The sequence below is a fragment of the Knoellia sp. Soil729 genome, assembly GCF_001427985.1.
In the GTDB taxonomy this organism is placed as follows: domain Bacteria; phylum Actinomycetota; class Actinomycetes; order Actinomycetales; family Dermatophilaceae; genus Knoellia.
In genome coordinates, this window is sequence record NZ_LMSA01000002.1 from 1,302,477 (window position 1) to 1,358,430 (window position 55,954).

Consider the following 55,954-nt stretch of genomic DNA (forward strand, 5'->3'; position numbering starts at 1 on the left):
GGCCCGCGCTCTTGCGGCCGCCGGAGCGACGGGCGTGACCGACCCACGGCGCGAATGCATCGCGCAGCTTCGAGGCATTGGCCTCGTTGAGGTCGATCTCATAGGTGACGCCGTCCAGCGCGAACGTCACGGTTTCGTCAGCGTCGCTGTTGTCGAGGTCGTCGACGAGCAACACCTGCACACGCTGTGCCATCTGGATATCCCTTCACGGTGAATATGAACGGGATTGAGATTAACAGTCAGGAATTGTCCTCGGGACCTTTATCGTTATTCTTTTCCCACTGGCTCTGGGCGAGCCGCTCACGCCGGTCGCCTTCGAGCATCCCCTTCATGAGGAAATAGAACAAAAGGGCCACGATGATCGTGGGCAGGATGGCTGCGAGATAGGGCCAAATGGTGTCCCACATGATCATGCCTCCGGCTTGAGGTGGGGGAAGAGAATCGTCTCTCGAATGTTGGCGCCGGTGAAGAGCATGACGAGCCGGTCGACGCCCAGACCCAAGCCGCCCATCGGTGGCGCGCCGTACTCGAGGGCACGCAGGAAGTCCTCGTCGAGCTGCATCGCCTCCGGGTCGCCCCCGGCTGCCTTGGTCGACTGCTCGGTGAGCACGCGGCGCTGGATCTCGGGGTCGATGAGCTCGGAGAACCCGGTGCCGCGCTCGACGCCGCCGATGATGAGGTCCCAGGCCTCGATGAGTCCGGGCTCGCTGCGGTGCGGACGGGCCAGCGGCTGAGCGCTCGCGGGGTAGTCGCACAGGAAGGTCGGCTGGAGCAGGGTGGGCTCGACGAGCTCGCCGAGGAGCTCGAGGAAGACCTTGTCGCGGTCCCAGAACTCGTCGATGGGCACCTCATGGGTGGCGGCGAGGCCACGCAGCGTCTCGAGGTCGGTGTCGATGGTCACCGTCTGGCCGACTGCGTCGCTCACCGCCTCGTGCACGGGCAGCCAGCGCCACTCGCTGTCGAGCTCGATCGTTCCCTTGTCGGTCTCGACCCGGCGTGAACCGGTGGCGTCCGCGGCGGCGATGTAGAGGTCCTTCATGAGCTGGGCGATCGTGCTCTGGTCGCCCCACGCCTGGTAGGCCTCGAGCATCGTGAACTCGGGGGAGTGGGTGGCGTCGACGCCCTCGTTGCGGAAGATGCGGCCCATCTCGTAGACGCGGTCGACACCGCCCACGACCGCCTTCTTGAGGTTGAGCTCGAGGGCGATGCGCAGCGTCATCTCCTGCTCGAAGGCGTTGAGGTGGGTGCGGAAGGGACGGGCCGCGGCGCCGCCGTGGATGAGCTGGAGGATCGGCGTCTCGACCTCGAGGTAGCCCTGGCGCTCGAGCTCGTGGCGCATCGCGCTGAGGATGCGGGCCTTGGTGCGGACCATGTCGCGCGCCTCCTGGCGCACGATGAGGTCGGCGTAGCGCTGCCGGACCCGGCTCTCCTCGGAGAGCTCCTTGTGCAGGACCGGCAGGGGGCGCAGCGCCTTGGACGCCATGCTCCACCGGGTCGCCATGACCGAGAGCTCGCCGCGACGGCTGCTGATGACGCGACCGGTGACCGAGACGTGGTCGCCGAGGTCCACGTCGGACTTCCAGGCGGCGAGCGCGTCCTCGCCCACCTCCGCGAGGCTGAGCATGACCTGCAGGCGCACGCCCTCACCCTCCTGGAGGGTGGCGAAGGCGAGCTTGCCCGTGTTGCGGATGAAGACGACGCGACCGGCGACGGAGACGACGTCGTCGGTCTCGTGCCCGGTCTCGAGGTGGCCCCAGTCCGAGCGCACCTCGGCGAGGCTGTGGGTGCGGTCGACCGAGACGGGGTATGCCGGGATGCCGGCTGCCAGCAGACGCTCGCGCTTGTCGCGGCGGATGCGCTGCTGCTCGGACAGGTCGACCTCGGGGGCACTCGAGGGGACAGCCGGAGTGGCCGTGACGGTTGCGGGGGTCTCGCTCACGTCCTCAAGGGTACGAGGGCTTGCTGGGTGTCCCGGACGGGCATCGGGACCCTGTGCCGGGACCCGTGTCACGACCCAGCGTCAGGACCTGCTGCGGCGGACCGTGATCGTCGGGGGAGCGGCCAGGCTCTGACCCACGACGCAGTAGCGCTCGGTCGAACGGGCCAGCCGGCTCAGGTCCTCGTCGCTGGCGTCGGTGTCCAGGACGGCAGTGACGGCGATCCCCGTCATGCCGACCGGAGCGTCCCGGTCCACGCCGAGGGTGCCCCTGGCGTCGAACTCCGCCACGGCGTGCAGGTCGGCCCGGCGGACCGTGAGCCCCATCGCGGTGGCGACGCTGCGCATGGTCACGCCGGTGCAGGCAAGCAGCGCCTCGAGGAGCATGTCGCCCGAGCAGGCGTCGTCGTCGTGGCCACCGGTTGACGGGTGGAGACCAGCGCGCGTGCGTCCGGACCAGACGTCGACGCTGGTGGTGAGCCCCGGGTCGCGCCAGTCGGCTCGCGCCGAGAGCTGCACGAGCGCCTCGCTCGGGTCGTCCCGGTAGAGCTGCTTGAGCGGTGCCTGAAGTGCCCGCAGGGTGGTGGCGTCCATCGGTGAGTCCATGTGGGAAGTGTCCTCCTTGCCGAGGCCGGTCGTGTCTCCCCGCTCACATCTCCTCGACCGGCCCTGTGCACTGCTGCGCTGGGGAGCAGCAGTGCACAGTCCAGGCGGGGGAGAGTGTGCATTGCTGCGCTGCGGGGCAGCAGTGCACAGTCCAGGCGGGGGAGAGTGTGCATTGCTGCGCTGGGGGGCAGCAGTGCACAGCGCACCTTGGACAGGTGTGAGGGTGGGCGGACACGATGCGCGGGGACATCAGGACGCGTCGTGCGCAGGCGGCTGCGCGGCGTCGTCCTGGACATCTTTGTCGAGGCGCCCACGCCGGAGCCGCTCGGCCTCCCAGTCCCGGGCTCGGTCATCCTCTTCCATCCGCTCACCCGGAGTGCGCCGACGAAACGAGGTCGAGGACGCCTTGGGAGACGGCTCGCCCCGATGACGGGTCCAGTTCCACGTGGAGGACGTGTCCTCCTCACACAGGTCCAGGTGGGCGGGGAAGCGGCGGTCGGCACGATCGAGCAGGTGTTCCGCGGGGTCATCCCAGTCCGCCCACTCCGCCGCCGCCGGATCCGTGAGAACAGGCGCGAAGCCCAGCAGCCGCAGGGCAGCCAAGACCTCCTCGAATCCCTCGGGCACCTGCCCTGCCTCCCAGCGCCCGACCTTGGCCCGGTCCCAAGCGAGCGCGTCAGCGAGACTGCGCTGGCTCAGTCCCAAGCGTCTACGGGCCAGGCGCATGGCGGCGCCAACCGCCTCTCCACTCAGGGCCAGTCGACCTGGTGCGTAGAAGTCCATGCATCCATGTCACGCCACTCGGGCGCATCCCGCCAGGTGAAGAAACGCCGACCGTGGACAAGCCTCGACCTGCGTGGTGCCTGTGGAAACCGGGGTCATCGCTCCTGCAGCATGAGGTCGATCGTGTAGTCCTCGGCGCGGTAGCTGTGGTCGCCGTACTCGACAGCAGTCCCCGCAGCGTCGAACGCCATCCGGGTCATCGTCAGCACCGGCTGGGTCCCGCGGATCCTCAGGTGCTTGCGCTCGGCCGGTGTCGGCATCCGGGCCGCGATCGACTGGTGGGCGACGACGGCGTGGACCCCGCGAGTCCGCAAGGCGGCATACAGGCCGGTCGCCTCGAGCTCTTCGCGCGAGATGTCGCTGTACGCCGGCGGGAGCCAGTTGCGCATGACCGCGAGCGGAGCGTCCGCGGCGAGTCTCAGGCGCACGATCGCGAGCAGCGGGGTGTCGGCCGGCAGGTCGAGGGCCGCCGCTGCGCTGGCGTCGGTGACCATGCCGTGCTCGAGGAGGACCGTGCGCGGGGCGCGACCCTCACGCTCGAGGTCGTCGAAGAGGCTGCTCAGTGCCACCCGGCGGTGGACCTTGCGGTTCGCGACGGTCGTGCCGAGCCCACGCCGTCGCACGAGCAGGCCCTTGTCGACCATCTCCTGGATGGCCCGGCGCACCGTGGGGCGCGAGAGCGAAAGCCGTTGCGCCAGGGCCACTTCGTTCTCGAACGGGTCCCCCGGCTGGAGCCGGCCGTCGTCGATCGCGGCGCACAGCTGCTCGGACAGCTGGTGGTAGAGCGGTACCGGGGACCCCCGGTCGATGCTCACGCTCACGAGCTGTGCCGTCATGTCGGGCACAGTAGCGAAGCGGGGCGCAAATGACCATATGTCCTGACAAAGGTTGACACGACCCGTCGCGGCGCGGAAGAGTTCCACCATGAGGATCGGACTGGCCGGAGTCGGCCGCATCGGTGCGTTCCACGCGAGCACCCTCGCCGGGCTCGACGCCGTCGACGAGGTCGTCGTCGCCGACCTCGTCCCGGGGCTCGCCGAGAAGGTCGCGGCCGACCAGGGCCTGAGCGCGGCGCCCGACATCGAGGCGCTGCTGCGCTCCGGCATCGACGGTCTCGTCATCGCGACGGCGACACCGGGGCACGCGCCCTTGTTGCGACAGGCGCTCGCGGCCGGCATACCGGCGTTCTGTGAGAAGCCTGTCGCCGCGACGCTGGACGAGACGATCGCGCTGGCAGAGCTCGCCGAGGGCAGCGGGACCCCAGTGCACATCGGCTTCCAGCGGCGCTTCGACGCGGGCTACCGCCGGGCCAGGGGCGCCGTCGAGGCCGGCGAGCTCGGCACCGTCCACGCCATCCGCGCCCTGACCCACGACCAGGAGCCTCCGCACGCGGCCTACGTGCCGACCAGCGGCGGGATCTTCCGCGACTGCTCGGTCCACGACTTCGACATCGTCCGCTTCGTGACGGGGCGAGAGGTCGAGACCGTCTATGCCACCGGCGAGAACAAGGGCGCCGACTTCTTCGCGGCCGCCGGCGACGTCGACACCGCAGCAGCACTCCTCACGCTCGACGACGGGACGCTGGTCACCGCGACATCGACCCGTTACAGCGGCGGAGGTCACGACGTGCGGATGGAGGTCATGGGCTCTGCCGCGTCCCTCGCCGTCGGGCTCGACGACTCGCTCGCGCTGCGCTCGGCCGAGGACGGCGTCACCTTCCCCGCCGGACCGCCGCACGCCAGCTTCATGCAGCGGTTCCTCGCGGCCTACCGCGCCGAGCTCACCGCCTTCTGCGACGTCGCTGCCGGCCGCACCCCCAGTCCGTGCACCGTGCACGACGCACTCCAGGCCTTTCGCGTCGCCGAGGCCTGCGAGCTCTCGCGCGCCCAGCGACGCCTCGTGTCCATGTTCGAGATCCCCGACGCCCCCGCCCTCACGAAGGCTCTGCGATGACCGCCACCGATCAGCCCACCCGTCCGCCGCTGACCGAGCGCATCGCCGGCGCCCCGATCTCTTGGGGCGTGTGCGAGGTCCCCGGCTGGGGCTTCCAGCTCGACTCCGAGACCGTGCTGGCCCAGATGCGCGACGTCGGCATGGCGGCCACCGAGTTCGGGCCTGAGGGGTTCCTCCCCGACGCTCCGGCGAACAAGGCCTCGACGCTGTCGGACGCCGGTCTGAGGGCCGTCGGGCAGTTCGTCCCCGTGGTCCTGCACCACCCCGAGCACGACCCTGTCCCCGAGGTCGAGTCCGCGATGGAGGGACTGGTCGCCGCGCAGGCCTCCACCGTCATCATCGCGGCAGCCACTGGGGTCGAGGGCTACGACGGCCGCCCGGAGCTCAGCGAGGCCCAGTGGGACACGCTCCTCGTCAACCTCGACCTCATCACTGCCGCGGCCGAAGCCCACGGGCTCGTCGCCACCCTCCACCCGCACGTCGGCACCATCGTGGAGTCCGGTGTGGAGGCCGAGCGCGTGCTGGTCGGTTCACGCATCGGGCTCTGCCTCGACACCGGCCACCTGCTCATCGGCGGCGGCGACCCGGTGGAGCTCGCCCGCCGCCATCCCGAGCGGATCGCTCACGTGCACCTCAAGGACGTGCGCCTCGACCTGGCCCGGGCCGTCCAGGAGGGACGGCAGACCTACACCGAGGCGGTCGCTGCGGGGATGTACGTCCCGCTCGGTGCCGGAGACGTCGACATCGCGACCATCGTCGGCTCGCTGGAGGACGCCGGGTATGCCGGGTGGTACGTCCTCGAGCAGGACACCGTGCTCACCGACGCACCGTCACGGACCGGGGTCGACCCCATGCTGGACGTCCGGGCCTCCCTCGACCACCTGCGCACGATTGCCGAGAAGGTCGTGGGGAACAGCAATGGGTGAGCGCACGGCATACGACCTCGTCGCCATCGGGCGCACGGGCGTCGACATCTACCCGCTCCAGCACGGGGTGGGACTCGAGGACGTCGACACGTTCCAGAAGTTCCTCGGCGGCAGCGCCACCAACGTCGCGGTCGCGGCCGCCCGGCACGGTCGCCGGGTCAGCCTCGTGACCAAGGTGGGACCGGACGCCTTCGGTCGCTACGTCCGGCGCGAGGCCGAGCGGCTCGGCATCGACCCCGTGCACATCAGCGCTCTCGAGGGCGAGCCCGGGCGGGTGCCGCCGACGCCGGTGACCCTGTGCGAGGTGCACCCGCCGGACGACTTCCCGCTGACCTTCTATCGCTTCCCGACGGCGCCCGACCTCATGGTCGAGCCGACGGACGCCATCGTCGAGGACGTGCGCGGTGCCCGGGTCCACTGGTCGACGGTCACGGGGCTGTCGCAGGAGCCCTCTCGCGCAACGCACTTCGCGCTGTGGGAGGCGCGGGGCCGTCGGCAGCACACGGTGCTCGACCTCGACTACCGGCCGATGTTCTGGGACAGTGCCGACGAGGCCCGCGAGCAGGTCGGGCGTGCCCTCGAGCACGTGACGGTCGCCGTCGGCAACCGCGAGGAGTGCGAGGTCGCCGTCGGCGAGACGGATCCGCAGCGCGCGGCCGACGCCCTGCTCGAGCGCGGGCTCGAGCTCGCCGTGGTCAAGCAGGGCCCGCGCGGAGTGCTCGCCGCAACGCGCGACGAACGCGTCGAGGTCGCGCCGTTCCCGGTCGAGGTCGTCAACGGGCTTGGTGCGGGTGACGCCTTCGGTGGGGCACTGGTTCACGGGCTGCTCTCGGGGTGGGACCTGCGCCGCACCATCGCCTTCGCCAACGTCGCGGGAGCCATCGTCGCCGGACGGCTCGAGTGCTCCACCGCGATGCCGACGACCGCCGAGGTCGAGGCCGCCCTGGCAGGGGTGGGCTGATGGAGCTCGACGACGTGACCCGCACCCGGGTGAGCGACCCGGGCCGCATCGTCACCGCCTGGGCGGCCCGGCGACGCCGCCCGCTCGTGGGTGACGACGGACGCATGCTCCTCGTCGCTGCGGACCACCCGGCTCGGGGATCCCTGGGGGTCCGGGGTGACGCCCGGGCGATGGGCAACCGCCGGGACCTGCTCGACCGGCTCCTCACGGCCCTGTCCCGTCCCGGTGTCGACGGTGTGCTCGCCACACCTGACGTCCTCGACGACCTCGTGCTGCTCGGCGCCCTCGACGACAAGGTGGCGGTCGGCTCGATGAACCGCGGCGGCCTGCAGGGCGCGGCCTTCGAGCTCGACGACCGCTTCACGGCCTACTCGGCCGACGAGATCGCGGCCCGCGGGCTCGACGGCGGCAAGATGCTCACGCGGATCTGCCTGGCCGACCCGGGCACGGCCTCGACCCTGGAGTCCAGTGCCCATGCGGTCACCGACCTCGCGGCTCACGGGCTGATGGCCATGGTCGAACCCTTCCTCTCCGTGGTGGAGGACGGACGGGTCCGCAACCTCCTCGACCCCGACTCGACCATCGCGTCCGTGGCGATCGCGTCCGGTCTCGGGGCCAGCAGCGCCCACACCTGGCTCAAGCTGCCGGTCGTCGAGGACCTCGCCCGCGTCATGGACGCGACGACCCTGCCGACGCTGCTCCTCGGTGGTGACCCGCAGGGCGACCCGCACGACACGTATGCCGCGTGGTCCGACGCACTCTCGCTCCCGTCGGTCTCGGGTCTGGTCGTGGGGCGCGCCTTGCTCTATCCGCCCGACGGTGACGTCGGTGCGGCCGTGGACATCGCGTCCGGACTCGTCCACGGGGGTGCGTCATGACGAGCGGTGGCACCGGAGCCGACAACGCGAGGTGGGTGCGCCACCTGGGTTCGCTCGATGACGGGGAGTTCCGGGTTGCCGTGACCCCGACCGCGAACAACCCCGTCGAGGGATGGAAGCACACGACGCTGCGGGTCGCGTGGCTCGGCGAGGGTGGACACGTCGAGCACGAGACGGCCGACGAGGAGATCGTAGTGGTGCCTCTCGCCGGGTCGGTGACGATCGAGATCGAGGGCGACGACGCGATCGTGCTCGACGGGCGGGCGAGCGTGTTCGACGGACCCAGCGACACGGCATACCTCCCGCGCCAGCGCAGGGTCACGGTGCGGAACAACGGGACCGGGCCGGCCCGCGTCGCCCTGTGCGGGGCGCGCGCGACGACCGACCGGGAGCCGCGACGCATCGCCGCCGACGAGGCCGCACCCGAGGCGCGCGGTGCGGGCAACGCGAGTCGTGAGGTCCGCGCCTTTGGGCTCCCGCCGGTCCTCGACGCCGATGCGATCCTCGTCTGCGAGGTCATCACTCCCGCGGGCAACTGGAGCTCCTGGCCTCCGCACAAGCACGACGAGGACCGTCCCGGCGTCGAGTCCGAGCTGGAGGAGATCTACTACTTCGAGACGCGCTCGACCGACCCGCGCGGGACGGAGCCGGTGGGCTACCAACGGGTCTACGGCTCAGGCGAGCGCCCGATCGACGTCCTCGCCGAGGTCCGCACCGGCGACGTCGTCCTCGTTCCTCACGGCTGGCACGGACCGGCCATGGCGGCGCCCGACGCAGACCTCTACTACCTCAACGTCATGGCCGGCCCCGGCAGTGAGCGGGCCTGGCTCATCACGGACGACCCCGCGCACGCCTGGGTGCGCGAGACCTGGAGCAGCTGATGAGCCACACGATCCGGCTGACGGTGGCCCAGGCGACGATCCGCTTCCTGGGCCAGCAGTGGTCCGAGCGTGACGGGAAACGACAGCGCCTCTTCGCCGGCTGCCTCGGCATCTTCGGCCACGGCAACGTCGCCGGGATCGGCCAGGCCCTCCTGCAGGAGGAGCTGCGCGCGTCCGCCAACGGTGCCGCCGCCGACCTGCCCTACGTCCTGGCCCGCAACGAGCAGGCCATGGTGCACACCGCCGTGGGCTACGCGAAGCAGAAGGACCGGCTCCAGACGTGGGTCTGCACCGCCTCCGTCGGCCCCGGCTCCACCAACATGCTCACCGGCGCCGCGCTCGCGACGATCAACCGGATCCCGGTGCTGCTGCTGCCGTCGGGCACCTTCGCGACTCGGGTCTCGGCGCCGGTCCTCCAGGAGCTCGAGACGCCGTATGCCGGTGACGTCACCGTCAACGACGCCTTCCGTCCACTGTCGCGCTTCTTCGACGAGGTGATGCGCCCCGAGCAGCTGCCCTCGGCGCTGCTGTCGGCCATGCGCGCCCTCACCGACCCCGCCGAGACGGGAGCCGTGACGATCTCGCTGCCCCAGGACGTGCAGGCCGAGGCGTTCGACTGGCCGGCCGAGCTCTTCGACGAGCGCGTGTGGCACGTGCGCCGTGCAGTGCCGGAGGCGTCCCGGATCTCTGCCGCGGCCGACGTCATCCGCTCAGCGAAGAAGCCGCTCATCGTCGCGGGGGGCGGAGTCCACTACTCCGGGGCCGAGGACGTGCTGGCGGCGTTCGCGACGGCGTCCGGGATGCCCGTGTCCGAGACGCAGGCCGGCAAGGGCTCGCTGCTCCACGGCCACCCGCAGCTGGTCGGCGCGGTTGGGTCGACCGGGACCACCGCCGCCAACGCCCTCGCTGCCGAGGCCGACGTCGTCATCGGCATCGGAACCCGCTGGGGCGACTTCACGACCGCGTCACGGACTGCCTTCGCGCGCAGGGGTGTCCGTTTCGTCAACCTCAACGTCGCCGCGTTCGACGCCGGCAAGCAGGCCGGCCTCTCGGTCGTGGGCGATGCGCGCGAGTCGCTGCTGGCCCTGTCCGAGGCGCTCGACGGCTGGTCGGTGTCCGACACCTATCGCAAGCGGCAGGGCACCCTGTGGCGCCGATGGGACAAGGCCGTCGACACGGCATACAACCCTTCGCGCGAGGTGACCGACGCCCTGGCGGACGGCCTCCTCACCCAGGCCACGGTCATCGGCGCCGTCAACGAGCTGAGCGACCCGCGCGACGTCGTCCTGTGCGCGGCCGGGTCCATGCCCGGCGACCTGCACAAGCTGTGGCGGGTGCGCGACCGCAAGGGCTACCACGTCGAGTACGGCTACTCCTGCATGGGTTACGAGGTGCCCGCCTCGATCGGCATACGGCTCGCGGACCCGACGCGTGACGTCTTCGCGATGGTCGGGGACGGTGGCTACCTCATGATGCCGACCGAGCTCGTGACCGCCGTCCAGGAGCGGGTCAAGGTCATCGTCGTGCTCGTCCAGAACCACGGCTTCCACTCCATCGGCTCCCTGTCGGAGGGACTGGGCTCGCAACGGTTCGGCACCGCCTACCGGCAGCGCGACGAGGCATCGCACCGGCTCGAGGGCGACGTCCTGCCCGTCGACCTCGCCGCCAACGCCCGTAGCCTCGGGGCGCACGTCATCGAGGTGCACTCCCGTGACGAGCTGGCCGAGGCGATTGCCGCCGCCAAGGCGTGGCCGTCCGACGGGGGCCCCGTCGTCATCCACGTCGAGACCGACCCGCATGTCTTCGGGCCCGACAGTGAGAGCTGGTGGGACGTGCCGGTCGCGCAGGTCAGCGAGCTGGAGTCGACCCAGGACGCGTTCGAGGACTACGCCACGCACAAGCAGGGCCAGCGGCCGCTGCTCGCACCGGGGGAGACGTCGTGACCTGTGTCCTGCGCGTCGGTGTCGTCGGGGTCGGGATCATGGGCGCCGACCACGCCGAGCGGCTCGTACGGCGCACCGCCCACGCCCGGCTCGTCGCCGTGGCCGATCCGGACGAAACACGCGCGTGCGAGCTGGCCGGGCGCTTCGAGGGCGTGCGCGCCACTGCCGGCGCGCTCGAGCTCATCACCGCCGACGACGTCGACGCCGTCATCCTCGCCTCGCCGGGATTCGTCCACGAGGAGCAGGTCCTCGCCTGCCTCACGGCCGGCAAGCCGGTGCTGTGCGAGAAGCCCCTGACGATGGACTCGCAGTCCTCGCTGCGGATCGTGCGCGCCGAGCAGGAGCTGGGGCGCCGGCTCGTCCAGGTGGGGTTCATGCGCCGCTTCGACCCGGAGTACGCCCAGCTCCGGTCGGTGCTCGCGGACGGCTCCCTCGGCCGGACCCTGCTGCTGCACAACGTCCACCGCAACGCCTCCGTCCCCAACGCCGACTTCCGCTCCGAGATGATCGTGCGCGACAGCCTCGTCCACGAGATCGACGTGGCGCGCTTCCTCTTCGGTGAGGAGGTCGTGGCGATCCAGGTCTTCTCGCCGGCGCCGACCGCGCACGCTGCCGCGGGTGTCGCCGACCCGCAGGTCGCGATCCTCACCATGGCCGGCGGCGGCCTCGTGACCAACGAGGTCTTCGTCAACAGCCAGGTCGGCTACGAGGTGCGGTGCGAGGCGGTCGCCGAGCGCGGCTCGGTGCTCATCGGCCAGCCCTCCTCCGGCCTGTACTCCACCCGCCTCGCCTCGGACGGCACAGGACGCTGGGGCGGAAGCGTCCCGGCGGACTACCGCGCGAGGTTCGCCACGGCATACGACCTGGAGGTCCAGGCCTGGGTCGACGCGGCACTGCGCGGCGACACCGTCGGTCCGTCGGCCTGGGACGGCTATGCCGCGACCGCCGTCTCGAGCGCCGGCATGGCCTCGCTCGCAACGGGGGAGCGCGTGGAGGTCGCGCTCGCCGACCCCACCGAAGCCATCCACCCTGTCTCCCACCGCCCGAAGGAAGCATCATGAGCACCCCCACCCGCATCACCCACCTCATCGCCGGAGAGCCCTGGGAGGGCACCGCCGAGCGCACCAGCCCCGTCTACAACCCCGCCACCGGCGAGGAGACCGGCGCCCTCGACCTGGCCTCGACCGAGCTGGTCGGCGAGGTCGTCGCGCGTGCGCAGGAGGCGTGGGCGTCGCAGTGGGCCAACGCCTCGCTGTCCAAGCGCACCCAGGTGCTCTTCCGCTTTCGCGAGCTCCTCAACGAGCGCAAGGAGGACATCGCGGCGCTCATCACGGCCGAGCACGGCAAGGTCCTCTCGGACGCGCTCGGTGAGGTGACCCGTGGGCTCGAGGTCGCGGAGTTCGCCTGCGGCATCCCGCACCTGCTCAAGGGCGGGTTCACCGAGAACGCCTCGACCAAGGTCGACGTCTACTCGATCCGCCAGTCCCTCGGTGTCGTCGCCGTGATCTCACCCTTCAACTTCCCGGCCATGGTCCCGCTGTGGTTCGTGCCCGTCGCGATCGCCTGTGGCAACGCCGTGGTCCTCAAGCCCAGCGAGAAGGACCCGTCAGCCGTCGTCGCGGTGGCCGAGCTGTGGCGCGAGGCCGGCCTGCCCGACGGCATCATGAATGTCGTGCACGGCGACAAGGAGGCTGTCGACGCGCTGCTGACGCACCCGGATGTCAAGGCCGTGTCCTTCGTCGGGTCCACGCCCATCGCGCGCTACGTCTACGAAACGGCGACGGCCCACGGCAAGCGGGTCCAGGCCCTCGGGGGCGCCAAGAACCACATGCTCGTGCTGCCCGACGCCGACCTCGACCTCGCCGCCGACGCCGCGGTCAACGCCGGCTTCGGCTCGGCCGGTGAGCGCTGCATGGCGATCTCGGCCCTCGTGGCCGTCGAGCCCATCGCCGACGACCTCATCCAGAAGATCAAGGACCGCGTCGGCAAGCTCGTGACCGGCGACGGCACCCGCGGCACGGACATGGGCCCGCTCGTGACCCAGCAGCACCGCGACAAGGTCGCGTCCTACCTCGACGCCGGCGTGGAGTCCGGCGCCGAGCTCGTCGTCGACGGCCGCGAGGTCGACGTCGATGCGGACGGTGAGGGCTTCTTCCTCGCGCCCACGCTCTTCGACAAGGTGTCGCCGGAGATGTCGATCTACCAGGACGAGATCTTCGGGCCGGTGCTCTCGGTACTGCGGGTGCAGTCCTACGACGAGGGCCTCGAGCTCATCAACGCCAACCCCTACGGCAACGGCACCGCGATCTTCACCAACGACGGTGGCGCTGCGCGTCGCTTCCAGAACGAGGTGGAGGTCGGCATGGTCGGCATCAACGTCCCGATCCCCGTGCCGATGGCCTACTACTCCTTCGGTGGGTGGAAGAACTCGCTCTTCGGCGACACCCACGCCCACGGCATGGAGGGCGTCAGCTTCTTCACCCGCGGCAAGGTCGTCACCTCCCGCTGGCTCGACCCCTCGCACGGTGGGCTCAACCTGGGCTTCCCGCAGAACAGCTGACCGCAGGCGCACCGCCGGCCGGACGCCGACGGCGGGCGGACGGCATACGGAGGGAAGCTCGAGGGTCCGGACGGAAACGTGCCGTCCGGACCTCAAGGTTCCCGCATGAGGAGCAAAAGGTGGGGCGCCGCAGCGGGTCACCAGCCCCAGGTGCCGGGTGCTCCCTTGAACGGCCCGACGACCCGGCTCGTGACCCAGCCGCCGTAGAAGCCGCCCTGCTGCGGGGTGACGACCTCGTCGTCCACGCGGCACTCGTCCATGGCCGACGGCATGACGGCGACGTGGCCGACGAGGGCCTCGAAGCCCGGCATCGGCTCGCGATAGGTCCACGCGGCCGAGCGGGCCACCGCCTCGCCTGCGACCACGTCGAAGTACGCCGCGTCACCCTTGAACTCACACCGGGTCGAGCCCTGCGCCGGGCGCAGCGTCCCGGGCTCGAAGTCGGACTCCGGGACGTAGTAGGTCGGCGGGTGGCTCGTCTCGAGCACCCGCACCGTGCGCGTGGAGCGGGCGACGAGCCGACCGCCGAAGCGGATCTCGACGCTCTCCGAGCTCGGCTCGACCCGGGGCGGCCGTGGGTAGTCCCAGGCCGACTCCTGCCCGGGGCCGGGAACCTCGCGTGTGGCGGTCATGGCACCCATCATGGCGGTCCTCCCTGTGTGCCGGGTGCTCCGTGAGGTGAGCACCCGGCACACGGGGCCGGGCCGGGACTCAGAAGTCCTCGTCGAAGCCCACCGTGCCGCTCACCCCCACCTGGTAGGCGGACACGCGGCGCTCGAAGAAGTTCGACAGCTCCTGCACGTCCTGCAGCTCCATGAACGCCAGCGGGTTGGGCGAGCCGAAGATCGGCTCGAGGCCGAGCCGCTGCATCCGTCGGTCGGCGACGTGCTCGAGGTAGGAGCGCATGTCGGCGGTCGAGAGCCCGGCGACACCACCGCCGAGCAGGTCCTGCGCGAACTGGGCCTCCGCCTCCACCCCCTCGACGAGCATCTGGCGGACCTGGGCGGTGAGCTCGTCGTCCCAGAGGTCGGGCTCCTCCTCGCGCACGGTGTCGACGACGTCGAACGCGAACGCCATGTGCATCGACTCGTCACGGAAGACCCAGTTGGTCCCCGACGCCAGACCGTTGAGCAGCCCCCTCGACCGCAGGAAGTAGACGTAGGCGAACGCCCCGTAGAAGAACAGCCCCTCGATCACCGCGGCGAAGCAGATGAGGTTGAGCAGGAAGGCCCGCCGGTGCTCCCGGGTCTCGAGCGCGTCGAGCTCGAAGACCGAGTCGATCCACCGGAAGCAGAAGTCGGCCTTGTGCTTGATCGACGGGATGGTGTCGACCGCCGCGAACGCCTCGTGCCGCTCGACCTCGTCGGGCACATAGGTGTCGAGCAGCGTGAGGTAGAACTGCACGTGCACGGCCTCCTCGAAGAGCTGGCGGCTGAGGTAGAGCCGGCCCTCCGGGGAGTTGATGTGCTGGTAGAGGTTGAGCACGAGGTTGTTGGCGACGATCGTGTCGCCGGTGGCGAAGAAGGCGACGAGCCGTGACACGAGGTGGCGCTCGGCCGCCGTGAGCCTCTTGAGGTCGGCCAGGTCCGTGTGCAGGTCGACCTCCTCGACGGTCCACGTGTTCTTGATGGCGTCGCGGTAGCGGTCGTAGAAGTGCGGGTAGCGCATCGGGCGCAGGGTGAGGTTCATCCCCGGGTCGAGCAGCATCCGGGTGTCGGTGTGGGACAGGGTCATTCGCAGGCCTCGCAGTTCTCGGGGTTCTCGAGGGAGCAGGCGACCGCTGCCTCGTCGGTGATGGTGAGGGCCGACCCGGTCGGCGTGATGCTCGTCGTCGCCTGCTGGATGCGGGTCGCGGGGCGTGAGCGCAGGTAGTAGGTCGTCTTGAGCCCGGACTTCCACGCGAAGAGGTACATCGACGACAGCTTGCCGATCGTCGGCGAGGCCAGGAACAGGTTGAGCGACTGGCTCTGGTCGATGAACGGCTGGCGGGCGGCGGCGAGCTCGATGAGGGCCTTCTGCGGCAGCTCCCACGCCGTGCGGAAGAGCTGGCGCACGTCCTCGGGCAGGGCGGTCACACCCTGCACGGACCCCTCCGCGCGCTTGATCTGCTCGCGGATCTCCGGACTCCACAGGTCGCGCGACTTCAGCTCACGCACCAGCGCCGAGTTGACCTGCAGGAACTCCCCGCTGAGGGTCTCGCGCTTGAACAGGTTGGACACCTGCGGCTCGATGCACTCGTAGCACCCGGCGATCGACGCGATCGTCGCCGTCGGGGCGATGGCGATGAGCAGGCTGTTGCGCAGTCCGTGCTCGGCGATGCGCTGACGCACCGCTTGCCAGCGCTCGGTCTGCGTGCCGGTGACGTCCCACAGGTCCGGTTGCAGGACACCGGTGCTCGCCCTTGTGCTGTCGTATGCCGGATGCGCACCTTCGCGCTCGGCGAGCTCGCTCGAGACCTCGAGTGCGGTGAGGTAGATCTCCTCGGAGATGCGGGTCGAGAGCTCCCGGGCCGGCGGGGAGTCGAAGGGCAGGCGCAGGGCGAAGAACACGTCCTGCAGCCCCATGAGTCCCAGGCCCACAGGGCGCCAGCGCGGGTTGGACGCCGCCGACTCCGGGGAGGGGTAGTAGTTGATGTCGATGACCCGGTCGAGCAACGGCACGGCGGTTCGCACAGTGGCTCGCAGCCGGTCCCAGTCCACGTCGTCGCGTCCCGGGGTGAGGTGGGCAGCGACGTTGACGGAGCCGAGGTTGCAGACGGCTGTCTCACCGTCGGAGGACACCTCGAGAATCTCGGTGCAGAGGTTCGAGAGGTGCACGATCGGCGCCCCCACCTCGCCCGAGTCGTCGGTCTGGTTGCAGGTGCGGTTGGACGCGTCCTTGAACGTCATCCACCCCTGCCCGGTCTGGGCCAGCGTCCGCATCATCCGCGAGTACAGGTCGCGTGCCTTGACCTGGCGCACCACGCGGCCCTCGGCCTCGGCGCGGCGATAGGCCTCGTCAAAGGCGGGACCCCAGAGGTCCACCAGCTCCGGTGCCTGGTCCGGGTCGATGAGGGACCACGGCTCGTCGGCCTCGACCCGGCGCATGAACTCGTCGGGGACCCAGTTCGCGAGGTTGAGGTTGTGGGTGCGCCGGGCGTCCTCCCCGGTGTTCTCGCGCAGCTCGAGGAACTCCTCCACGTCGGGGTGCCACGGCTCGAGGTAGACGCAGGCGGCACCCTTGCGCCGACCGCCCTGGTTGACTGCCGCCACCGAGGCGTCGAGCGTCCGCAGGAACGGCACGATGCCGTTGGACTGCCCGTTGGTGCCGCGGATGAGCGCCCCGCGGGAGCGGATGCGTGAGAAGCCCATGCCGATGCCGCCGGCGAACTTCGACAGCCGCGCCACCTGCTGGTAGCGGGAGTAGATCGAGTCGAGGTCGTCCCTCGGGCTGTCGACGAGGTAGCACGACGACATCTGCGGGTGCGCCGTCCCGGAGTTGAACAGGGTCGGGCTCGAGGGCAGGTAGGCCAGGCTCGACATGAGGCGGTAGAACTCGATCGCCTCGCGCGCGGACGTGGCCAGGCCGCACGCCACCCGCAGCAGGAAGTACTGCGGCGTCTCGATGACGAGGCGCGTGGTCGGGTGGCGCAGCAGGTAGCGGTCACCCACCGTGCGGATCCCGAAGTACTCGAAGCGGTGGTCCCCCAGGGGGTCCACCGCCCGGTCGAGCTTGCGCGCGTGGTCCTGGACGAACGCGGCGGTCTCGTCGCCGATGAGCCCATTGACGTGCCCGAGGGCGACCGACTGGCTGAACGACGCGACGCCCTGGCCGCGGACCTCCTTGTCGAGAAATGCCGACAGCAGGCGCCCGGCGAGGCGAGAGTACTGCGGCTCGTCACCGATCATCTGGGCCGCGGTCTGGATCGACAGGTCGTCCAGCTCCGAGGTGGTGGCACCATCGTAGAGCCCGCTGATGGTGCGGGTCGCGACCCGCAGCGGGTCGATCTCCAGCAGGTCGCCGCTCACCCGCTCGACGGCGCGCACGATCTTGCCGACGTCGACCGGTTCGAGGTCGCCGTTGCGTTTGCGCACCTGCATCTGGGGACGCTGTGGGGTGGCGTTGGTGGTGGGCGGTGCCGCTGCTTCGGGCTCCGCAGCGTTGGGGGAGCGTTGCTCCGTGACCGTCATGACTCTCTCCTCGCGAGATCAGACCAGAGGTCCGGGTCGTGCAGGAGACGACGACACCAGGGCGAGCGGACGGCATACCGAAGCAAGCCAGCGCAACGCCTGATCTGCCGTCAGCCGTCCCGCGCGGCGTCGGACCACCGTGCCCGGCGGGCACGGTGCGCTGGCAGGTCTTCGGACTCGTGGGCTCGACCGAGGTCGCCTAGTGGCCATCGCTTCCCACGCCCGAAGGCGAAGTGCTTCTCCACGCGGCGTGTGCCGCGAGGGATGGCGTTCGTTCCCACTCACCGCTGCGGGGCAGTCCCGGACTTCCACCGGGTTCCCTGTTGCCTCGACACCTCTGGGTTGGGGCGGCGAACCAGCTGCGTCGCTCACCATATATGGACGACGGGCCCAGGGCGGCGCCCACATGTGGTGTGTCCGCGTGTCGTTCGGACCCGAGGCACCCGGCATACCGGGAAGGGGAATGGAACCGTCATAATTTGGGTACCAGGGATGTTGCCCCGGGGAGCTTGTCCACGACGAGACCTCAGTCAACCCCCATCACACAGTCGGCTGCGCGGATGGAGGCACTCATGATCACGATCGTGACGCTGCACTTCGTCGCGGCCGCGTTGGCTCCCGTCCTCGTGCGCGTCCTGGCGCGGCGCGCCTTCGTCGTCCTCGCCCTCGTCCCGCTCGGCTCGTTCCTGTGGCTCCTGGCTCCGGCGCAGGCGGCCTTCGACGGCGAGGTGCGCACCCAGCAGGTCTCGTGGATCCCGTCGATCGACGTGCAGATCGACCTGGCGCTCACGCCGCTCAACGCGCTCATGGCCCTCGTGGTCACCGGGGTCGGCGCGCTCGTGCTGTTCTACTGCACCTGGTACTTCCGCGAGAGCGACCGCGAGCTGTGGCGCTTCTCGGCGGTGCTCACGGCCTTCGCCGGCTCGATGCTCGGGCTGGTCGTCTCGGACAACCTCTATGTGCTCTACATCTTCTGGGAGCTCACCACCGTCCTGTCGTTCCTGCTCATCGGCCACAACCCCGAGCGCCGGGCCAACCGCCGCGCGGCCATCAACGCCCTGCTCGTGACGACCTTCGGTGGGCTCGCGATGCTCATCGGGCTCTTCGTCCTCGGGCACGAGGCGGGCACCTCGCGCCTCACCGACATCGTCGCGAACCCGCCCTCGGGCACCGCGACGACGGTCGCCGTGATGCTCGTCCTCGTGGGTGCGCTGAGCAAGTCCGCACTCGTGCCCTTCCACTTCTGGCTCCCGGGCGCGATGGCCGCACCGACCCCGGTGAGCGCCTACCTCCACGCCGCGGCGATGGTCAAGGCGGGCGTCTTCCTCGTCGCCATGCTCGCGCCGGCCTTCTCCGACATCCCCGGCTGGCGGCCACTGCTCATCGTCACCGGGCTGGTGACGATGATTTTGGGTGGGCTGCGTGCGCTGCGCCAGCACGACATCAAGCTGCTCCTGGCCTACGGCACCGTGAGCCAGCTCGGCTTCCTCGTCGCCGTCGTCGGTGCGGGCACCCGGGCGGCGGCGCTCGCGGGCCTGGGGCTGGTCCTCGCTCACGCCCTGTTCAAGTCGACGCTCTTCCTCGTCGTCGGGGTCATCGACCGCAGCACCGGGACGCGAGACCTGCGCGAGCTCACCGGCCTCTTCCGTTCGCTGCCCGTCCTGTTCGGGGCTGCGGTGCTCGCCGCCGCGTCGATGGCGGGCATCCCTCCGCTGCTCGGCTTCACGGCCAAGGAGGCCGCGCTCGCAGCCTTCCTCGACCTCGGCCAGGACGCCGACCTCGGGGCGTGGGGGCCGCTGGCGCTCGTCGGCCTCGTGGTCGGGTCCACCCTGACGGTCGCCTACACCGCGCGCTTCCTGTGGGGGGCGTTCGGGGTCAGGGACGTCACGCCGCCGCAGGTCACCGCCCCCCGCGTCGGCCTGCTGGCCGCACCCGTGGTGCTCGCGGCGCTCTCCCTCGTCGGTGGCCTCACCGGTGCTGCGCTCACCTCGCGTCTCATGGCGTATGCCGGCCAGCTCCCCTCGGGTGCCCACGAACCCAGCCTCACGCTCTGGCACGGCCTCACCCCCGCGCTGGGCCTGTCGGTCCTGGCCGTCGGCACCGGCCTCCTGCTCTGGCTCGCCCGTCGCCGGGTGTCGGCGGCCCAGGGCAAGGTCGTCGAGCGGCTGCACATCCCCGAGGCCGAGCTGGTCTACCACGGCCTGATCAGGGCCATCGACCGCCTCTCGATCGAGGTCACCGGCCGCACGCAGCGCGGTTCGCTGCCGGTCTACCTCGGGATCATCCTGCTCGTGCTGGTCGTCGTGCCCGGCACCACGCTGGTGAGCACCTGGGACGGGGTCGGCCTGCGAGGCCCCGACAACCTGCTCCAGGTCGCCATCGTCGTGGTGGTCGTGGTGGCTGCCGTCCTCACGGTGCGCTCGCGGCGACGCCTGCGGGCCGTGCTCCTCCTCGGCGTCACCGGCTACGGCACGGCGTTGCTCTTCGTCGCCCACGGTGCCCCGGACCTCGCCCTCACGCAGGTCCTCGTCGAGACCTTCTCGCTGGTGACGTTCGTGCTCGTCATGCGCCGCCTCCCGCCGTTCTTCTCGGACCGCCCGTTCACCTCGGCCCGGCGCATCCGTGTCGCCGTCGGGTGCCTCACCGGACTGGCCGTCGGCGGCTACGCGCTGCTCGCCGCGAACGCGCGCACCGCGTCACCCGTGGGCCTCGACTTCGCCGGGCCGGCGCGGGACTACGGGGGCGGCAACAACATCGTCAACATCACCCTTGTCGACATCCGCGTCTGGGACACCTTCGGCGAGATCGCCGTGCTCGTCGTCGCAGCGACCGGCGTCGCGAGCCTGATCTTCCTGCTCACCGACCGCGCCACCTCGCACCGCGAGAGCCGCCGCAACCGGGCCGCCGAGGACACGTCGGCCTGGCTGAGCGGGGCCGGGCTCATCGCCGACCGCCGGCGCTCGGTCGTCTTCGAGATCGTGACGCGGGTCGTCTTCCCCGTGCTCATGCTGTTCTCGATCTACCTCATGTTCGCCGGGCACAACCTGCCCGGCGGCGGCTTCGCCGGCGGCCTCATCGCCGGGCTCGCGCTCATGGTCCGCTACCTCGCGGGCGGGCGTGCTGAGCTCGACACGGCGGCTCCTGTCGACGCGGGCGTGGTCCTGGGGTCCGGCCTGGTCATCGCCGCCCTCTCCGGGGTCATCCCGGCGCTTCTGGGCCACAACGCCTTCCAGAGCGGGATCTTCGACATCCCGGCGGGGCCGTTCGGCTCGGTCCACCTCGTGACGTCCCTGTTCTTCGACATCGGTGTCTACCTCGTGGTGGTCGGCCTCTCGCTCGACGTGCTCCGCAGCCTCGGCGGCGGCATCGACAAGCAGGGCGAGGACAACGGCGACGTCGAGCCCGCCCCGACCCAGGTGACGGTCTCGTGAGCACCAACGTCGTCCTCGTCGTCGCCATCGTCGTGCTCGTCGCCTGCGGCACCACGCTCGTCCTCGAGCGCAGCCTCACCCGCATCCTCGTGGGGTTCGTCATGCTCGGCAACGGCGTCAACCTCGTCTTCCTCGTCGCCTCCGGTGAGGCAGGCAGTGCCCCGATCATCGGCAGCAGCGACGAGCCCATGACCGACCCGCTGCCGCAGGCGATGGTGCTCACGGCGATCGTCATCACCCTGGGGGTCACCGCCTTCGGGCTCGCCCTGGCCTACCGGGCGTGGCAGCTCACGGGGCACGACGACGTGCAGGACGACGTCGAGGACGACCTCGTGACCCGCCGGGCCGACCTCGACCACCCATCGGCCTCCTTCGACGACGTCACCGCCGGGATGCCCGACGAGGAGGGCGAGGACGAGCCGGAGCCGACCCCGCAGGTGGGCGGACGGCATACCGACGAAGGAACGCACCCACGGGAGGAGGCGAGATGACCCAGATCGTCGTCCTGCCCGTCCTGCTGCCGCTGCTCGGCGCCGGGCTCTGCCTCGTCTTCGGCCGCTCGGCCGCCGCCCAGCGGATCATCTCGGTCGTCGTGCTGGGTGCGGTCGTCGTGACCGCCGCGACCCTGCTGGTGCGCTCGGACCGCTACGGACCGCAGTCGGTCTCCATCGGCGGCTGGGGACCGGACATCGGCATCTCCCTCGTGGCGGACCGCCTGTCGGCCCTGATGCTCCTCGTGTCGACGTTCGTCACCCTGTGCGTCCTGCTCTACTCCTTCGGGCAGGGCATCGTCGAGTACGGCCGCGAGACACCGCTGTCGGTGTTCCACCCGACGTTCCTCGTCCTCAGCGCCGGGGTGTCCAACGCCTTCCTGTCCGCGGACCTGTTCAACCTGTTCGTCGGCTTCGAGGTCCTGCTCGCAGCGAGCTACGTGCTCATCACCCTCGGTGGCACCGAGGCACGCATTCGCGCGGGCACGATCTACGTCATCGTCAGCCTCATCTCGTCGACGATCTTCCTCATCGCCCTCGCCTGCATCTATGCGGCGACCGGCACGGTGAACTTCGCCGAGCTGGCCATCCGCCTGGGCGAGCTGCCGCCCGGGGTCGCACAGATGCTGCAGCTGCTCCTGCTCGTGACGTTCTGCATCAAGGCGGCCGTCTTCCCGCTGTCCGCGTGGCTGCCCGACTCCTATCCCACCGCGCCCGCCCCGGTGACCGCGGTGTTCGCGGGCCTGCTCACCAAGGTCGGCATCTATGCGATCGTCCGCACGCAGACGTTGCTGTTCCCCGGGGACGGGCTGCGCGGGCTGCTCCTGTGGGCGTCGATCCTCACGATGGTCATCGGCATCCTGGGCGCCGTCGCGCAGTCGGACATCAAGCGCATCCTGTCCTTCACCCTCGTCAGCCACATCGGCTTCATGCTCTTCGGCATCGCCTACGCGACCCAGCTCGGCCTCTCGGGCGCGATCTTCTACATCGCCCACCACATCACCGTGCAGACCGTGCTGTTCCTCATCGCCGGCCTCATCGAGTACCGCAGCGGCACGACGAACCTCAGCCGGCTGGGTGGGCTGGCCCGGTCCGCACCCCTGCTCTCGGTCCTCTTCTTCGTCCCGGCGATGAACCTCGCCGGCATCCCGCCGTTCTCGGGCTTCCTGGGCAAGGTGGCCCTGGGTCAGGCGGGGATCGCGGCAGGCGACTGGCTCGCGATCACCGCGGTGGTCGCGTCCATCGTCACCAGCCTGCTCACCCTCTATGCCATCGTCAAGGTGTGGAACCGCGCGTTCTGGCAGCCGGTGGACCCGGACGCCGAGCACGAGGACGAGGACATCTGGTCGCACGGCCCGCTGCACGGCCACGAGCAGGTCTCCACCGGCACCCAGGTCACGACCATGTGGGAGAAGGTCGCCACGGAGCAGCGCATCCCGTTGTCGATGGGACTGCCCACCGTCCTGCTCGTGGCCTTCAGCGTGGGGCTGACCGTCTTTGCCGGGCCCCTGTTCGCGATCACTGACCGGGCCGGCGCCGAGCTCCTGCAGCGCACTCCCTACATCTCCGCGGTCCTCGGGGACCAGCGATGAGGCGCGCGTGGCCGGTGGTGCTCATCCTCACGGTCGTGTGGATCCTCCTCTGGGGAGCGGTGACGCCGACCATCGTCGTCGGTGGCGTGCTGGCAGCAGTGGCCGTCGTGGCGGTCTTCCCGTTCCCCACCGCTCCGTGGACGTGGGTCGTGCGTCCGTGGCCGACCCTGGTGCTGGCCGCGCGGTTCCTCTGGGACCTGGTCCGGGCGAGCATCGAGGTGTCGTGGTTCGCCCTGCGACCGAGCGGGTCACCTCCGAGCGCGCTGCTGCGCATCGACCTGCGCTCCCGATCTGAGCTGCTCATGACGATCACCTCGGAGCTGGTGTGCCTGGTCCCCGGTTCGCTGCTCGTCGAGCTCGACGCCGAGCAGGGCGCCATCTATGTCCACGTCATGTCGGCGGCCTCCGACGCCGACATCGAGAGCTTCCGCCGGTCGGTCCTCGACCAGGAGCAGCGGGTCGTCAGGGCGTTCGGCCCTCGTGCGGAGCGTGACGCAGTCTGTGGTGGGGAGCCGTCATGATCGTCGTCGGGTTCATCTGTGCCGGCTTCCTCGCCGTGAGCGGGATCCTCTGCCTCGTCCGTGTCGTGCGGGGACCGTCGATGCTCGACCGCACGGTTGCCACCGACGTGTTCGTCGCCGCCACCGTGGGAGCCGTGGGGGTGCATGCCGCCGTCGGCCGCTACTCGAGCACGGTCTCGGTGCTGCTCGCCCTCTCGCTCGTGGGCTTCCTGGGCTCGGTGAGCATCGCCCGCTTCGCAGCCCGGGACGGCGACGGCAGGCCGCGCCGCGTGGACGACGGAGGGAAGAAATGACCGACGTCATCGCCGGGGCCTGCCTCATCGTGGGCTCCCTGCTCGCCCTCCTCGCCGGCATCGGGCTGGTGCGCTTCCCCGACGTGCTCACCCGCATGCACGGGGCCACCAAGCCGCAGACCCTCGGCGTCCTGCTCATCCTGTTGGGCCTGGCGCTGCGCGTCGAGGACCGCAGCGTCCTGGCGGTCATCGCCCTGGCGGCGGTCTTCCAGCTCGTCACGGCACCGGTGTCGGCGCACATGCTCGGCCGAGCAGCGCTGCGGGCCGGGCACATCGACCGGACGCGGCTCACCCGCGACGACCTGCTCGAGCACGAGCGGTCGACAGGCGTGCGGGCGCGGCCGGGGCCGCTGCCAGAGGTGGGGCGGGACGCGGCGCCTGACGCGGCGCCTGACGCGGAGCCGCGGCGGGACGCGCGGCCGCAGCGCTGATCCGCCGCCTGCACCGTGGCTGGACCCGGCACACTGGCCGGTATCGCCCAGCCACCGACACGGCGTGCCGAAGGCTGCTTGACTGCGGGGATGGACTGGCCGCTGCTCGCCTCGCTGGACCCCCCGGCGCGTGAGGCGCTGCTGGCCAGCACCCGGGTCAGGACGTTCGCCAAGGGCGAGACCCTCGTGCATGCCGACGACGCGGCCGACAGCCTGCACCTCGTCGAGGCCGGTCGGGTGGCCGTGAGGGTCTCGACGCCGGACGGCGACACCGCCATCCTCAACGTGCTGGGGCCGGGCGACTACTTCGGCGAGCTGTCGCTGCTCGGGCCGAAGGCGGTGCGCTCGGCGAGCATCGTCGCCCTCGAGCCCGTCCGCACAAGGGCCCTGTCCGCCGCCGCCTTCACCAGGTTGCGGGCCGCGAACCGGTCCGCCGAGCAGCTGTTGCTCAGCCTGCTCGCCCGTCGCGTGGAGGAGCTGTCGGACCGTCTCGTCGAGGTGATGTATGCCGGCATGGACGTTCGCGTGAGCCGTCGCCTCGCGGAGCTGGCCGAGACCTACGCGGCCGCGCCGACTGGGCCGGTCGTCATCCCCCTCACGCAGGACCACCTCGCGGGACTGGTCGGCGGCACCCGGCCGAGCGTCAACCAGGTGCTTCAGCGACTGGCCGCGCTCGGGGTGGTGGAGCTCGGGCGGGGCCGGATCACGGTGCTCGACCGCGACGGGCTCAGACGGCCAGGCGGCGGCTGACGATCTCCTCGGCGGCACGGTTGGCCTCGCCGATCCCGCTCACGGCCTCGAGGAAGTCGTCGCGGTCGAGGGCGAGCAGCTCGCTGGGCTGGACAGCCGTGACGGTCGCCGTGCGGGGGACGTCGCGGATGAGGCCGATCTCGCCGAAGAAGTCCCCGGTGGACTCGACCCGCAGGACCCGGCCCTGCGAGGTGACCTCGACGGCGCCGGACCGGATGACATAGAAGCGGTCCGAGGTCTCGCCCTCGCGGACCACGACGTCCCCGCTCGCGGCGCTCACGGTCACCAGCTTGCGGGCCAGGGTCTCGAGCGTGGGCGGGGCGAGCGGCGCAAAGATCTCGAGCGAGCGCAGCAGGCCGAGGTGCTCGGGCTCGGTGAGCCGGGCATCGAGCCTGCGCACCGTCCGCAGCGTGGTGAGGGTGTAGCCGGCGACGAGCACTCCGACCGCCCCCATCGCCGGTCGGAAGCCGATGCCGTGGATGAGGGCCGGGGCGACGGCCGCACCCAGCGCCATGGCCCCGATGAGGGCGCTCTCGACCGCGCCGTAGACGCGGGAGATGACCGCGTCGGACGCCAGTCGCTGGGGGATGGTCTCCAGCCCGAGGTTGACCCAGGGGTCGGCCAGGCCGATGACGGCGAGCGCCCCGAACACGGTCACCGGCGACGGGAAGAGGGCCAGGGCGATCATGGGCAACGACCAGCCGAGGACGCCCGTCGCCATGTCCTGGCCGAGCTTGCCCTTGCTCACCCGCGTCAGGACGACGAGGCCACCCAACGTCGTGCCCGCACCCATGAGCGCATTGAGCACCCCCACCCCGGCGGCCCCGGTCTTGAGCAGGTCGACGGCGATCACCACGGTGAAGACGGTGAGCGTGCCCCACACGAAGCCCTGTGCCGCCGCGAGCAGGGCCACGGTGCGGAGGTCGCGGTCACGACCGACGAAGGTGAACCCAGCGGCGAGCTCCGCGAAGAAGCCCGGGGCGCGCTCGCCAGAGCTCGCCGCGCTCGCCCCCTCCGGGTTCTCGGAGTCGGGGTCCGCCACGTCGACGGAGAGCTTGCGTGGTCGCACCCCGGAGACGAGGAGGATCGACCACAGGTAGGTCGCCACGTTGACCCAGATGGCCGTGGAGACGTCGAACCTCCCGACGAGCAGGGCGCCCAGCGCGGGGCCGAGGAAGACCGCGATGTTCTCGAGGTTCGACGCCACCGCGTTGGAGGCGGTCAGCTCGTCGGGACGGTCGACCAGCTGCGGGATGAGCCCGACCTGGGCCGAGCGGAAGGGCGCGCCCACCACGGCCACGACGATGCCCAGGACGTAGACGAGGAGGGACGGACCATCGGTCATGATGAGGATGGCCCCGATCGACACCAGGATCGCGCGGATGACGTCGGTGGCGATCATGAAGGTCCGGCGCGGCACCTTGTCGGCGATGACCGAACCGAGCGGTCCGGCGACCGCAACGGCGATGAACCGCGCCGCGGTGAACGCTCCGACGGCAGCGGCTCCACCGTCGGTGTAGGCCCACACGGTGAGGGCCGTCGCCTGGGCCCAGTCGCCGATGACGGACGCGAAGAAAGCCAGCTGCACGCGGCGGAGGTTGCCGTTGGCCAGGACCCTGCGTACCGAGCTCCTGGTGCTCTCCTCAGCTGCTGTGGTGGTCATGCTCGGAGGCTAGAACTCCCAGACTCGCCCCTCTGTTCGATTGCCGACACTGCGGGGAGTCGGCGGCCTCGACCGTGGGCCCGGACGACGAAGCCGGGTGGTCCGGCGAAGGGGACCACCCGGCATACGGGATCGTCGTTGTCGTCGCTTCAGTAGCGGCGGCCCTGGCCGCCCTTGCCCCCGAGGGCCTTCTTGGCGGCGCGCAGGATCGTCGCGCGACGCGTCGTGCCCTCACGCTTGGGCGGCAGCGACAGCTCCACGACCTTCCAGTAGACGCCACCGACCTGCTTGGCCAGCGAGCCGCTGACGTACTTGAGGTCGTTGCGCTCCATGAGGTCGCGGATCTTCGGTGCGATCTGCGAGTAGCGGTTGCTCGGCATGTCCGGGAAGAGGTGGTGCTCGATCTGGTGGCTGAGGTTGCCGGTCATGAGGTGCATGGCCTTGGAGCCGTGGATGTTGCCCGAGCCGAGCATCTGGCGCAGGTACCACTCGCCGCGGGTCTCACCCTCGATCGAGGTCTTCTCGAACGTCTCGATGCCGGGCGGGAAGTGGCCGCAGATGATGACCGTGTTGCTCCACACGTTCCGCACGAGGTTGGCGACCACGTTGGCGGTGAACGTGTGCCGCGGCGACCCGGTGAACGTGGCGGCCGACAGCGCCGGGTGCACCACGTAGTCCTTGGTCATCTGCGCCTTGATCTTGGCGAGGGTGAGCTGGGCGTCCTGGTGGAACTTCGCCTTGTCCTCCTCGCTCATGCGCTTCTTCTTGGCGAGGTAGCCGCCGAGCTCGAGGTCATAGGCCGCGATGGAGTACTCGAAGAGCAGCGCGTTGGCGACGTGCCAGACCGGCTGGAAGAGGTAGAACAGCGACCACCGCTGGTCCTGGTCGACGCGCAGGATGCCGTAGCCGAGGTCGTTGTCGCGACCGAGGACGTTGGTGAACATGTGGTGGATCTCGTTGTGGCTGTGCTTCCACTGGCTCGCGGGGCTGGCGTGGTCCCACTCCCACGCGGTCGAGTGGATCTTGGGGTCACGCATCCAGTCCCACTGGCCGTGCATGACGTTGTGCCCGATCTCCATGTTCTCGAGGATCTTGGCGACGGACAGGCCGGCGGTGCCCAGCCACCACATGGGGCGCACACCCTTGTACTTCACGCCGGAGAAGAGCAGGGCGGCTCGGCTGCCCATCTCGAGGTAGCGCTGCGTCTTGATGACCCTGCGGATGTATGCCGCGTCGCCGGCTCCGCGTGAGTCCATCACCTCGGCGCGGATGACGTCGAGCTCGCGCCCGATCTCCTCGATCTGCTCCGGGGTGAGGTGGGCGGCGGGGTTGGGACGGCCGGACTTCTTGAACTCCGGCCGCTGGGGGCGCGGCTCGGCGCTCGTCACGGACAGGCGCGAGTTGGCGGGGGTGGGGCGGGTGCGCTCGGGGGCGAGGGTCATGGTGTGTTCAGCTCCTTGGTTCGTGTGTGCGTTTCTCACCCAATTCCCGGGATATGCACGGACACGCCGTGTGCACAACCGGGGAATTGGGTGAGAAACGCACGGGGATTCATGGTCAGAGGTCGATGTCGCAGCGGCCGGCGGCGGCGCTGATGCACGTCTGGATGCGCACGTCCTCACCGTCCTCGCCGGTGGTGATGTCACCGGTGCGCAGGTCGCGCACGGCGCCTTCGCGCATGGTGACGACGCAGCCGAAGCAGATGCCCATGCGGCAACCACTCGGCATGAGGACACCGGCGGCCTCGCCGGCGTCGAGGATCGGGGTGCCGCCGTCGGCCTCGAGCGTGATGCCGGTCCGCTCGAAGGTGACGGTGCCACCCTCGCCGGGCTCGACGACGCTGGGGCGGAACCGTTCGACGTGCAGCTGGTCGGCCAGTCCGGCCGACTCCCAGTGGGCCTCGGCCGCGTCGAGCAGACCGGTCGGGCCACACACCCACACCTCCCGCTCGCGCCAGTCCGGCACGAGCTCGTCGAGCGAGGCGAGGTTGAAGATCCCGGCCACGTCGTCGTGGTTCTCGTGCAGCGTGAGCCGGCTCGCGGCGGCATACCCGCGCAGCTCGTCGCGGAAGATGACGTCGGCCTCGGTCGGCGCGCAGTGGATGTGCGCGACGTCGGGAAGGTCGTCGAGGTGGTTGCGCAGCATGCCGATGACGGGGGTGATGCCCGAGCCAGCGGTGAGGAACAGTGCCCTGGCCGGCAGGGTCTGCGGCAGCGTGAAGTCACCGGTGGCCTGGTCGAGCATGACGAGCGTGCCAGGTGCCGTCGCGCGGACGAGCTGGTTGCTCACCTTGCCGTCGGGGATGGCCTTGGTCGTGATGCTGATGAGGCCGTCACCGCTGTCGGACCGGTGGGTGAGGGAGTAGGCGCGCCAGTGACGCACACCGTCGACGTCGATGCCGATGCGGATGTACTGGCCGGGGCGGTGACCCGCCCAGCCGCGACCGGGGCGGATCGTCACCGTCGCGGCGTCCGCGGTCTCGGGCGTGATGGACACGATGCGGCCGCGCAGGTCGGCACCGGAGCGCATCGGGTCGAGGAGGTCGAGGTAGTCGGCCGGCACGAGGGGGGTCGCGATGGCCTGGGCCACCTTGCGCGCGCCGTCGAGGAGACCGGCGAGGGGCTTCGGAGAGTCCACGCGCCCATTCGGGGTCGTTCGGTTCAGCGTTGCAGTCACATACGCAAGCGTAACCTACGACTCCGTAGGTTACGAGCCCGTAGGTTGGTGGTTTCCATCACCCGTGAGACGTTCCCGCCTGAAGTGGGTTTCTCTCACCTCGCGTGGCAGCCGCCGTCAAGCGAGGTGAGAGAAACCCACTTCAGCGCGACCTGACTGGGCCGCGCGGGCAGCGGAGGCTCAGTCGGCGTCGCCGGTCAGGACCTCGGCCAAGCGGGCACCGAACTCGACCGACTTGCCGGGCCAGGGCCCCTCGGCGCTCGAGAACCCGCCGTGGTGCCCCCGGAACATCGTCACGGGAAGCCCGAGCTCGTCGGCGATCCCGCGCGTGGCCCGGGCGGTGATCGTGTTGCCGGTCTCCTCGCCGACGCCGAGGATGAGCCGCGGTCGACCGTTGTGCAGGGCCTCGAGGTCGGGCCGGTTGGACGTCACCTCGCGCGCACGGTTGGAGAGCAACGGGTCGTCCCGCGATCCGTCGTCCTCGGTGGGCAGTCCGAGCTGCGCGGGGTCGGGGACGGGCTGGGCGAAGTAGTCATCGGTGAACTCGCCCTGCCAGCTGCTCATCCTGATGAACGCGGCCATCCCCGCGCCGAAGCCGCGCTTCGCGTAGGCAGCTCCCACTTCTGCCGAGGCGCGTTCGACAGTCTCAGCATCGGGCAGGGCCCAGACGGCAGGCGGTTCGTGGGCCACGACCGTCACGAGATCGTCAGGGTGGGTGGCGGCCCAGTGCAGAGCGGTGACGGCGCACCGCTGCTGGCGAAGAGGTCGACGGGTCCCGCCCCGAGGTGCTGGACGAGGGCGTGCAGGTCGGCGGCCTGGTCCTGCGGCGTCTGGTCGGTGCGGCCGTCGCGACGTGTCGTGCTGCGGCCCAGCCCACGCGGGTCGTAGGTCACGACGGTGCGGTCGGGGAACTCTGCAGCCAACGCCTCGAACCCGTCGGCGCACATGGGCTGGCCGATCATGAGCAGGGGTGGCCGGCCGTCGCGGGTGGGCAGGGGACCACGCACGTCGTGGACGAGGTCGACGTCGGGCAGCTCGAGGATCTGCGTCGTCAGGTTCGGTTCGGTGCCCATGGGCTCCACCATGTCAGCCAGCGACGGCCTGCGGAAACCCCTTGCCAGCGACTGGCGGTGGCTTTCTCTCTGTTCGCTTGACAGCGGCGGTCAGGCGAACAGAGAGAAACCCACTTCAGGCGGGAAAGTTGGGACGTGGGGAGGTGGGGTCAGTGGGAAGGGGAGTGGGAGTCGGAGCCCGCGTCGGAGTCGCCGGCCATGAGGCGGCCGATCTCGGTGCGGTCGGCGCCCTTGCCCGGCAGCTCGGCGACGACCCGGCCGTCGTGGATGACGGCGATCCGGTCCGAGAGCGAGAGGATCTCGTCGAGCTCGGCCGACACCAGCAGCACCGCAGCGCCGGCGTCGCGCGCGTCGACGATGCGGCGGTGGATGAACTCGATCGAGCCCACGTCGACGCCACGCGTGGGCTGCGCGGCCATGAGCAGCTGGGGCTTGGCCGACATCTCGCGGGCGACGACGACCTTCTGCTTGTTGCCGCCCGAGAGCGAGCCGGCCGGCGCCTCGACGTTGGGGGAGCGGATGTCGAACTCCTCGCGCAGCGTGACCGCGTGGTTGCGCACCGCGCCGAAGTCGCGGATGAAGCCCTTGGCGAACGGTTCCTCGTCATAGCGGTTGAGCACGAGGTTGTCGGCGATGGAGTAGCCGCCGACGAGGCCGTGCTTCTCGCGGTCCTCGGGCACGTGGCCGACGCCGGCGTTGTTGGTGTCGCGCGCGTTGGACTTCGTGATGTCCTTGGAGCCCAGGTGCACGGAGCCGGCCACGGAGGGCCGCATCCCGGCGATCGACTCGACCAGCTCACGCTGGCCGTTGCCCTCGACCCCGGCCAGTCCCACGATCTCACCGGCGCGCACGTCGAGGTCGAAGCCGTCGACGGCAGGCAGCCCACGGTCGTCCTTGACCTTGAGGCCCTTGATGGACAGCACCGTGTCGCCCGGGGTGGCCTCGGCCTTGTCGATGCGCAGCACCACGTCGCGCCCGACCATCATCGAGGCCAGGTCGCTCGTCGTGGTGTGGGTGAGGTCGTCGACGCCGCCGACCACCTCGCCCTGGCGCAGGACGTAGCAGCGGTCGGCCGCCGCGAGCACCTCACGCAGCTTGTGGGTGATGAAGACGATGGACGTCCCCCCGGACGCGAGCTCGCGCATGACACCGAGCAGCTCGTCGGTCTCCTGCGGCGTGAGCACGGCGGTCGGCTCGTCGAGGATGAGCAGGTCGACCTGGCGCGAGAGCGCCTTGAGGATCTCGACGCGCTGCTGGGTCCCGACGGGCAGGTCCTCGACCTCGGCATCAGGGTCGACCGACAGCTTGTGCCGCGCCGACAGCTCGCGCACCATCTGGCGGGCGCCCTCGAGGTCCAGGACTCCGCCCTTGGTGCTCTCGTGGCCGAGCATGAGGTTCTCGGCGACGGTCATCACGGGCACGAGCTGGAAGTGCTGGTGCACCATGCCGATGCCACGACGGATCGCGTCCTTGGGGTCCTTGATCCGTGCTGTGTCGCCCTTGATCCTGATCGTGCCGGAGTCGGGCGTCATGAGCCCGAAGATCTGCTTCACGAGCGTCGACTTGCCGGCGCCGTTCTCGCCGAGCAGGGCCACGATCTCGCCCCGGTCGACGCGCAGTGAGATGTCCTTGTTGGCGTGGACGGTGCCGAACGACTTCGAGAGACCGTCGATCTCGAGCAGGGTCTCGCGCTCACCCCGGGCTGGGACCTTCGGCCCTTCTGTGTATGCCGTGTGCTCGGACATGCGATCAGTCACCCTTCACGAACGGTTGGCCCACGGCACCTGGTGCCCGGACGCGGCCCGCGGCGGCGGCGAGCACGACGAGGGTGAGGACGTAGGGCAGCAGGTTGATGAACTGCTGGGGGATGTTGACGACGTCGCTCGCCTGGAGCTGCGACGCCAGCGACTGCATGAAGCCGAAGAACAGCGCCGCGGCCAGGGCGCGCAGGGGTCGCCACGCACCGAAGATGAGGATCGCGAGGGCGAGGAAGCCTCGGCCCGAGCTCATGTTGCGCTCGAACGTGCTCGTGGCCTCCATGGACAGGTAGGTCCCGGCCAGTCCGGCGAGGGTGCCGGCCACCGTGACGTTGAACAGGCGCAGTGCGACGACGTTGATGCCCGCCGTGTCCGCGGCCGAGGGGTACTCGCCGACGGCGCGGGTGCGCAGTCCCCATCGCGTCTTGAAGAGCATGAAGTGCAGGGTGAACGCGATGATGAGCGCAAAGAGCGCGATCGGACCGTCCGAGAAGAAGACCGGCCCGATGAGCGGGATGTCGGACAGCAGGGGGACGTCGAAGTTGGGCAGGCCCCGCGGGATCGTCTTGCCGGACTCGAAGTAGAACGACGTGATGCCGGTGGCGACGATGTTGATGACGACACCGGCGATGATCTGGTCGAGCTGGCCCACGACGGTCGAGAAGGCGAGGAAGGCACCCATCGCGATGCCGGACAGGGCGCCGGCGATGACACCGATGACGACCGACTGGGTCGCCGCGGCGGCGAAGAACCCGGCGAAGGCGCCGACGAGCATCTGCCCCTCGATGCCGATGTTGACGACACCGGAGCGTTCACCCATGACACCGACCATGGCGCCGAGGACGAGCGGAACCGCGAGGAACCAGGCGTAGGAGAACATCGACACGGCGATGTTGGAGTTCACGAAGTAGAACGCGTAGGCCCCGATGAGGATGAGGGCGGCGGCGCCGGCCCAGATCTTGTTGTGCTGCACCCACTGCATGTCAGGCCCCCCAGCTTCCGGCGAGCTGCGTCTGTTTGGTCGCGTGTCGGCGGAAGATCAACTTCGCGATGACGGGCAACGAGACCATGAGCAGCGTGATGGCCAGCAGCACGTCGACCACCTCGGGTCGGATGCCGAGCTGGAACTGGAGCGTCGGGGCGCCGGCACGCATCGCACCGACGAGGACCGCCGCGGGGATCGTCCCGAGAGGGTTGCCCCGGGCGAGCAGCGCGATGGTGATGCCGTCGAAGCCGAGCGAGCCGGCGATGCCGTTCTGGTAGCGGTAGGGCTCGATCTGCAGGAGCTCGAAGGCTCCCGCGAGCCCGGCCAGGCCACCGGACAGCGCCATCGCGACGAGAGTGGCCTTGGTCGTCCCGATACCGGCATACCCGGCTGCGAACTTGTTGCGGCCCACAGTCTGGAGCTCGAACCCCAAGGTGGTGCGCTTGAGCATCCAGGCGACGACCACGGAGAGGAGCAGCGCGACGGGCAGGCCCCACGGGATGAGCTTGAGGAAGGGCAGCAGTCGCGCGCCCTCGGGGACCGCGTGCGAGGTCGGGAAGGGCTGGCCCTTGTCGGAGAGCGGGCCGCCGTTGACGAGCCAGTCGATGAGGCCGACGGCGATCGAGTTGAGCATGATGGTCGAGATGACCTCGTGCACGCCGCGGGTGGTCTTGAGCAGGGCGGCGATCGAGGCCCACATGGCGCCGAGGAGGACCGCGACCACGACCGCCACGACGACGATGAGGGCGGCGGGCAGGTCACGCAGCGCATAGCTGGCCCATGCCGCACCGATGCCGCCCGCCATGAGCTGGCCCTGGCCACCGATGTTGAAGAGGCCGACCTTGAGCGGGATGGCCACGGCGAGGCCGACGAGGATGAGCGGCGTCGTCTTCTGCATCGTCGCCAGCAGCCCGGACTCGGTGGCGAACGAGTGCGTGAACAGCACCTCGTAGGCGTAGGTCGGGTTGAACCCCTGCGCCCGGATGAGGATGGCACCGATGGCGAAGGCCAGCACGACCGCGAGGATCGGGACCACGATCGCCTGGTGCCGCACGAGGATGCCGAGCACTCCCGTGGGCGGGGGCGTCGCACCCCGCTCGGCGACCACGGGCACCGCCGCTCCGGTGTCGGTGGGTGCGGGCTCCGTCGCGGGCGCCGGGGCGTCCTTCGCCGGGGGGAGATCGGGGTCAGCCATGACTCTCCGGGGGTGTGGTGACAGGTGTCGGGACGGGAGAACGGGCGCCCTCGCTGGAGGGCGCCCGTTCCGTGCAAAGCATGCCCGGACTGTAGCCGACGTGCGCCGGGAGCCGACAGGCTCGCGGGACGCGGCCCAGCCCGGTCAGGCCGGGTGGGGTGACGAGGTCAGGCGACCTTGACGGAACCGTCCTCGATGCCCTTGACGACGTCGGCGACCTTGGTCTTGACCTCGGCGGGGATCTTGGAGTCGAAGTCGTGGTAGGCCGCGAGTCCGGTCTTGCCGTTGAAGTTGCCGCCCTTGATGGAGCCGTCCTTGGCCTGCTTGAGCAGGGTGGTCGTGCCGTCGGTGAGCTTCTTCTCGGCCGACGTCACGAGGCACGGGTGCGCCTCGGGGACGGTGTCCCACTGGTCGAGGTCGACACCGATGCAGTAGAGCGACTCGCCCGCACCCTTGGACTTGGCGACCTCGCCGAGGGCGCCGTTGCCGGTGCCACCGCCGGCGCCGAAGATGATGTCCGCGCCCTGCGCGAGCATCTTCTTGGCCTCGCCGGCGCCCCACGGGGAGTCGGAGAAGGCGTTGTCGCCGGCCGGGTGGTAGACCTTCGCCACCGAGATCTTGGGGTTGGCGGCCTTGGAGCCCTGTTCGTAGCCCTTGGCGTAGTTCTGGGTCGGGGGGATCTCCTGGCCGAGGACGACGCCGATCTTGTTCGTCTTGGTGAGCAGGCCCGCGAGGTAGCCCGCGGCGTAGCCGGCGTTGGCCTCGGGGAAGACCAGGCCGGTGACGTTCGCGACGTCGCTCTCCTGGAACTGGTCGACACCGATGAACTTCGTCGTGGTGTTCGCAGCGGCAGCGGTGCGCGTGGCCTCGGTCATGAGGAAGCCGACCGTGACGATGGCGTCGTACTTCTGGTCGGTGAACTGCTTGAGGTTCGAGGCGTAGTCCTTGGCGTCCTTGGTCTCGATGTACTTCGTCTGGATGCCGTCGCCCTCCATGGCCTTCACGCCCTCCCAGGCGGCCTGGTTGAACGACTTGTCGTCGACAGAGCCCGTGTCCGTGACGAGACCGATGCAGAACACGTCCTCCGAGGAGCAGTCCTTGGGGGCGGACGAGGCGTTGGTGCCGCTGCCGGTGTCGGTGTTGTTGCCGGTGCTACCGCCACAGCCGGCGAGGGCGAGGGCGAGCGCGGCAGGGACCGCGACGAGGAAAGGCTTGGCCTTCATAGACATACTCCTTGGGGGTGTGCAGGATGCCCCCGAATGGTAGCCGCCGGGGCCCCACCCTGAGACGCGGTTGAAATTCCGTTGCCGTGTCGTTACTGGCGGGTCAGCGCGGCGAGCTCCGTGGCGTAGTCCGGGAACTTCCCCACGAGGTCGTCGCGGTCCCCGAGGGTGAAGTGCTGCGGCCGGAACGCCGGGCTGCACCAGCACGACAGCAGGGTCCAGTCGCCCAGGGTGGCGGCGCCCTGCCACATGCCCTTGCGCACCAGCCTCTGGCGGTGCTTCTCGTGGAGCAGGGTGAGGCGGCCGTGGTTGCGGTGCCGGCCCTCCTTGAGGCGCAGCAGCGCCGCGGGGGCTCCGTCCAGCCACTGCCACCCCTCGTCGACCTCGAGGCGGTGCATCGCGGAGAAGCCGTCATCCGCCGGCGTGAGCAGGACGAGGATCGAGCTGAGCGCCTGGGTGCGCGGGCCCTCGACGAACCACGCGCCCTCCTGCGGGATGGGCTCCATCCTGAGGTCGGCGATGATCTGCTCGGCGGTGCGCAATGACTCAGACTTCCTGGGCTGCGTGAGCGGCGGCTGCTGCTGCGCGAGCCCTCCCCCGGCTCCTGTCGAGGAGCTGGCGCAGGTCCACCAGGGTGGCGCGGCGCTCGCTGACGACAATCCTCCCATCGACGAGAACGTCGGTGACATCGCCCCTGCCCGCCGCGTGGACCAGCAGTGCGGGCACGTCGTGCACAGGGGTGAGGTGCGGCTGGTCGAGGTCGAGCAGCACGATGTCGGCGCGCTTGCCCACCTCGAGACTGCCGACGAGGTGCTCCATCCCGAGAGCGCGGGCGCCGTCGATCGTGGCGGCACGCAGGATGTCGACGGCGCCGATGGCCGGGTCACCGCTCGTCAGCGCGGCGAGGTGTGCTGCCTGGCGCATGGCCTGCCACATGTCGAGGTCGTTGCTGCTGGCGCACCCGTCGGTGCCGATGCCGAGGTGTATGCCGTCCGCTCGCCACCGCGTCCAGTTCAGCGCGCCGGAGGCGAGCTTGAGGTTCGAACCGGGACAGTGCGCGACGGTGACGCCCGCGGCGGCGGCGGTGGCGCGGTCCGAGTCGGTGAGGTGGACGCCGTGCCCGAAGACCACCCGGAGGGACGCGAGGGGCGGGAGGGCGCCGGCGCTCGCGAGGAGCTGGGTCGGGGTGGCGCCGAAGCGGGCCACGGTGTCGGCGTTCTCGGCCGCGTTCTCGGACACGTGCGTGTGCAGGACGCCGTCAGGGGCGAGCTCGCGCAGCAGGGACGAGACCTCGGCGAGGTGCTCCACCGAGTTGGTGTAGGTCGCGTGCGGCATCGCAGCGACCGGGACCGCGGGCCCACCGATCGAGCGGAGCACCTCGGGCCAGGCACGCAGCCCGGCCATCCGCTCCTGCCACTCCAACCCGTCCGGTCCGGGCCCGTCGAAGAAGGTCGGGCCACCCACGTGCCGCGACCCCGCTGCGACGGCTCCGCGATGTCCGGCCTCGTGGTGGAAGTACATGTCGAGCTGCGTCGTGCAGCCCCCGAGCAGGGACTCCACGGCGCCGAGGGTCGCCCCCAGCTCGACCGTCTCGGGGTCCATCACCGCACCCTCGGCCGCCCAGACGCGGGTGAGGAAGCCCTGCAGGTCGCTCCCCTCCGCGATGCCACGCAGCAGCGTCATGGGGAGGTGGGTGTGGAGGTTCACGAGACCGGGCAGGGCCAGCCGGCCCCGCCCGTCGATCACCTCGTCATCCGGCCGCGCCGGCACCTCGCCCACCTCGGCGATGACACCGTCCTCGACCGCGACCGAGACGTCGTGCAGCACCGAGTCCTCGGCGTCCACGGTGACCAGGAGCTCGAGGTCGCGGATGACGACCCTGCTCATGCGTCGTCCTCGTCCGAGGCGAACACCGAGCGCGTGTGGACGAGCTCGTCGATGATGGCGAGCACCTTGGGTGCACCCGTGGTGAGCACGGCCGAGATCTCGTCCATCGTGATCGGTTCGCCCGGCCGCACGCCGGCCGCAGGGTTCACGACAAGGCTGAGGGCGGCATACCGAAGTCCTGCTTCGACAGCGAGCGTCACCTCGGGGACGCCGGTCATCCCGGCCACGGTCCCGCCCGCGAGGGCGGCGAGCCGGATCTCGGCGGGCGACTCGAAGCGCGGGCCGTCGAAGCAGACGTAGACGCCACCGTCGAGAACCGGCTGCTCGATCGAGCTCGCGGCCTCGAGGAGCTCGCGCCGCAGGGCCGGGTCGTAGGCCGTGGTCATGTCGGTATGCACCACCCCTTCGGGCCCGTCGCCGTCGTGGAACGTCGACTCGCGTCGCCGCGTGAAGTCGAGGAAGTCGTCGAGGACGACGATCTCGCCGGCCTCCAGGTCTGGCTCGATGCCGCCCGTGACGTTGACCGCGATGACGTCACGGACACCGAGGTCGGCCAGCGCGCGGATGATCGCGCGGTAGTTCACCCGGTGCGGCGGCACCTTGTGCCCGGCTCCGTGCCGGGTGACGAAGGCGACGGGCTGGCCGTGCCACGTCCCCCGGGTCACCGGCGTGGGCCCGTATGCCGTCTCGACCGTCTCGCTGCGCGCGTCGTCGAGCGCTTCCAGGTCGTAGAAACCGGTGCCGGCGATCATTCCCAGGGGCTGGAGGCTCACCGGCGGCACGCTACCCGTGCCTTGTGTGCCTGAGCGCGAGTCCTGGGTCGCGCTCAGGCACACAAGGCGGGGGTGGGTGCGAGGATGCGGATCATGACGGCGACGAGGCGGGTGGCGATCGCGGCGACCGGTCCGGCCTCTCTGGCGGCCGGTCAGCTCGTCGTGGCGGACGGCGGGAACGCGGTGGACGCCGCCATCGCGGCGGCGATCACCGCGATGAGCACCGAGCCCGGCATCGTCAGCCTCGCCGGGGCGGCCTTCGTGTCCGTGTGGCCCGCGTCCGGCTCACCCGTCGTCATCGACGGCAACGTCGCGATGCCGGGCCTTGGGCTCGCGCGCTCGGTCTTCGGTGGTGGGGTCCGCGAGGTCGTCACCGACTACGGCGGAGGAGTGACGATGTATGCCGGGCCCGGCTCGGTCGCGGTGCCCGGCGCCCTGTCGGCGTGCGAGAGCGCCGTGGCGCGCTTCGGCTCCCAGCCGTGGTCCGCGGTCGTGGCACCGGCGGCCCAGGTCTGCCGCGACGGCTACCCCATCGGTGGGGCGGCCGCGAAGTACCTGGGGTTCGTCGCCGACCCCCTGTTCGGCCAGGACCCCGGTGCCCACGCCATCACTCGCCGGGCTGACGGGGAACCCTTCGTGGCAGGCGACCTGGCACGCAACCCCGACCTGTCCGTCGTGCTCACGGCCATCGCTCGCGAGGGCGCCTCGCTCCTCACGACCGGTGAGCTCGGGCGGGCGCTCGCGACCGAGATGGCAACGCACGGGGGGTTGGTCACGGAAGCCGACCTCACGGCATACGAGGTCGTCGTCCGCGAACCGGTTCGGCGCGCGCTGGGCGAGTGGGACGTCGCACTCAACCCCCCACCGTCGGTCGGGGGACCGCTGCTGGCGGTCATGCTCGGGGAGCTCCAGCGGTCCGGGAAGCCGACGTGGGACGACATCCTGCGGATCCAGTGGGCGGTGCTGGCCTACCGGCAGCAGGTGCTCGACCGCTCGCGCGACCTCGACGCCGACGGGCACGCGCTGCTGGCCTCGGTCGAGCGCCACGGCCTCGCCGGCCTGCCGACGTCGGCGTCGACGGCGCACGTGTCGGCGGTGGACTCCGACGGTCTGGCGTGCGCGGTGACGATGTCGAGCGGCTACGGGTCGGGCGTGACCATCCCCGGGACGGGGCTGCTGCTCAACAACGCGCTCGGGGAGCCCGAGCTCAACCGGCTGGGGCTGCACGCCCTCGCGCCGGGCACGCGGCTGGCGTCCAACATGGCTCCGACCGTCGCCCGGGCCGGTGACGGGCGGGTGCTCGCGGTGGGCTCGCCCGGCGCTGACCGGATCACGACCGCGCTCATGCAGGTGCTCGCCCAGCTCTGCCTCGGTGGAGCCGACCTCGACGCGGCGGTGCAGGCGCCACGGCTGCACGTGCGGTTCGAGGAGTCAGGGGAGGCGGGCGTCGAGCACGAGGCGAGCCCAGAGCTCTCGGCGGCGGTCGCCCGGGCCGGCCTGCACGGCCTCGACCACGGCGAGCTGTCGATGTACTTCGGCGGAGTGGGTGCGGCCTACCGCGACAGCGACGGCCGGCTGCGTGCGGCCGGGGACCCTCGGCGCGAAGCCGCCGTCGCCGTCTCCTGAGGCTCCCTTCCCCTCGAGTCGGGTTCAGCGGGTGGCGCCCGTGACCATCCAGTGGTCGGTGCGGACGCGGGCCCACATGAGCACCCCGCGGATCGCCATGAAGGCGGTGAACGCCAGCCACAGCCACGTGACCGCGTTGTCCGTGCCACGCGTGCCGCCGCTGCCGTCGTCCGAGAGCAGCCAGTCGCCCATGAGGTGCACGCCGAGGATGAGCGGGAGGTAGGCGAGGAAGTTGCCGAGCATGGCCCGGGCCAGCCACCGGCCGTCACCGGCGCCGATGAGCACCCCGTCGATGACGAACGCGTAGCCGCTGAGGGGCTGTGAGAGGGCGACGACGATGAGGGCGGCGGCAATCGCCGACTGCACCGCTGGGTCACTGGTGAAGAGCCGAGGAAGGGTCGTGTGCAGCAACAGCACGAGGATGCCCAGCGCAACCCCGCTGAGGATGCCCCAGCGGACCATCAGCGTTGTCGCAGAACGCGTTCGCTCCACGTCACCAGCCCCCAGCGTCTTGCCGGTGATCGCCTGGGCCGCGATCGCGATCGCGTCGAGCGCGAAGACCAGGAAGGACCAGATCGTCGCCGACACCTGGTAGGCCGCCAGCGGGACGTCACCGAGCCCGGCGGCGACCCACGTGGTCGTCAGGAGGACGGCGCGCAGCGCCATCGTGCGGATGAGCAGCGGTATGCCGGTGCGTGCGGCGGCGAGGATGCGACCGGGATGGGCGCGCAGCGCGACGTGGTGGCGTCCGGCCTCGCGCATGAGGACCCAGACGAGGGCGGCGGCCATGCCCGTCTGAGCGATGACGGTGCCGAGCGCGGACCCGCCGATGCCCCAGTGGAACTGGTAGACGAAGAGGAGGTTGAGGGCGATGTTGCTCGTGAAGCCCAGGCCGCTGGCGAGGAGCGGCGTCCGGGTGTCCTGGAGCCCGCGCAGCACCCCCGTCGTGGCGAGCACGACGAGCATCGCCGGGATGCTGATGGCGGAGATGCGCAAGTAGGTGACCGCGTGCCCCAGTGCCTCGGGTGAGGCGCCGAAGAGCCGGCAGATCGGCCCGGCGAACACCGCGACGAGCACTGCAGTGACGGCACCCAGCCCCAATGCAAGCCAGGTCCCGTCGATGCCCGCGGCAATCGCGCCGTCACGGTTGCCGGCGCCGAGCTGACGCGCCACGACCGAGGTCGTGCCGTAGGCGAGGAAGACGAAGAGGTTGGCCGCCGTGAGGAGCATGGCGCTCGCGACGCCGAGGCCGGCGAGCTGCGGGGTGCCGAGGTGTCCGACGATCGCCGAGTCGGCGAGGAGGAAGAGCGGCTCGGCGACGAGGGCGAGGAACGCGGGGAGCGCGAGACGCAGGACCTCCCGGTGCTGGCTCGGGGTCTCCTTCCCGAGGTGGTCGGCTGTCTCGTCTGGCACACCGCGAACCTAGCTGTCAAGAACGACTTATTGCCCGTTGGGAGAGTGGCTCGCTGCCCTCGCAACTCTCCCAACGGGCAATAAGTCGAACGTCAGGTGGTGAGGGTGACCCAGAGCGCCGTCGCGCCGAGCAGGACCACGGCGGCGCACACGGCGAACACCTCGGTGGTGGCGGGCTCGAGGCCCGGTGACGGGAAGTGGTGCGCAATCCGCGAGAGGCGCACGCGTGTGTGGAAGAACGTGGCCGCCCCGGTGAGGGACGCGGCGGCCACGACCACCGCCACGAGGGCGCCGTGGTCGCCGGCCCAGCGCAGGAAGAAGAGCGAGACCACGACGAAGGACAGCGAGGTGCGCTGCCACGCGAGCGACGTGCGCTCGGGTTGGAGTCCCGGGTCGTTGCGGCCAAGGGGCGCCTGCGGTGCCTGGGTCACGGCGACCTCAGGGTGACGAGGACGAGCAGCGCGGTCGCGGCGAGCACCGACCCGATGACGAGGAAGGGCACCAGGATCGGGAAGGGCAGCGGGCGCCCCTGCCGCATCGCGCGCTCGACCCGTAGCCAGCGGGCACCCGCTCCGAGCGCCACCGCGACGCCGATGCAGATGAGCAGGACGACGAGCATGGTGCGGGTCGCCTCGTCCAGGTCGAGGTTGAACCCCTCGATCGCGACAGCGCCGGCGACGAAGGCGAGCCCGGTGCGGATCCACGCGAGGAAGGTTCGCTCGTTCGCCAGCGTGAACCGAGGGTCCGGCTCCTCGCCGCCTCCGAGGATGAGGCGAGCGTGCGAAGAGGTGGCATCGGGCATGCACCAGACCCTAGCCACCACGGCTCGTGACGCTCTGTCGGGAGGCGAGCGGGCGGCATACGCTGAAGGCATGTGCCGAAACATCCGTCAGCTGCACAACTTCGAGCCGCCGGCCACGGACAGCGAGGTGTATGCCGCAGCGCTGCAGTACGTGCGCAAGGTCAGTGGGTCGACCAAGCCTTCACAGGCCAACCAGGAGGCGTTCGACGCTGCGGTGCGTGAGGTTGCGGACGCGACCCAGCACCTGCTCGACCACCTCGTGACGGCGGCGCCGCCCAAGGACCGCGAGGTCGAGGCGGCGAGGGCGCGGGCCCGGTCGGCGGAGAGGTACGGCCGAGCCGGCTGACGTCCTGGGCTCAGCTCGGGCGGACGGTGAGGATCTGGTTGAGGCTGCCGATCAGCCCGTTCTCGTCGTGCAGGACGCTGCTCGTCAGGCCGACGCCGTTGTCCCCGAAGGTGACCGTGGTGTCGAAGCCGAGCCACCCCGGGCGGGGGGCGCGCACTAGGTGAGCGGTGAGGTCGACGTTGGGGAAGGCGACCGTGGTGGGGTCCTGCCGCACGGTCATGCCATTGGCGATGTCGAGCAGGCCCACGGCTGCCGCCGTCGGTGAGACCGGTTCGTCGGCCACGAGGGGCTCGTCGGTGCGCACCCAGAACTGGGCTCGACCTGGGGCGATCTGGGTCCGGCGCAGGTGTGCGGTCTGGATGAAGCCACCGGGCCAGACCGTCGTGGGGTCCCAGGCAGGGGTGGCCTCGGGCGACGGGAGGTGGCCGGTGGCCGTGCCGGCGATGGTGGCGGTGTCGCGGGACTGGAGGAGCCACGCGCGCAGGATCACCGCGGGACGCCCGCCGTGGCTGAGCGTGGCTTCGACGAGCTCGATGGTTCGGCCCGGGCGCAGCACGGTGACGGTGGTGTCGACGTCGGCGACCGGAAGGGTGCCGAGGATGTCAAAGGAGAGCCGCGCGAGCGCCAGGGCCTCCTCGGGGCGCTCCGGGCGGCGCTCGCCGCGGTCGGTCTCGACGACGTGGGCGAGCAGTCCCAGGGCCGGGGCGATGTGCTGCTCCTGCTGGACCCAGGCCCCGCCGGTGTGCTCGGTGGCGACGAAGGAGGAGGCGCCGGTGCGCTCGAAGTAGGCCATGGACAGATCTTGTCCCACGACCTGTCTACTACAGGGTAGGCGAAGGGTCTTGACGGGGAATTCTGGCGGGTGGTAGGCGTCTGAGCCACATGGGCCATGTGGATGAGACACGCCCGAAAGTTTCTTTTGCGCACACCCGGTGAATGGTAAAACTGCACGTCACAGCCTTGCGCGACGTGCTGCTGCGCGCTTGTCCACAGGGCTGTCCACGGGCTGTGCACAACGCGGCCGGGCGTTTTGCACCAGCCGTCCACAGGTTGTCCCCAACCCCGTTTTCGTGGCCTGAGCGCAGGCGCCTAACGTGTGCAGATCGTGGACCCGTGAGCGCTGTCAGTGCTCGCTGATGAAGTGGCCACACGGCAGACGAGTGCTTGATATGGAAGGGGCGGCGGGTGTCGATCGCGGAGCTCAGCAGCAGCTACACCGGCTCGAGCGACGGTCCCCCCGACGACAGGCTTCCTCCCCAGGACCTCGGTGCCGAGCAGTCCGTCCTCGGCTCGATGCTGCTCAACAAGGACGCGATCGCCGACTGCCTCGAGGTGACGAAGTCCACGGACTTCTACCGCCCCGCGCACGAGCTGATCTATGACGCGGTTCTCGACCTCTATGGCCGTGGCGAGCCGGCCGACGCGATCACCGTCGCCGACGAGCTGGGCAAGCGCGGCGACCTGACCCGTGTCGGTGGGCAGGCCTACCTCCACCAGCTCATCCAGTCGGTGCCGACTGCGGCCAACGCCGGCTACTACGCCGAGATCGTTCATGAGCGGGCCGTCCTGCGGCGCCTCGTCGAGGCCGGCACGCGCATCGTGCAGATGGGCTACGGCCAAGGCGAGGGTGACGTCGACGAGATCGTCAACCGCGCGCAGGCCGAGGTCTACTCGGTCGCCGAGAAGCGTGGCGGCGAGGACTACCACCAGCTCGGCGAGCTGCTCAACGCGACGATGGAGGAGATCGAGGCCGCGGCTGGCCGCACCGACGACCTGACCGGTGTCCCCACCGGCTTCCTCGAGCTCGACACCCTGACCAACGGGCTGCACCCCGGCCAGATGATCGTCATCGCGGCTCGACCGGCCGTAGGAAAATCGACCTTGGGAATTGACATCGCTCGCGCGGCGGCGATCAAGCACAACATGGCGACCGCCGTGTTCTCGCTCGAGATGAGCCGCACCGAGATCACGATGCGCATCCTCTCCGCCGAGGCCACCATCCAGCTCCAGGACCTCCGGAAGGGCCTCAAGGGCCAGGAGCAGTGGAACAAGCTGGCCCGTGTCATGGGCAAGATCTCGGACGCCCCTCTTTTCATTGACGACTCGCCCAACATGTCGCTCATGGAGATCCGGTCCAAGTGCCGCCGGCTCAAGCAGCAGCACAACCTGCGAATGGTCATCATCGACTACCTCCAGCTCATGAGCTCCGGCAAGAAGGTCGAGTCGCGCCAGCAGGAGGTCGCCGAGTTCTCGCGTGCGCTGAAGCTGCTGGCCAAGGAGCTCGAGGTGCCGGTCATCGCGATCTCGCAGCTGAACCGTGGTCCGGAGCAGCGCACCGACAAGCGCCCCCAGATGTCCGACCTTCGCGAGTCAGGCTCGATCGAACAGGACGCCGACATGGTGATCCTGCTCCACCGCGACCGCTCCGATCCGGAGCGGGACGGCGAGGCAGATGTGATCGTGGCCAAGCACCGCAACGGTCCGACCGCCGACATCGTGCTGGCGTTTCAGGGGCATTACAGCCGGTTCAGCAATATGGCCCGGGACGGCGGCTTCTGACGCGAGGCTGACGTCCTGTGAGCCGACATTTCAGTGTCACCAGTTGCGACATCCAGTGTCACCGGTGACAACACTTGAGTGTCACCAGTGACGGCGTATCAGTGCCACCGCTGAGTGTGGATAAGTGACAGGGTGTGTCGCCCGTGCCACTACGTGTCGTTTCTCCACAGGGACAGCCACAAATGCCCAATCCTCGGAGGTCGGTGTGTTCCTGGCCATCCGCCCGTTCTCCGGTCACGGCACTCGTCTCCGCCGGTTGACCTGTCCCCTGGTGCGCCAGAATCGGCACATGGACTTGATGAGCGCTCCGGTGTTGGACGTTCGCCCGCTCATGCCCGAGGAACGGTGCGACCTGTTGACGCTCCTTTCCGACCTGACTGATGAGGAGTGGTCCCGGCCCAGCGTTGCGACTGAGTGGACGGTGAAGGAACTCGCGCTCCACCTACTCGACGACGACCTCGGATGGTTGTCGCGAGGTCGGGACCGTGACCAGTCGGGCTCACTCAGGACCGACGAACCCGGCGGGTTCGTGGCCGCATTAACCGCCAAGAACCAGCAATGGGTGGAAGGCGCCGCTGGCCTCAGCCGAACGGTGGTCATCGGGTTGCTGGAATGGTCCGGGCAGCAAATGGATGCGTACTACGGAAGCATGGACCTGCGCGGCTTCGGCCGCGTTGCCTGGGCGAGTGACGGCGCGGTTCCTGTCTGGTTCGACATCGCTCAGGACCTGACCGAGCGCTGGGTCCACCAGATGCAGATTCGCGAAGCCGTTGGTCGTGTGGACGAATATCGCGACCGGTTCCTGCCCCTCGTGCTCCGGACCTTCGTCTGGGCGCTGCCACACCAATACCGCGAGGACGCAGAGCCTGCCTCGACGATCGTCATTGACCTGACCCAAGGTGGCGTGTGGACCCTCACCTGCCAAGGTGATGGACGTTGGGTCCTTTCGGCGGGTGGGGTTGAGAGCCCCGATGCGGAAGCGTGTTTCGATGCCGACACAGGCTGGCGGTGGCTCACCGGAGGGAGACTGCGCCAAGAGGATCTCGCGTGGGCAGGGCCCGAGCGTTTTCGCGAGCCGCTTCTGCGCATCCGAGGCATCCTCGTTTGACGCCTGTGGAAAAGCGACATGAGGTGTCACCGGCGGCAGTCCATGTCGCTTGCGGTGACACTGACGTGTCGCTTCACAGGACGTCCCCCCACGCGGGACGTGAGAGCCATCCAATGCCCGCCGAGTGGCCGCCAAGGCGGGCTGGCCCGCGTTGCTCAGTTCGCGGGGCTCATCCGGCCCATGGCGGGCCCCAAGCGTGCAGGACCACCATGAGGTTCGGGCGCCACCCGACGTCCACTCCCGGACGAGTCGTAGCGAATCCCTCGCCACGACAGAGGAAGGATCGACGATGAAGCGATTACTCGCAGTGGCGTCCTGTGTGTTCGCCCTGGCCGGTGTGTCAGCGGGCCCTGCGCTTGCCGGTGAGATCAAGGGGCCGCCCGGGACGGTGGGCAGCACCAACACGACCGGTGCGCTCGACCACGCACACTCAGCATGTGCAGCCAGCGGACTCAACGACATGGACCCGCTCGAAGGCCAGCTCGCGTCACAGGTGCAGACCGCAGCGGACTCCTGGAAGTACTACGGCCTGCCCAAGGGCGCACCTGGCACTTTGGGCCTGTGCAGGGGCAACTGACCGACACACCGCAACAGCGGGGTCCCGTCAACCATGACGGGACCCCTGCGGGTTGGCGTCTGCTTCGGCTGTCCTTCAGTCGGTTGTCGGCGCCTCTGCCGGGAGGATCCCTGAGTCCTCCGCCGTGGCGGCGTCGGACCGAGCCGCTGGCCTCACCCCGAAGAGAGCCACGGCGAGACGTGGCATGCGCGCTCGACATCCCGGAGCAGCTGACGCGGCCCCTCGATGCTGCGCTCCACTTCTTGAGACGCCGACAACCTGCGCTCAGGGTAGAAGTCGCGCCACCCGTGAAAAGTGTCCGTTCCGGCCATGGCTCGATCAGCGTTCGTATGTTTTCGTCCGGACGCGTCGCAAGTCCTGAACGGCGAATTTTCGCGTAACGCCTGCAGGAGCGCTGTGCACCCGTCGATGATCTCTGCGTGAGCGATCAGGACCTCGTGGTGAAGCGGTGGCGCCGGTACGGCAAGGACCGCCTGTACGTCGAGACCCCGGAAGGCACCAAGATCGGCTTCTGGGATCTCGTGACGAATACGGGGGAGGCCGAGGCGCCGGAGTACGAGGCCACATTGCTGGCAGCAGTCACCACGTGGAGATCGTCAGCCGGGCTGGCGCCCTCACAGTCGCCGGCAGTCGGCTCCTTGGTCGAGGCCGCAGGAACAGACGTCAACAAGGACCGGCCGCGTCTCCAGCCCGGCCCCTCCGGTATACCGGCAACCGGACAGCACGGGATCGCCGAGGTGGCGCACCCGCAGCTCGCCGAGTTGTGGACGGACAACAGCGACGTGGTCGCCGCCGACGGTTCTGCCGTGGGGGTGCCCATCGCTGCGCAGGAGGCCCTCGTGGTCCAGCCCGTCCGGCCATGGGTGGACCTCCCCACCAACGCTGCGGGAGCCGAAGCCCGCGAACGCGCCAAGGTCGCCCGTGACTCCGCGCCCGTCAAAACGGTGTTGGCGCGCGTCCTTGGGGTCCATACGAGCGAACGGGCCTGGCGCATCGGTGCCGACGGCGAGGAGAAGGTCGCCGCCCAGCTCGCCAAGGTTGCCAGTAAGGACCCACGCTGGCGGTTCCTGCACGCCATCCCGGTGGGCGACCGCGGCTCGGACATCGACCACATCGTCATCGGTCCCGGTGGCGTGTTCACAGCCAACGCCAAGCATCACCCCGGCGCCAAGATCTGGGTCGGCGGCAACACGTTCATGGTCAACGGGGCCAAGCAGCCCTACGTTCGCAACGCTCGCCACGAGGCCCAGCGCGCTGCGAAGATCCTGACCGGCACGTGCGGCTTCCCCGTCCACGTCGAAGGCCTCATTGTGACGGTCAACGCCAGCGACGTGGTGATCAAGGCCCAGCCCGAGGGAGTGTCCGTCACCCCGCGCATGCAGGTCGCGCGTTGGCTCCTGCGGCACGGGGACATCCTTGCACCCGAGAGCATCGATGCGATCTACGAGGCGGCGCGGCGCTCCACGACCTGGCGGTAGGCGAGTCGACCCCTTCCGTTGCACACCCCTCGGAGGTCGGGGGAGGCAAGGGCGAGCCGGTGTCAGGGCAGGTAGCTGCCCTTGATGACGAAGTAGGTGCCGCGGATGGTGCCGGCGAGCTTGGACTTCTGGCGAGCCCACTTGAACGCCGACAGCTCCTGCGGCGGTTCCATGCCTTCGGAGAGCTTGAAGCCCACCGCTCGCTTCCCGCCCTCCTCGAGCGTGTAGAGCACGTTGACGGCAAGGCCGGACTCGTAGAAGACGTGGACCCACCGGATGCCGTCGACGTTCGCGACCGCAGCCTCCAGCGGCGGTGAGGCGATGACGATGTCCCGCTCCTCGCGCAGGATCCGGGCCACCCAGTCGACGACGTCCGCAGCGTCGCTCGCCTGCTCGACGGTGAAGTCGTGGTCGTACTTGTTCTTGAAGTAGCGCGCCTCGTTCGCCCGCAGGCCCGCGAGCGCTCGGGCCACCGGCGAGCTCTCCAGACCCTGCGTGGACACGTCCTTGAAGTCGACCAGCTGGCTCATGCCGCCCAACCTAGACCTGCCAGCGCGAGCGACGTCGTGAGGAGTGCACGATCGCTTGGCATCAGACCCCGGGAGACGGTCTGCGCGTGAGGCATGCTGAGGACCAGGCACAACCACGGGCACCGAGCAGCCAGATCCGGAAGGAAGACGACCATGAGCAAGGACTTCGCCATCGGCGACCACGTGCGATGGAACTCCGAAGCAGGAGAGGTCACCGGCGTCATCACCGCGAAGCACGTCAAGGACACCGAGTTCATGGGGCGCATGCGTCGCTGCTCCCCCGAGGATCCCCAGTTCGAGATCAAGAGCGACAAGACCGACCACGTCGCCATGCACAAGAGCGGCGCGCTGCACAAGATCGACTGATCATTGGCACCCAAGGACGACTCACCCCAGATCTGGACGATCGGCCACTGGACCTGCCCGATCCCTGACTTCCTCGCACCCCTGGACGAGCACCGCATCGAGCTGCTCGCGGACGTGCGCGCCCACCCCGGTTCACGGCGCAACCCGCAGTTCGGCAGTGACGCGATGTCGGAGTGGTTGCCCGAGAACGGCATCGACTACGTGTGGCTCCCCGAGCTGGGCGGCCGACGCCGACGTCAGGACGCGCCGGACGTCGACCCGGAGATCAACGGGGGGTGGCAGAACGCGAGCTTCAAGAACTACGCCGACTACACGCTCACCGACGCCTACCGCAGCGCCATCGACGACCTCACCACGACCGCCCGGACGCGTCGGGTGGCGATCATGTGCGGCGAACCGATGCCCTGGCGGTGCCACCGCCTCCTCATCTCCAACACCCTCACCGCGCAGGGCTGGAAGGTCGAGCACCTGGTGACCGGCGGCGACGCGCGCCTGCACGTGCTCGGCCAGTGGGGCGCGACCCCCACTGTGGGCGAGCACGGTGAGCTGACCTACCCGGCCGGGCCACCCGACGCCTGACCCTGACCTCGCGGATTGACTGGGGGGTACAGGGAACCGGACGTGTTCCCCGGCAGTCTGAACTGCATGAGACTCCGGGCGAAGTGGGTGGCTGTCGCGGCTGCGGTCCTGCTCGTGCTCGTCGGTGCCCTGTATGCCGTCCGGCTCACCCTCGTGACCGCGTCCGACGATGGTGCGGGCTGGCTCGACTCGCTCGAGCCCGTGCAGGGCCAGTGGGTCTCGAGCGCCGGGTTCGCCTACGACGGCTCGACCCCGTGGACCGTGCCCGTGACCCTGGACGTGGAGGGTGACCTGCTCCGCTTCGACGTGGGGTGCAACCGGATGAGTGCGACCGTGACGGTGAAGGACCGTCGGCTCCGGTCCGAGCACGGCGTCGCCACGACCAGGATGGCCTGCCCGCCGGAGGTGACGGCCCATGAGGCCTGGCTCACGGCGCTCGTCTCCGACCGCGCCCAGGTCCAGCTCAAGGGCTCGACCGAGGGAGACATGTTCAGCCTCAACACCGACGCCGGCTGGATCGGATTCATCCGGCGCTGAGCCGGCATCGCGGTCGACGATGCCGCACGAAGCCCCCTTGGTGTCCACCTCCTCGTCTCCGCGGTGGACGTGCCGCTCACGGTCCACCTCCACCTCGCCATGGACGGTGCGGTCTCCGTCCGGCGGCACCACCGTGCGCTCGACGGGCCCTACCCGCGCACTGCTCCGCCGATCCACGGCAACGTTGCGTGGCGGCTCCTGTCGGCGTCCCACCACGCCGAGGTCACCGACCCCGCGGTCTGCGAGCTCCTCGACGAGGACGGGGTCCTGGCCCTGCGCGCGCGCCTTGGTCCGGATCCGCTCCGTGAGGATGCGGAGCCCGACGTCGCCAGGCGCCGCATCCAGAACTCCCGAAGGCCGATCGGTGCGCTGCTCACCGACCAGAAGGTGCGGTATGCCGTCTACGGCCGAGCAGGTCAGCCCTGCCACGTGTGCGGCATGACCGTGCGCGTGGTGCTGATGGGCCGCCAGCGGATGTTCTGGTGCCCCGGCTGCCAGCACGCCTGACACGGACACCCTCCGATCACCCGGTCCCCCGGCACGATGGAGCCATGCAGGCACTCGAGCTCCTCCTCGACGACGACACCGATGCCGTCGTGCGTGCGGAGTGGGCGGCGTTGCGGGAGAGTGGGTTCCCGAGCCAGGCCGACCACACGGGTGAGACCAACGCGCCGCACGTCACCGTGCTCGCAGCCGACCACCTCCCCGCCACGGACGACGAGATCGGCCCGGCACTCGCCTCCCTGCTCCCGATGCCGGTCCGGCTGGGGCCGGCCATCGCCTTCCCCGGCCGGCGCATCGTGCTCGCCCGACTGGTCGTGGTGGACCTGCGCCTCGTGCAGCTCCACGACGCGGCCGTGCGTGTGAGCGGTGCGAACCCGACGCCGCTCACGGCCCCGGGTCGATGGGTTCCGCACGTCACCCTCGCGCGCTGCATCCCGCCCAGCCGCGTCGGCGACGCGCTGGCCCTGCTGCGCGTCCCGGGTCACGACGGCACCGCAGCCGTCCTGCGGCACTGGGACAGCGACGCCCGCCGGACCACGACCCTGACGTGAGCGCGGCGTGGTGTCGGCGGCACGGCATACGGTCAGTTCGCTCGCACGACACCGGCCCGGAAACCGGGCTCCTGGTGGAGGAGGCCGCGCGCTTCTCGTGGCAGGGTGATGGCATGAGTCCGGTTCAGATCCGTCCCGTCGGTGGCAGCGCGGGATGCCTCGTCATGATCCTCATCTCCCTGGCGCTGTCCGTGCTGCTGACCGTGGGACTCAACCTGTTCCTCCGATGACCGGCGCGTGAACGGCACAGCCGCCACCTCGCCGGGATGAGACCGGCGCAGGGCAGGATGACCCCCGTGCACAGTCCTTTGAACAGCCGGTATGCCGACCTGGTCCGTCTCCTCACCCGTTACGGTCGCTCGGACCTGGTGTCCGGCGCCCAGCTCGACGAGTTCGCCGTCGGTGAGCCGAGCGCCGGGGAGGACGCGGAGGTCGCCACGGAGGACGTCCCGACCGCGGAGCAGTTCGCGACCGACCTGGAGCGGATGGGCCCCACCTTCGTCAAGCTCGGGCAGCTGCTCTCGACCCGCTTCGACCTGCTCCCTGCCGCCTACACGACGGCGTTGGGCCGCCTCCAGGACTCGGTCGAGCCGATCCCGTTCGAGGAGATCCGTGAGGTGGTGGAGTCCGAGCTCGGTGCCCGCATCGAGGACCGGTTCAGTGACTTCTCCACCGAGCCGCTCGCCGCAGCCTCGCTCGGTCAGGTGCACGCCGCGACGCTCCGCAACGGACGAGAGGTCGTCGTCAAGGTGCAGCGTCCGGGTGTGCGCGAGACAGTGCGGGACGACATGGAGGTCCTCGCCCGCCTCGCGAGCCTCGCCGACAGGCGGACCTCTGCCGGTCGACGCTTCGGCTTCGGCCAGCTGCTCAGCCAGTTCCGCCGGTCGCTGGCGGGCGAGCTGGACTACCGCCGAGAGGCCAAGAACCTCGAGCTCTTCGGGGAGCTGACGGCGGACTACGACCTGCTCGTCGTGCCGAAGCCGACGATGGACTACACGACGAGCCGGGTCCTGACGATGGAGCGCATCGAGGGCCGCAAGGTGACCGATGTGGGTCGCCTCGGGCTCCTCGACGTGGAGGCGCGCCCCATCGTCGAGCAGCTCTTCGCCGCCTACCTGCGGATGATCCTCGACCGCGGGGTCCTGCACGCCGACCCGCACCCCGGCAACCTGCTGCTCACCGACGACGGACGCCTGGCGCTGCTCGACCTGGGCATGACCGCGTCGGTGCCGCCGCGGATCCAGGAGGAGGTCGTCAAGCTCCTCCTGTCCATCAGCGAGGGCGACGGCGAGGAGACGGCGACGATCCTCGCCTCCATGGGTCACCCCATCGAGGGGTACGACGCCGCGGCCTTCCGCGACGACGTGAGCCACCTCGTGTCCGAGGCGGTGGCGAGCGGGCCCGACCTGCAGGTGGGCACCGTGCTCGTGGACCTCAGCCGGCTGTCGGGCACCCATGGCCTGCGTCCGCCGGCCGAGATGTCCATGATCGGGAAGGCCCTGCTCAACCTCGACCAGACGACCAGCCACCTGGACCCGGACTTCGCGCCGGCCGAGGCGATCCGTGACAACGTCAGCCAGATCTTCCGTTCCGGGCTCAAGACCTCGCCGGCAGGGCTGCTGTCCGCAGCGATCGAGGCCAAGAACTTCACCGCCCAGCTCCCCAAGCGCGCCAACCGGATCCTCGACGCCATGGCCGACGGAGAGTTCACGGTCAGGGTCAACGCGATCGACGAGGAGCGCCTGCACCTCGTCCTGCAACGGATGGCGAACCGGCTCACGCTGGGCCTCATCATCGCGGCCACGCTCATCGGCGCCTCGTTCATGATGCGGGTGCCCTCGTCCTGGACGATCCTGGGCTACCCGGGGATCGCCATCTTCTTCTTCCTCCTCGCCGCCGTCGGCGCAGTGGTCCTGGCCGCCTGGATCATCGCCACCGACCGCAAGGTGGCCCGGGCGCCCGAGCGGCGGCAGTCGCCCCCGGGCATGGAGTGACCAGGTCGGCTCAGAGGCCGAGCAGTGCCTCGCTGCGCTCCCACAGCCCCTGGGCCAGGGCAGGGTCCCCGACCTGCGGGTTGACCTTGCCGGGCTTGTTGTTCTCGTAGTACCTGCCCGGCTCCCACGTGAAGCCGGGCGTGCCCGCGGCGAGCCAGGTGAGCCGCCCGCCACCGGTCTCCACGTCGGTCAGGAAGCGCGACAGCGGGGTGCGGTAGACGAAGCGCATGAGGCTCGGCGTGTCGTTGGCGAAGTTGGTCCGGATGACACCGGGGTGGAAGGCGGCCGCGGCGATGCCCTGCTCGGAGAAGCGGCGGTGCAGCTCCCGGGTGAACAGCACGTTGGCCAGCTTGCCGTCGCCGTAGGCCTTGTTGGCGCTCCAGCTCTTCGCGTTGTCGAGGTCGTCGAGGTCGAGGTGGCCGAACAGCCGGTGGGCGGCGCTGGACGTCTGGATCACCTTCGCGCGGGACTCGACGAGCCGGTCCATGAGCAGGTGCGTGAGGAGGAAGGGCGCCAGGTGGTTGACTTGGAAGGTCTTGTCGAAACCGTCCTTGGTGCTCTCCTGACCGAAGAGCCCACCGGCGTTGTTGGCCAGCACGTCGATGCGCGGGTGGCTGGCCAGCAGGTCCATGGCCAACGTCCGGACCTGGTCGAGGTCCGCGAAGTCGGCCACGTGCCACGGAGCGTCCCACCGTGAGGCGACCGCGGCCGTCTTCTCCGGTGAGCGACCGACGAGGACGACCTCGTGGCCCAGGGCCCGGAGCTGGCCTGCCGACGCGGCGCCGATGCCGTCGCTGGCACCCGTGATGACGATGGTCTGCTGCTCAGGCATGCGAAGGCTCTCTGTGGGTCCGTGGGAAGTCCGTTGTCGCACTCTCGCAGATCGCCGCGAGGTCGCATGCGTCAGTGGCGGGGAGGAAGGTGCGCGCCTCGGGCCGCCGCGAGGATGGCGACGATCTCCACGGCGCCCGGGCTGACGTGCTCGACCTCCTCGGGTGGGATCCCCGCCGCGTGGAACAGCCAGCTGCCCGGCGCGGCTGAGTAGCTGAGGATGACGTCCGAGGTCGTCTCGTGGCGGGTTGCCGGGACCTGGGACCAGGTGGAGCAGATCCACCCGATGGCGTCATGGATGCTCAGCCGCACGGCACGGTCCTTGCCCTCGCACTCCAGCGCCGCCTCCAGCTCGGCATGCAGGGAGGCCAGGACGTCGAGGAGGTGGTCCACGCTCGCCTCCTCGTCTGAGGCGAGCGGTGCTCCGGCCCACATGTTGCGAGTGGCCTCCCACGCCTCGAGGTCCTCGCGCGGGATGTCGAACCGCTGCAGCAGCTCGTCGACGGTCGCGCTCGAGTCACCCTCCCCGTGAGCAGCCAGCTCTGCCTGGTGCTCGCGCAGCAGACTTCCCCCTCGCCGCTGGCTGTCGTCCGTCGGGGTGAGCACTGGGTGAAGTCTGCCAAAGGAACTGCTCCGGCGCCCTGCGTAGGCCGTTGACGGCGAGCGTGTCCCAGCGCGGGAGAGGGGCGGAGCCACCGCCGGTCGACGCTTGCCGACGGCACAAGGGGAACCACTGCGCCGCAGGCGGACCCGGGGGCGAAGGGGCGTCGGCGCCCGACCCCTACGATCGGCCCATGACCTCCCCTGACGTGTCCACCGCCAACGCGGTCTCCCCGGACTCTGGTCAGCACTGGTCAGACCAGGGGGCATGGAAGGTCGCGGACGGCATACACCGTATTCCGTTGCCGTTGCCGCTCGACGGCCTGAGGGCGGTCAACGTCTATGTCCTCGAGACCGATGAGGGACTGGTCCTCATCGACGGCGGCTGGGCGATCGAGACGGCGCGCTCGGTCCTGGAGCAGTCGCTCCGGCAGATCGGGGCCGGCTTCGGTGACATCCGGCGCTTCCTCGTGACACACGTGCACCGCGACCACTACACGATGGCCGCGGTGGTCGGTGCCGAGCACGGGGCGCAGGTCGCGCTCGGGGCCGACGAACGGCCCGCCCTGGACCTGCTGCGCACTGGCGACGGCTCCAGCCACGAGGCGATCCTGCGTGGTCTCGTGAGTGCCGGTGCAGGGGACCTCGTCGAGCGCTGGAGTGCGCTGGGCAGTGGTGCGCCAGACCCCGCCATGTGGAGGTACCCCGACTCCTGGCTCGAGGGCGACCACACGATCGCGGTGGGGGCCCGCACCCTTGACGCGGTGCACACGCCCGGGCACACGCCGGGCCACTTCGTCTTCGCCGACACCGCCGACCAGGTGCTGTTCGCGGGGGACCACGTCCTGCCGACCATCACGCCGTCCATCGGTTTCACGGCTCCGGCACCGGTGGACCCGCTGAGCGACTTCATGGCGTCGCTGACCAAGGTGCGGTCGCTGCCGGACCTGCGCCTGCTGCCTGCCCACGGACCGGTCGCGCCGTCCTCGCACGCCCGAGTGGACGAGCTGCTCGCCCACCACGAGCACCGGCTCACGCTCAGCCTGGCGGCCCTGCGTCACGGAGCCGCCACCGGTTTCGACGTCGCGCACGAGCTCGGCTGGACCCGGCACGAGCGTTCCTTCGGCGAGCTCGACATCTTCAACCAGGGCCTGGCCGCGCAGGAGACCAAGGCCCACCTCGAGCTCCTGGTCGCCCGTGGTCTGGTCACCCGCGA

The 55,954-nt window shown here is 70.1% G+C and carries 56 protein-coding genes and 1 riboswitch (2 of these 57 only partly in view); of the genes, 28 read left to right on the plus strand and 28 right to left on the minus strand.

Translation table 11 applies throughout. The features are described from left to right. The 6 genes from ASG74_RS11105 to ASG74_RS11130 all read right to left on the minus strand — a co-directional run. Positions 1-193: the 5' portion of a histone-like nucleoid-structuring protein Lsr2 gene (locus ASG74_RS11105; protein WP_056142833.1), read on the minus strand. Its footprint begins 131 nt before the window's first position; the window shows 193 of its 324 coding nt (coding positions 1-193); its start codon is at positions 191-193; its stop codon lies off the left edge, out of view. Between the two features lie 46 nt (positions 194-239). Further along, a complete protein-coding gene (locus ASG74_RS11110) occupies positions 240-413 on the minus strand; it encodes a lysyl-tRNA synthetase (RefSeq protein ID WP_082569661.1) in 174 nt (57 codons plus the stop codon). Beyond that, the gene (gene lysS / locus ASG74_RS11115) at positions 410-1,939 is read right to left on the minus strand and encodes a lysine--tRNA ligase (RefSeq protein ID WP_056142836.1); all 1,530 of its coding nucleotides are present in this window, start codon (positions 1,937-1,939) and stop codon (positions 410-412) included. Before lysS ends, ASG74_RS11110 begins: the two co-directional genes overlap by 4 nt. A gap of 81 nt (positions 1,940-2,020) precedes the next feature. Continuing rightward, a complete protein-coding gene (locus tag ASG74_RS11120; protein ID WP_200942569.1) occupies positions 2,021-2,542 on the minus strand; it encodes an OsmC family protein in 522 nt (173 codons plus the stop codon). A 249-nt stretch (positions 2,543-2,791) separates the two neighbouring features. Beyond that, positions 2,792-3,325 carry a helix-turn-helix domain-containing protein gene (locus ASG74_RS11125; RefSeq protein WP_082569662.1) on the minus strand — a complete coding sequence of 178 codons (534 nt, stop codon included), beginning with the start codon at positions 3,323-3,325 and terminating at the stop codon, positions 2,792-2,794. A 95-nt stretch (positions 3,326-3,420) separates the two neighbouring features. Beyond that, positions 3,421-4,161, minus strand: coding sequence for a GntR family transcriptional regulator (locus ASG74_RS11130; RefSeq protein ID WP_056143544.1), 741 nt, complete (start codon positions 4,159-4,161; stop codon positions 3,421-3,423). 88 nt (positions 4,162-4,249) lie between these two features. Between ASG74_RS11130 and ASG74_RS11135 the strand changes: the two genes are divergently transcribed. Genes ASG74_RS11135 through ASG74_RS11170 form a run of 8 tightly spaced genes read left to right on the plus strand, consistent with a single transcriptional unit; the run spans position 4,250 to position 13,427 of the window. Beyond that, on the plus strand, positions 4,250-5,278 hold the full coding sequence (locus ASG74_RS11135; protein WP_056142841.1) for a Gfo/Idh/MocA family protein: 1,029 nt from the start codon (positions 4,250-4,252) through the stop codon (positions 5,276-5,278). Then, positions 5,275-6,204, plus strand: a complete 930-nt coding sequence (locus ASG74_RS11140; protein WP_056142844.1) for a TIM barrel protein — start codon at positions 5,275-5,277, stop codon at positions 6,202-6,204. Before ASG74_RS11135 ends, ASG74_RS11140 begins: the two co-directional genes overlap by 4 nt. Continuing rightward, complete coding sequence (gene iolC, locus ASG74_RS11145) at positions 6,197-7,165, plus strand: 5-dehydro-2-deoxygluconokinase (RefSeq protein WP_056142847.1); 969 nt, start codon at positions 6,197-6,199, stop codon at positions 7,163-7,165. The genes ASG74_RS11140 and iolC overlap by 8 nt, the downstream gene beginning before the upstream one ends. Continuing rightward, entirely contained in the window at positions 7,165-8,043 is an 879-nt protein-coding gene (locus tag ASG74_RS11150; RefSeq protein ID WP_056142850.1) for a class I fructose-bisphosphate aldolase, read from the plus strand. The genes iolC and ASG74_RS11150 overlap by 1 nt, the downstream gene beginning before the upstream one ends. Then, on the plus strand, positions 8,040-8,924 hold the full coding sequence (iolB, locus tag ASG74_RS11155; RefSeq protein WP_056142853.1) for a 5-deoxy-glucuronate isomerase: 885 nt from the start codon (positions 8,040-8,042) through the stop codon (positions 8,922-8,924). The genes ASG74_RS11150 and iolB overlap by 4 nt, the downstream gene beginning before the upstream one ends. Further along, positions 8,924-10,867: a 3D-(3,5/4)-trihydroxycyclohexane-1,2-dione acylhydrolase (decyclizing) gene (gene iolD / locus ASG74_RS11160; protein ID WP_056142855.1), complete on the plus strand. Its 1,944-nt coding sequence runs from the start codon at positions 8,924-8,926 to the stop codon at positions 10,865-10,867. Before iolB ends, iolD begins: the two co-directional genes overlap by 1 nt. Next, positions 10,864-11,928: a Gfo/Idh/MocA family protein gene (locus ASG74_RS11165; RefSeq protein ID WP_082569663.1), complete on the plus strand. Its 1,065-nt coding sequence runs from the start codon at positions 10,864-10,866 to the stop codon at positions 11,926-11,928. Before iolD ends, ASG74_RS11165 begins: the two co-directional genes overlap by 4 nt. Next, positions 11,925-13,427: a CoA-acylating methylmalonate-semialdehyde dehydrogenase gene (locus ASG74_RS11170; RefSeq protein ID WP_056142858.1), complete on the plus strand. Its 1,503-nt coding sequence runs from the start codon at positions 11,925-11,927 to the stop codon at positions 13,425-13,427. Before ASG74_RS11165 ends, ASG74_RS11170 begins: the two co-directional genes overlap by 4 nt. 137 nt (positions 13,428-13,564) lie before the next feature. Here the strand turns inward: ASG74_RS11170 and ASG74_RS11175 are convergent, their stop codons facing one another. The 3 genes from ASG74_RS11175 to ASG74_RS11185 all read right to left on the minus strand — a co-directional run bounded on the left by ASG74_RS11175 (position 13,565) and on the right by ASG74_RS11185 (position 17,596). Beyond that, positions 13,565-14,059: a DUF427 domain-containing protein gene (locus ASG74_RS11175; RefSeq protein WP_056143550.1), complete on the minus strand. Its 495-nt coding sequence runs from the start codon at positions 14,057-14,059 to the stop codon at positions 13,565-13,567. Between the two features lie 79 nt (positions 14,060-14,138). After that, positions 14,139-15,161, minus strand: coding sequence for a ribonucleotide-diphosphate reductase subunit beta (locus ASG74_RS11180; RefSeq protein WP_200942570.1), 1,023 nt, complete (start codon positions 15,159-15,161; stop codon positions 14,139-14,141). Continuing rightward, a complete protein-coding gene (locus tag ASG74_RS11185; RefSeq protein ID WP_056142860.1) occupies positions 15,158-17,596 on the minus strand; it encodes a ribonucleoside-diphosphate reductase subunit alpha in 2,439 nt (812 codons plus the stop codon). Before ASG74_RS11185 ends, ASG74_RS11180 begins: the two co-directional genes overlap by 4 nt. Positions 17,597-17,741: 145 nt before the next feature. Continuing rightward, a riboswitch (cobalamin riboswitch) is annotated at positions 17,742-17,972 on the minus strand. Between the two features lie 196 nt (positions 17,973-18,168). On the opposite strand from ASG74_RS11185, the gene ASG74_RS11190 reads away from it, so the two are divergent. The 7 genes from ASG74_RS11190 to ASG74_RS11220 all read left to right on the plus strand — a co-directional run bounded on the left by ASG74_RS11190 (position 18,169) and on the right by ASG74_RS11220 (position 25,105). Beyond that, positions 18,169-21,027, plus strand: coding sequence for a Na+/H+ antiporter subunit A (locus tag ASG74_RS11190; protein WP_056142862.1), 2,859 nt, complete (start codon positions 18,169-18,171; stop codon positions 21,025-21,027). Continuing rightward, entirely contained in the window at positions 21,024-21,518 is a 495-nt protein-coding gene (locus ASG74_RS11195) for a Na(+)/H(+) antiporter subunit C (protein ID WP_082569664.1), read from the plus strand. Before ASG74_RS11190 ends, ASG74_RS11195 begins: the two co-directional genes overlap by 4 nt. Next, positions 21,515-23,110, plus strand: a complete 1,596-nt coding sequence (locus ASG74_RS11200; protein ID WP_056142863.1) for a Na+/H+ antiporter subunit D — start codon at positions 21,515-21,517, stop codon at positions 23,108-23,110. Before ASG74_RS11195 ends, ASG74_RS11200 begins: the two co-directional genes overlap by 4 nt. Then, positions 23,107-23,631 (plus strand): Na+/H+ antiporter subunit E, encoded by a 525-nt coding sequence (locus ASG74_RS11205; RefSeq protein ID WP_082569665.1) that lies wholly within the window; start codon positions 23,107-23,109, stop codon positions 23,629-23,631. The genes ASG74_RS11200 and ASG74_RS11205 overlap by 4 nt, the downstream gene beginning before the upstream one ends. Beyond that, on the plus strand, positions 23,628-23,924 hold the full coding sequence (locus ASG74_RS11210; RefSeq protein WP_056142866.1) for a monovalent cation/H+ antiporter complex subunit F: 297 nt from the start codon (positions 23,628-23,630) through the stop codon (positions 23,922-23,924). Before ASG74_RS11205 ends, ASG74_RS11210 begins: the two co-directional genes overlap by 4 nt. Next, the gene (mnhG, locus tag ASG74_RS11215) at positions 23,921-24,355 is read left to right on the plus strand and encodes a monovalent cation/H(+) antiporter subunit G (protein ID WP_082569666.1); all 435 of its coding nucleotides are present in this window, start codon (positions 23,921-23,923) and stop codon (positions 24,353-24,355) included. The genes ASG74_RS11210 and mnhG overlap by 4 nt, the downstream gene beginning before the upstream one ends. A 90-nt stretch (positions 24,356-24,445) precedes the next feature. Continuing rightward, on the plus strand, positions 24,446-25,105 hold the full coding sequence (locus ASG74_RS11220) for a Crp/Fnr family transcriptional regulator (protein WP_056142869.1): 660 nt from the start codon (positions 24,446-24,448) through the stop codon (positions 25,103-25,105). Here ASG74_RS11220 and ASG74_RS11225 read toward each other — a convergent pair. The 12 genes from ASG74_RS11225 to ASG74_RS11275 form a co-directional block, all read right to left on the minus strand. After that, the gene (locus tag ASG74_RS11225) at positions 25,083-26,768 is read right to left on the minus strand and encodes an MFS transporter (protein ID WP_056142871.1); all 1,686 of its coding nucleotides are present in this window, start codon (positions 26,766-26,768) and stop codon (positions 25,083-25,085) included. The two genes, ASG74_RS11220 and ASG74_RS11225, sit on opposite strands and share 23 nt — an antisense overlap. Positions 26,769-26,917: 149 nt before the next feature. Then, entirely contained in the window at positions 26,918-28,210 is a 1,293-nt protein-coding gene (locus ASG74_RS11230; protein WP_056142873.1) for a fatty acid desaturase family protein, read from the minus strand. A gap of 115 nt (positions 28,211-28,325) precedes the next feature. Continuing rightward, entirely contained in the window at positions 28,326-29,405 is a 1,080-nt protein-coding gene (locus ASG74_RS11235; RefSeq protein WP_056142876.1) for a ferredoxin reductase, read from the minus strand. Between the two features lie 219 nt (positions 29,406-29,624). Further along, positions 29,625-30,134, minus strand: a complete 510-nt coding sequence (locus tag ASG74_RS17705) for a hypothetical protein (protein ID WP_235498896.1) — start codon at positions 30,132-30,134, stop codon at positions 29,625-29,627. A 5-nt stretch (positions 30,135-30,139) separates the two neighbouring features. Then, positions 30,140-30,517 carry an alpha/beta fold hydrolase gene (locus ASG74_RS17710; RefSeq protein WP_235498897.1) on the minus strand — a complete coding sequence of 126 codons (378 nt, stop codon included), beginning with the start codon at positions 30,515-30,517 and terminating at the stop codon, positions 30,140-30,142. 149 nt (positions 30,518-30,666) lie between these two features. Further along, positions 30,667-32,262 carry an ABC transporter ATP-binding protein gene (locus ASG74_RS11245; protein ID WP_056142882.1) on the minus strand — a complete coding sequence of 532 codons (1,596 nt, stop codon included), beginning with the start codon at positions 32,260-32,262 and terminating at the stop codon, positions 30,667-30,669. A 4-nt stretch (positions 32,263-32,266) separates the two neighbouring features. After that, the gene (locus ASG74_RS11250) at positions 32,267-33,256 is read right to left on the minus strand and encodes an ABC transporter permease (RefSeq protein WP_056142888.1); all 990 of its coding nucleotides are present in this window, start codon (positions 33,254-33,256) and stop codon (positions 32,267-32,269) included. A 1-nt stretch (position 33,257) separates the two neighbouring features. Continuing rightward, the gene (locus tag ASG74_RS11255; RefSeq protein WP_056142891.1) at positions 33,258-34,454 is read right to left on the minus strand and encodes an ABC transporter permease; all 1,197 of its coding nucleotides are present in this window, start codon (positions 34,452-34,454) and stop codon (positions 33,258-33,260) included. Between the two features lie 167 nt (positions 34,455-34,621). Then, the gene (locus ASG74_RS11260; RefSeq protein WP_056142894.1) at positions 34,622-35,677 is read right to left on the minus strand and encodes a BMP family ABC transporter substrate-binding protein; all 1,056 of its coding nucleotides are present in this window, start codon (positions 35,675-35,677) and stop codon (positions 34,622-34,624) included. 92 nt (positions 35,678-35,769) lie between these two features. Further along, a complete protein-coding gene (locus tag ASG74_RS11265) occupies positions 35,770-36,219 on the minus strand; it encodes a cupin domain-containing protein (protein ID WP_056142897.1) in 450 nt (149 codons plus the stop codon). A 4-nt stretch (positions 36,220-36,223) separates the two neighbouring features. After that, a complete protein-coding gene (locus ASG74_RS11270; protein ID WP_056142900.1) occupies positions 36,224-37,564 on the minus strand; it encodes an amidohydrolase family protein in 1,341 nt (446 codons plus the stop codon). Next, positions 37,561-38,337, minus strand: coding sequence for an S-methyl-5'-thioinosine phosphorylase (locus tag ASG74_RS11275; RefSeq protein WP_235498898.1), 777 nt, complete (start codon positions 38,335-38,337; stop codon positions 37,561-37,563). The genes ASG74_RS11270 and ASG74_RS11275 overlap by 4 nt, the downstream gene beginning before the upstream one ends. A 93-nt stretch (positions 38,338-38,430) precedes the next feature. Between ASG74_RS11275 and ASG74_RS11280 the strand changes: the two genes are divergently transcribed. Beyond that, positions 38,431-39,963 carry a gamma-glutamyltransferase gene (locus ASG74_RS11280; RefSeq protein WP_056142907.1) on the plus strand — a complete coding sequence of 511 codons (1,533 nt, stop codon included), beginning with the start codon at positions 38,431-38,433 and terminating at the stop codon, positions 39,961-39,963. A 24-nt stretch (positions 39,964-39,987) separates the two neighbouring features. Here the strand turns inward: ASG74_RS11280 and ASG74_RS11285 are convergent, their stop codons facing one another. From ASG74_RS11285 to ASG74_RS11295, 3 genes are all read right to left on the minus strand, one after another. Continuing rightward, complete coding sequence (locus tag ASG74_RS11285; protein ID WP_056142913.1) at positions 39,988-41,376, minus strand: MATE family efflux transporter; 1,389 nt, start codon at positions 41,374-41,376, stop codon at positions 39,988-39,990. Between the two features lie 92 nt (positions 41,377-41,468). Next, complete coding sequence (locus ASG74_RS11290; protein WP_056142916.1) at positions 41,469-41,807, minus strand: DUF202 domain-containing protein; 339 nt, start codon at positions 41,805-41,807, stop codon at positions 41,469-41,471. Next, a complete protein-coding gene (locus tag ASG74_RS11295) occupies positions 41,804-42,178 on the minus strand; it encodes a YidH family protein (protein ID WP_056142919.1) in 375 nt (124 codons plus the stop codon). Before ASG74_RS11295 ends, ASG74_RS11290 begins: the two co-directional genes overlap by 4 nt. Before the next feature lie 70 nt (positions 42,179-42,248). On the opposite strand from ASG74_RS11295, the gene ASG74_RS11300 reads away from it, so the two are divergent. After that, positions 42,249-42,524 (plus strand): DUF2277 domain-containing protein, encoded by a 276-nt coding sequence (locus ASG74_RS11300; RefSeq protein WP_056143555.1) that lies wholly within the window; start codon positions 42,249-42,251, stop codon positions 42,522-42,524. A gap of 10 nt (positions 42,525-42,534) precedes the next feature. On the opposite strand, the gene ASG74_RS11305 is transcribed toward ASG74_RS11300, so the two are convergent. Continuing rightward, complete coding sequence (locus ASG74_RS11305; RefSeq protein ID WP_056142922.1) at positions 42,535-43,317, minus strand: thioesterase family protein; 783 nt, start codon at positions 43,315-43,317, stop codon at positions 42,535-42,537. A 392-nt stretch (positions 43,318-43,709) separates the two neighbouring features. Between ASG74_RS11305 and dnaB the strand changes: the two genes are divergently transcribed. The 4 genes from dnaB to ASG74_RS17715 all read left to right on the plus strand — a co-directional run bounded on the left by dnaB (position 43,710) and on the right by ASG74_RS17715 (position 48,246). Beyond that, complete coding sequence (gene dnaB / locus ASG74_RS11310) at positions 43,710-45,083, plus strand: replicative DNA helicase (protein WP_056142925.1); 1,374 nt, start codon at positions 43,710-43,712, stop codon at positions 45,081-45,083. Between the two features lie 289 nt (positions 45,084-45,372). Continuing rightward, a complete protein-coding gene (locus ASG74_RS11315; protein ID WP_156465361.1) occupies positions 45,373-46,191 on the plus strand; it encodes a maleylpyruvate isomerase N-terminal domain-containing protein in 819 nt (272 codons plus the stop codon). 289 nt (positions 46,192-46,480) lie between these two features. Further along, positions 46,481-46,768, plus strand: coding sequence for a hypothetical protein (locus ASG74_RS11320; protein ID WP_156465362.1), 288 nt, complete (start codon positions 46,481-46,483; stop codon positions 46,766-46,768). A 419-nt stretch (positions 46,769-47,187) separates the two neighbouring features. Then, positions 47,188-48,246, plus strand: coding sequence for a nuclease-related domain-containing protein (locus tag ASG74_RS17715; protein WP_235498899.1), 1,059 nt, complete (start codon positions 47,188-47,190; stop codon positions 48,244-48,246). Positions 48,247-48,308: 62 nt separating this feature from the next. Here the strand turns inward: ASG74_RS17715 and ASG74_RS11330 are convergent, their stop codons facing one another. Continuing rightward, positions 48,309-48,776, minus strand: coding sequence for a hypothetical protein (locus ASG74_RS11330; RefSeq protein WP_056142938.1), 468 nt, complete (start codon positions 48,774-48,776; stop codon positions 48,309-48,311). A gap of 153 nt (positions 48,777-48,929) precedes the next feature. Here ASG74_RS11330 and ASG74_RS11335 point away from each other — a divergent pair, with 153 nt between their 5' ends. The 6 genes from ASG74_RS11335 to ASG74_RS11360 all read left to right on the plus strand — a co-directional run bounded on the left by ASG74_RS11335 (position 48,930) and on the right by ASG74_RS11360 (position 53,307). Beyond that, positions 48,930-49,142: a DUF2945 domain-containing protein gene (locus tag ASG74_RS11335; protein ID WP_056142941.1), complete on the plus strand. Its 213-nt coding sequence runs from the start codon at positions 48,930-48,932 to the stop codon at positions 49,140-49,142. Between the two features lie 3 nt (positions 49,143-49,145). Then, complete coding sequence (locus ASG74_RS11340) at positions 49,146-49,721, plus strand: DUF488 domain-containing protein (RefSeq protein WP_235498900.1); 576 nt, start codon at positions 49,146-49,148, stop codon at positions 49,719-49,721. A gap of 66 nt (positions 49,722-49,787) precedes the next feature. Beyond that, positions 49,788-50,258, plus strand: coding sequence for an META domain-containing protein (locus ASG74_RS11345; protein WP_082569668.1), 471 nt, complete (start codon positions 49,788-49,790; stop codon positions 50,256-50,258). Positions 50,259-50,321: 63 nt separating this feature from the next. Next, positions 50,322-50,765: a hypothetical protein gene (locus ASG74_RS11350; RefSeq protein WP_056142947.1), complete on the plus strand. Its 444-nt coding sequence runs from the start codon at positions 50,322-50,324 to the stop codon at positions 50,763-50,765. Positions 50,766-50,809: 44 nt separating this feature from the next. Then, the gene (locus tag ASG74_RS11355) at positions 50,810-51,313 is read left to right on the plus strand and encodes a 2'-5' RNA ligase family protein (protein WP_056142949.1); all 504 of its coding nucleotides are present in this window, start codon (positions 50,810-50,812) and stop codon (positions 51,311-51,313) included. Positions 51,314-51,609: 296 nt separating this feature from the next. After that, on the plus strand, positions 51,610-53,307 hold the full coding sequence (locus ASG74_RS11360) for an ABC1 kinase family protein (protein ID WP_235498901.1): 1,698 nt from the start codon (positions 51,610-51,612) through the stop codon (positions 53,305-53,307). 10 nt (positions 53,308-53,317) lie between these two features. Here ASG74_RS11360 and ASG74_RS11365 read toward each other — a convergent pair whose 3' ends face one another. Together ASG74_RS11365 and ASG74_RS11370 are read right to left on the minus strand one after the other, a co-directional pair. Then, complete coding sequence (locus ASG74_RS11365) at positions 53,318-54,139, minus strand: SDR family NAD(P)-dependent oxidoreductase (RefSeq protein WP_056142955.1); 822 nt, start codon at positions 54,137-54,139, stop codon at positions 53,318-53,320. A gap of 71 nt (positions 54,140-54,210) precedes the next feature. Then, entirely contained in the window at positions 54,211-54,744 is a 534-nt protein-coding gene (locus tag ASG74_RS11370; RefSeq protein WP_056142958.1) for a hypothetical protein, read from the minus strand. Positions 54,745-54,932: 188 nt separating this feature from the next. Between ASG74_RS11370 and ASG74_RS11375 the strand changes: the two genes are divergently transcribed. After that, on the plus strand, positions 54,933-55,954 hold the 5' portion of the coding sequence (locus ASG74_RS11375; protein ID WP_056142961.1) for an MBL fold metallo-hydrolase. The gene runs 40 nt beyond the window's last position; the window shows 1,022 of its 1,062 coding nt (coding positions 1-1,022); the start codon lies at positions 54,933-54,935; its stop codon lies off the right edge, out of view.

Bases quoted from the DNA above. Each gene is read 5' to 3' on its own strand.
- ASG74_RS11315 (WP_156465361.1), top strand. From the start codon at position 45,373: ATGGACTTGATGAGCGCTCCGGTGTTGGACGTTCGCCCGCTCATGCCC.
- ASG74_RS11220 (WP_056142869.1), top strand. From the start codon at position 24,446: ATGGACTGGCCGCTGCTCGCCTCGCTGGACCCCCCGGCGCGTGAGGCG.
- ASG74_RS11355 (WP_056142949.1), top strand. From the start codon at position 50,810: ATGCAGGCACTCGAGCTCCTCCTCGACGACGACACCGATGCCGTCGTG.
- ASG74_RS11185 (WP_056142860.1), bottom strand. From the start codon at position 17,596: ATGACGGTCACGGAGCAACGCTCCCCCAACGCTGCGGAGCCCGAAGCA.
- ASG74_RS11245 (WP_056142882.1), bottom strand. From the start codon at position 32,262: ATGTCCGAGCACACGGCATACACAGAAGGGCCGAAGGTCCCAGCCCGG.
- ASG74_RS11255 (WP_056142891.1), bottom strand. From the start codon at position 34,454: ATGGCTGACCCCGATCTCCCCCCGGCGAAGGACGCCCCGGCGCCCGCG.
- ASG74_RS11200 (WP_056142863.1), top strand. From the start codon at position 21,515: ATGACCCAGATCGTCGTCCTGCCCGTCCTGCTGCCGCTGCTCGGCGCC.
- ASG74_RS11140 (WP_056142844.1), top strand. From the start codon at position 5,275: ATGACCGCCACCGATCAGCCCACCCGTCCGCCGCTGACCGAGCGCATC.
- ASG74_RS11110 (WP_082569661.1), bottom strand. From the start codon at position 413: ATGATCATGTGGGACACCATTTGGCCCTATCTCGCAGCCATCCTGCCC.
- ASG74_RS11210 (WP_056142866.1), top strand. From the start codon at position 23,628: ATGATCGTCGTCGGGTTCATCTGTGCCGGCTTCCTCGCCGTGAGCGGG.
- ASG74_RS11150 (WP_056142850.1), top strand. From the start codon at position 7,165: ATGGAGCTCGACGACGTGACCCGCACCCGGGTGAGCGACCCGGGCCGC.
- ASG74_RS11205 (WP_082569665.1), top strand. From the start codon at position 23,107: ATGAGGCGCGCGTGGCCGGTGGTGCTCATCCTCACGGTCGTGTGGATC.
- ASG74_RS11280 (WP_056142907.1), top strand. From the start codon at position 38,431: ATGACGGCGACGAGGCGGGTGGCGATCGCGGCGACCGGTCCGGCCTCT.
- iolC (WP_056142847.1), top strand. From the start codon at position 6,197: ATGGGTGAGCGCACGGCATACGACCTCGTCGCCATCGGGCGCACGGGC.
- ASG74_RS11260 (WP_056142894.1), bottom strand. From the start codon at position 35,677: ATGAAGGCCAAGCCTTTCCTCGTCGCGGTCCCTGCCGCGCTCGCCCTC.
- ASG74_RS11365 (WP_056142955.1), bottom strand. From the start codon at position 54,139: ATGCCTGAGCAGCAGACCATCGTCATCACGGGTGCCAGCGACGGCATC.
- ASG74_RS11225 (WP_056142871.1), bottom strand. From the start codon at position 26,768: ATGACCACCACAGCAGCTGAGGAGAGCACCAGGAGCTCGGTACGCAGG.
- iolD (WP_056142855.1), top strand. From the start codon at position 8,924: ATGAGCCACACGATCCGGCTGACGGTGGCCCAGGCGACGATCCGCTTC.
- ASG74_RS11175 (WP_056143550.1), bottom strand. From the start codon at position 14,059: ATGACCGCCACACGCGAGGTTCCCGGCCCCGGGCAGGAGTCGGCCTGG.
- ASG74_RS11345 (WP_082569668.1), top strand. From the start codon at position 49,788: ATGAGACTCCGGGCGAAGTGGGTGGCTGTCGCGGCTGCGGTCCTGCTC.
- ASG74_RS11320 (WP_156465362.1), top strand. From the start codon at position 46,481: ATGAAGCGATTACTCGCAGTGGCGTCCTGTGTGTTCGCCCTGGCCGGT.
- ASG74_RS11230 (WP_056142873.1), bottom strand. From the start codon at position 28,210: ATGACCCTCGCCCCCGAGCGCACCCGCCCCACCCCCGCCAACTCGCGC.
- ASG74_RS11190 (WP_056142862.1), top strand. From the start codon at position 18,169: ATGATCACGATCGTGACGCTGCACTTCGTCGCGGCCGCGTTGGCTCCC.
- ASG74_RS11295 (WP_056142919.1), bottom strand. From the start codon at position 42,178: ATGCCCGATGCCACCTCTTCGCACGCTCGCCTCATCCTCGGAGGCGGC.
- ASG74_RS11125 (WP_082569662.1), bottom strand. From the start codon at position 3,325: ATGGACTTCTACGCACCAGGTCGACTGGCCCTGAGTGGAGAGGCGGTT.
- ASG74_RS11130 (WP_056143544.1), bottom strand. From the start codon at position 4,161: ATGACGGCACAGCTCGTGAGCGTGAGCATCGACCGGGGGTCCCCGGTA.
- ASG74_RS11250 (WP_056142888.1), bottom strand. From the start codon at position 33,256: ATGCAGTGGGTGCAGCACAACAAGATCTGGGCCGGCGCCGCCGCCCTC.
- iolB (WP_056142853.1), top strand. From the start codon at position 8,040: ATGACGAGCGGTGGCACCGGAGCCGACAACGCGAGGTGGGTGCGCCAC.
- ASG74_RS11330 (WP_056142938.1), bottom strand. From the start codon at position 48,776: ATGAGCCAGCTGGTCGACTTCAAGGACGTGTCCACGCAGGGTCTGGAG.
- mnhG (WP_082569666.1), top strand. From the start codon at position 23,921: ATGACCGACGTCATCGCCGGGGCCTGCCTCATCGTGGGCTCCCTGCTC.
- ASG74_RS17710 (WP_235498897.1), bottom strand. From the start codon at position 30,517: ATGGGCACCGAACCGAACCTGACGACGCAGATCCTCGAGCTGCCCGAC.
- ASG74_RS11335 (WP_056142941.1), top strand. From the start codon at position 48,930: ATGAGCAAGGACTTCGCCATCGGCGACCACGTGCGATGGAACTCCGAA.
- ASG74_RS11180 (WP_200942570.1), bottom strand. From the start codon at position 15,161: ATGACCCTGTCCCACACCGACACCCGGATGCTGCTCGACCCGGGGATG.
- ASG74_RS11135 (WP_056142841.1), top strand. From the start codon at position 4,250: ATGAGGATCGGACTGGCCGGAGTCGGCCGCATCGGTGCGTTCCACGCG.
- ASG74_RS11300 (WP_056143555.1), top strand. From the start codon at position 42,249: ATGTGCCGAAACATCCGTCAGCTGCACAACTTCGAGCCGCCGGCCACG.
- ASG74_RS11120 (WP_200942569.1), bottom strand. From the start codon at position 2,542: ATGGACTCACCGATGGACGCCACCACCCTGCGGGCACTTCAGGCACCG.
- ASG74_RS11270 (WP_056142900.1), bottom strand. From the start codon at position 37,564: ATGAGCAGGGTCGTCATCCGCGACCTCGAGCTCCTGGTCACCGTGGAC.
- ASG74_RS11305 (WP_056142922.1), bottom strand. From the start codon at position 43,317: ATGGCCTACTTCGAGCGCACCGGCGCCTCCTCCTTCGTCGCCACCGAG.
- ASG74_RS11170 (WP_056142858.1), top strand. From the start codon at position 11,925: ATGAGCACCCCCACCCGCATCACCCACCTCATCGCCGGAGAGCCCTGG.